Source organism: Acrocarpospora pleiomorpha, from assembly GCF_009687885.1.
GTDB classification, from domain to species: domain Bacteria; phylum Actinomycetota; class Actinomycetes; order Streptosporangiales; family Streptosporangiaceae; genus Acrocarpospora; species Acrocarpospora pleiomorpha.
The window spans coordinates 55,203-111,046 of record NZ_BLAF01000010.1 but is presented as its reverse complement, the minus strand read 5'-3'; the positions used below and the strand labels follow the sequence as shown (position 1 = coordinate 111,046).

General features: G+C 71.1%; 56 protein-coding genes (1 of these 56 only partly in view). 25 read left to right on the top strand and 31 right to left on the bottom strand.

The window, feature by feature from the left end; translation table 11 throughout:
• Nucleotide 1 precedes the first annotated feature (1 nt).
• Genes Aple_RS10120 through Aple_RS10110 form a run of 3 tightly spaced genes read right to left on the bottom strand, consistent with a single transcriptional unit; the run spans nucleotide 2 to nucleotide 5,456 of the window.
• Nucleotides 2-1,612: an ABC transporter substrate-binding protein gene (locus Aple_RS10120; RefSeq protein ID WP_155344252.1), complete on the bottom strand. Its 1,611-nt coding sequence runs from the start codon at nucleotides 1,610-1,612 to the stop codon at nucleotides 2-4.
• A complete protein-coding gene (locus Aple_RS10115) occupies nucleotides 1,609-3,390 on the bottom strand; it encodes a hydantoinase B/oxoprolinase family protein (RefSeq protein WP_155344251.1) in 1,782 nt (593 codons plus the stop codon). Before Aple_RS10115 ends, Aple_RS10120 begins: the two co-directional genes overlap by 4 nt.
• Entirely contained in the window at nucleotides 3,387-5,456 is a 2,070-nt protein-coding gene (locus tag Aple_RS10110) for a hydantoinase/oxoprolinase family protein (protein ID WP_155344250.1), read from the bottom strand. The genes Aple_RS10115 and Aple_RS10110 overlap by 4 nt, the downstream gene beginning before the upstream one ends.
• A 373-nt stretch (nucleotides 5,457-5,829) precedes the next feature.
• Between Aple_RS10110 and Aple_RS10105 the strand changes: the two genes are divergently transcribed.
• Nucleotides 5,830-6,555 carry a GntR family transcriptional regulator gene (locus tag Aple_RS10105; protein ID WP_246264325.1) on the top strand — a complete coding sequence of 242 codons (726 nt, stop codon included), beginning with the start codon at nucleotides 5,830-5,832 and terminating at the stop codon, nucleotides 6,553-6,555.
• Between the two features lie 25 nt (nucleotides 6,556-6,580).
• Here the strand turns inward: Aple_RS10105 and Aple_RS10100 are convergent, their stop codons facing one another.
• From Aple_RS10100 to Aple_RS10085, 4 genes are all read right to left on the bottom strand, one after another.
• Nucleotides 6,581-7,774, bottom strand: coding sequence for a DUF4118 domain-containing protein (locus Aple_RS10100; RefSeq protein WP_218038223.1), 1,194 nt, complete (start codon nucleotides 7,772-7,774; stop codon nucleotides 6,581-6,583).
• Nucleotides 7,775-8,022: 248 nt separating this feature from the next.
• Entirely contained in the window at nucleotides 8,023-8,991 is a 969-nt protein-coding gene (locus Aple_RS10095; protein WP_218038222.1) for a PDR/VanB family oxidoreductase, read from the bottom strand.
• Nucleotides 8,975-10,198, bottom strand: coding sequence for a cytochrome P450 (locus tag Aple_RS10090; protein ID WP_218038221.1), 1,224 nt, complete (start codon nucleotides 10,196-10,198; stop codon nucleotides 8,975-8,977). Before Aple_RS10090 ends, Aple_RS10095 begins: the two co-directional genes overlap by 17 nt.
• Nucleotides 10,199-10,304: 106 nt before the next feature.
• The gene (locus Aple_RS10085) at nucleotides 10,305-11,249 is read right to left on the bottom strand and encodes an AraC family transcriptional regulator (protein ID WP_155344246.1); all 945 of its coding nucleotides are present in this window, start codon (nucleotides 11,247-11,249) and stop codon (nucleotides 10,305-10,307) included.
• A gap of 240 nt (nucleotides 11,250-11,489) precedes the next feature.
• Here Aple_RS10085 and Aple_RS10080 point away from each other — a divergent pair, with 240 nt between their 5' ends.
• The 10 genes from Aple_RS10080 to Aple_RS10035 all read left to right on the top strand — a co-directional run bounded on the left by Aple_RS10080 (nucleotide 11,490) and on the right by Aple_RS10035 (nucleotide 21,344).
• Nucleotides 11,490-12,713 carry an acyl-CoA dehydrogenase family protein gene (locus tag Aple_RS10080; protein WP_155344245.1) on the top strand — a complete coding sequence of 408 codons (1,224 nt, stop codon included), beginning with the start codon at nucleotides 11,490-11,492 and terminating at the stop codon, nucleotides 12,711-12,713.
• 11 nt (nucleotides 12,714-12,724) lie between these two features.
• The gene (locus tag Aple_RS10075) at nucleotides 12,725-14,110 is read left to right on the top strand and encodes a PucR family transcriptional regulator (RefSeq protein WP_155344244.1); all 1,386 of its coding nucleotides are present in this window, start codon (nucleotides 12,725-12,727) and stop codon (nucleotides 14,108-14,110) included.
• Entirely contained in the window at nucleotides 14,053-14,589 is a 537-nt protein-coding gene (locus Aple_RS10070; RefSeq protein WP_246264324.1) for a flavin reductase family protein, read from the top strand. The genes Aple_RS10075 and Aple_RS10070 overlap by 58 nt, the downstream gene beginning before the upstream one ends.
• Before the next feature lie 13 nt (nucleotides 14,590-14,602).
• A complete protein-coding gene (locus Aple_RS10065; protein WP_155344243.1) occupies nucleotides 14,603-14,938 on the top strand; it encodes a Dabb family protein in 336 nt (111 codons plus the stop codon).
• Entirely contained in the window at nucleotides 14,935-15,753 is an 819-nt protein-coding gene (locus Aple_RS10060) for a thiamine pyrophosphate-binding protein (RefSeq protein WP_155344242.1), read from the top strand. Before Aple_RS10065 ends, Aple_RS10060 begins: the two co-directional genes overlap by 4 nt.
• Entirely contained in the window at nucleotides 15,750-16,754 is a 1,005-nt protein-coding gene (locus Aple_RS10055) for a transketolase family protein (RefSeq protein WP_155344241.1), read from the top strand. The genes Aple_RS10060 and Aple_RS10055 overlap by 4 nt, the downstream gene beginning before the upstream one ends.
• A 32-nt stretch (nucleotides 16,755-16,786) precedes the next feature.
• Complete coding sequence (locus tag Aple_RS10050; protein ID WP_155344240.1) at nucleotides 16,787-18,109, top strand: M24 family metallopeptidase; 1,323 nt, start codon at nucleotides 16,787-16,789, stop codon at nucleotides 18,107-18,109.
• Complete coding sequence (locus Aple_RS10045) at nucleotides 18,106-18,993, top strand: NAD(P)-dependent oxidoreductase (protein ID WP_155344239.1); 888 nt, start codon at nucleotides 18,106-18,108, stop codon at nucleotides 18,991-18,993. Before Aple_RS10050 ends, Aple_RS10045 begins: the two co-directional genes overlap by 4 nt.
• Nucleotides 18,990-19,682, top strand: coding sequence for an enoyl-CoA hydratase/isomerase family protein (locus Aple_RS10040; protein ID WP_155344238.1), 693 nt, complete (start codon nucleotides 18,990-18,992; stop codon nucleotides 19,680-19,682). The genes Aple_RS10045 and Aple_RS10040 overlap by 4 nt, the downstream gene beginning before the upstream one ends.
• A gap of 93 nt (nucleotides 19,683-19,775) precedes the next feature.
• Nucleotides 19,776-21,344: a gamma-glutamyltransferase family protein gene (locus tag Aple_RS10035; RefSeq protein ID WP_155344237.1), complete on the top strand. Its 1,569-nt coding sequence runs from the start codon at nucleotides 19,776-19,778 to the stop codon at nucleotides 21,342-21,344.
• Between the two features lie 32 nt (nucleotides 21,345-21,376).
• On the opposite strand, the gene Aple_RS10030 is transcribed toward Aple_RS10035, so the two are convergent.
• Nucleotides 21,377-22,072, bottom strand: coding sequence for a TetR/AcrR family transcriptional regulator (locus Aple_RS10030; protein WP_155344236.1), 696 nt, complete (start codon nucleotides 22,070-22,072; stop codon nucleotides 21,377-21,379).
• Between the two features lie 153 nt (nucleotides 22,073-22,225).
• Here Aple_RS10030 and Aple_RS10025 point away from each other — a divergent pair, with 153 nt between their 5' ends.
• Both Aple_RS10025 and Aple_RS10020 read left to right on the top strand, forming a co-directional pair.
• The gene (locus Aple_RS10025) at nucleotides 22,226-22,681 is read left to right on the top strand and encodes a hypothetical protein (protein ID WP_218038219.1); all 456 of its coding nucleotides are present in this window, start codon (nucleotides 22,226-22,228) and stop codon (nucleotides 22,679-22,681) included.
• Nucleotides 22,682-22,840: 159 nt separating this feature from the next.
• Complete coding sequence (locus Aple_RS10020; RefSeq protein WP_155344235.1) at nucleotides 22,841-23,803, top strand: fibronectin type III domain-containing protein; 963 nt, start codon at nucleotides 22,841-22,843, stop codon at nucleotides 23,801-23,803.
• Between the two features lie 68 nt (nucleotides 23,804-23,871).
• Here the strand turns inward: Aple_RS10020 and Aple_RS10015 are convergent, their stop codons facing one another.
• Nucleotides 23,872-25,311, bottom strand: a complete 1,440-nt coding sequence (locus tag Aple_RS10015; RefSeq protein ID WP_155344234.1) for an ankyrin repeat domain-containing protein — start codon at nucleotides 25,309-25,311, stop codon at nucleotides 23,872-23,874.
• Between the two features lie 192 nt (nucleotides 25,312-25,503).
• Here Aple_RS10015 and Aple_RS10010 point away from each other — a divergent pair, with 192 nt between their 5' ends.
• Genes Aple_RS10010 through Aple_RS09995 form a run of 4 tightly spaced genes read left to right on the top strand, consistent with a single transcriptional unit; the run spans nucleotide 25,504 to nucleotide 28,985 of the window.
• Entirely contained in the window at nucleotides 25,504-26,112 is a 609-nt protein-coding gene (locus Aple_RS10010) for a sigma-70 family RNA polymerase sigma factor (protein ID WP_218038218.1), read from the top strand.
• Nucleotides 26,096-27,169: a hypothetical protein gene (locus Aple_RS10005; RefSeq protein ID WP_155344233.1), complete on the top strand. Its 1,074-nt coding sequence runs from the start codon at nucleotides 26,096-26,098 to the stop codon at nucleotides 27,167-27,169. Before Aple_RS10010 ends, Aple_RS10005 begins: the two co-directional genes overlap by 17 nt.
• Nucleotides 27,166-28,140 carry an ABC transporter ATP-binding protein gene (locus tag Aple_RS10000; RefSeq protein ID WP_218038217.1) on the top strand — a complete coding sequence of 325 codons (975 nt, stop codon included), beginning with the start codon at nucleotides 27,166-27,168 and terminating at the stop codon, nucleotides 28,138-28,140. Before Aple_RS10005 ends, Aple_RS10000 begins: the two co-directional genes overlap by 4 nt.
• Nucleotides 28,137-28,985 (top strand): ABC transporter permease subunit, encoded by an 849-nt coding sequence (locus Aple_RS09995; protein WP_155344232.1) that lies wholly within the window; start codon nucleotides 28,137-28,139, stop codon nucleotides 28,983-28,985. The genes Aple_RS10000 and Aple_RS09995 overlap by 4 nt, the downstream gene beginning before the upstream one ends.
• A 5-nt stretch (nucleotides 28,986-28,990) precedes the next feature.
• On the opposite strand, the gene Aple_RS09990 is transcribed toward Aple_RS09995, so the two are convergent.
• The 6 genes from Aple_RS09990 to surE form a co-directional block, all read right to left on the bottom strand.
• Nucleotides 28,991-30,283 carry an RNA polymerase sigma factor gene (locus Aple_RS09990; RefSeq protein ID WP_155344231.1) on the bottom strand — a complete coding sequence of 431 codons (1,293 nt, stop codon included), beginning with the start codon at nucleotides 30,281-30,283 and terminating at the stop codon, nucleotides 28,991-28,993.
• 2 nt (nucleotides 30,284-30,285) lie between these two features.
• A complete protein-coding gene (locus Aple_RS09985) occupies nucleotides 30,286-30,636 on the bottom strand; it encodes a YciI family protein (protein WP_155344230.1) in 351 nt (116 codons plus the stop codon).
• Between the two features lie 73 nt (nucleotides 30,637-30,709).
• The gene (locus tag Aple_RS09980; RefSeq protein ID WP_155344229.1) at nucleotides 30,710-31,393 is read right to left on the bottom strand and encodes a response regulator transcription factor; all 684 of its coding nucleotides are present in this window, start codon (nucleotides 31,391-31,393) and stop codon (nucleotides 30,710-30,712) included.
• Between the two features lie 16 nt (nucleotides 31,394-31,409).
• Entirely contained in the window at nucleotides 31,410-32,585 is a 1,176-nt protein-coding gene (locus Aple_RS09975) for a sensor histidine kinase (protein WP_155344228.1), read from the bottom strand.
• 38 nt (nucleotides 32,586-32,623) lie between these two features.
• Complete coding sequence (locus Aple_RS09970; protein WP_155344227.1) at nucleotides 32,624-34,816, bottom strand: MMPL family transporter; 2,193 nt, start codon at nucleotides 34,814-34,816, stop codon at nucleotides 32,624-32,626.
• Between the two features lie 141 nt (nucleotides 34,817-34,957).
• Nucleotides 34,958-35,830, bottom strand: coding sequence for a 5'/3'-nucleotidase SurE (surE, locus tag Aple_RS09965; RefSeq protein ID WP_170321378.1), 873 nt, complete (start codon nucleotides 35,828-35,830; stop codon nucleotides 34,958-34,960).
• A gap of 388 nt (nucleotides 35,831-36,218) precedes the next feature.
• Between surE and Aple_RS09960 the strand changes: the two genes are divergently transcribed.
• The gene (locus Aple_RS09960; RefSeq protein ID WP_155344225.1) at nucleotides 36,219-36,821 is read left to right on the top strand and encodes a class I SAM-dependent methyltransferase; all 603 of its coding nucleotides are present in this window, start codon (nucleotides 36,219-36,221) and stop codon (nucleotides 36,819-36,821) included.
• Between the two features lie 132 nt (nucleotides 36,822-36,953).
• Here the strand turns inward: Aple_RS09960 and Aple_RS09955 are convergent, their stop codons facing one another.
• Entirely contained in the window at nucleotides 36,954-37,982 is a 1,029-nt protein-coding gene (locus Aple_RS09955; protein ID WP_155344224.1) for a helix-turn-helix transcriptional regulator, read from the bottom strand.
• A gap of 62 nt (nucleotides 37,983-38,044) precedes the next feature.
• Between Aple_RS09955 and Aple_RS09950 the strand changes: the two genes are divergently transcribed.
• From Aple_RS09950 to Aple_RS09935, 4 genes are all read left to right on the top strand, one after another.
• The gene (locus Aple_RS09950) at nucleotides 38,045-38,305 is read left to right on the top strand and encodes a mycothiol transferase (protein WP_246264322.1); all 261 of its coding nucleotides are present in this window, start codon (nucleotides 38,045-38,047) and stop codon (nucleotides 38,303-38,305) included.
• 4 nt (nucleotides 38,306-38,309) lie between these two features.
• Nucleotides 38,310-39,410, top strand: coding sequence for a winged helix DNA-binding domain-containing protein (locus Aple_RS09945; protein WP_155344223.1), 1,101 nt, complete (start codon nucleotides 38,310-38,312; stop codon nucleotides 39,408-39,410).
• A 212-nt stretch (nucleotides 39,411-39,622) separates the two neighbouring features.
• Nucleotides 39,623-40,576 carry an aminoglycoside phosphotransferase family protein gene (locus tag Aple_RS09940; protein WP_155344222.1) on the top strand — a complete coding sequence of 318 codons (954 nt, stop codon included), beginning with the start codon at nucleotides 39,623-39,625 and terminating at the stop codon, nucleotides 40,574-40,576.
• Between the two features lie 46 nt (nucleotides 40,577-40,622).
• Complete coding sequence (locus Aple_RS09935) at nucleotides 40,623-41,501, top strand: DNA-3-methyladenine glycosylase family protein (protein ID WP_155344221.1); 879 nt, start codon at nucleotides 40,623-40,625, stop codon at nucleotides 41,499-41,501.
• On the opposite strand, the gene Aple_RS09930 is transcribed toward Aple_RS09935, so the two are convergent.
• The 15 genes from Aple_RS09930 to Aple_RS09860 form a co-directional block, all read right to left on the bottom strand.
• Entirely contained in the window at nucleotides 41,498-42,487 is a 990-nt protein-coding gene (locus Aple_RS09930) for an ABC transporter ATP-binding protein (RefSeq protein ID WP_155344220.1), read from the bottom strand. The genes Aple_RS09935 and Aple_RS09930 overlap by 4 nt on opposite strands.
• Entirely contained in the window at nucleotides 42,484-43,476 is a 993-nt protein-coding gene (locus Aple_RS09925) for an ABC transporter ATP-binding protein (protein WP_155344219.1), read from the bottom strand. Before Aple_RS09925 ends, Aple_RS09930 begins: the two co-directional genes overlap by 4 nt.
• The gene (locus Aple_RS09920; protein WP_218038216.1) at nucleotides 43,473-44,369 is read right to left on the bottom strand and encodes an ABC transporter permease; all 897 of its coding nucleotides are present in this window, start codon (nucleotides 44,367-44,369) and stop codon (nucleotides 43,473-43,475) included. Before Aple_RS09920 ends, Aple_RS09925 begins: the two co-directional genes overlap by 4 nt.
• A complete protein-coding gene (locus Aple_RS09915) occupies nucleotides 44,366-45,313 on the bottom strand; it encodes an ABC transporter permease (protein WP_155344218.1) in 948 nt (315 codons plus the stop codon). The genes Aple_RS09920 and Aple_RS09915 overlap by 4 nt, the downstream gene beginning before the upstream one ends.
• Before the next feature lie 315 nt (nucleotides 45,314-45,628).
• On the bottom strand, nucleotides 45,629-46,411 hold the full coding sequence (locus Aple_RS09910) for an IclR family transcriptional regulator (RefSeq protein ID WP_155344217.1): 783 nt from the start codon (nucleotides 46,409-46,411) through the stop codon (nucleotides 45,629-45,631).
• Between the two features lie 68 nt (nucleotides 46,412-46,479).
• Complete coding sequence (locus tag Aple_RS09905; RefSeq protein ID WP_155344216.1) at nucleotides 46,480-47,106, bottom strand: RraA family protein; 627 nt, start codon at nucleotides 47,104-47,106, stop codon at nucleotides 46,480-46,482.
• On the bottom strand, nucleotides 47,099-48,070 hold the full coding sequence (locus Aple_RS09900; RefSeq protein ID WP_246264321.1) for a PDR/VanB family oxidoreductase: 972 nt from the start codon (nucleotides 48,068-48,070) through the stop codon (nucleotides 47,099-47,101). The genes Aple_RS09905 and Aple_RS09900 overlap by 8 nt, the downstream gene beginning before the upstream one ends.
• On the bottom strand, nucleotides 48,039-48,290 hold the full coding sequence (locus tag Aple_RS09895; protein WP_155344215.1) for a hypothetical protein: 252 nt from the start codon (nucleotides 48,288-48,290) through the stop codon (nucleotides 48,039-48,041). Before Aple_RS09895 ends, Aple_RS09900 begins: the two co-directional genes overlap by 32 nt.
• Entirely contained in the window at nucleotides 48,287-49,903 is a 1,617-nt protein-coding gene (locus Aple_RS09890; RefSeq protein WP_155344214.1) for a UGSC family (seleno)protein, read from the bottom strand. The genes Aple_RS09895 and Aple_RS09890 overlap by 4 nt, the downstream gene beginning before the upstream one ends.
• Complete coding sequence (locus tag Aple_RS09885; protein WP_155344213.1) at nucleotides 49,900-50,553, bottom strand: RraA family protein; 654 nt, start codon at nucleotides 50,551-50,553, stop codon at nucleotides 49,900-49,902. The genes Aple_RS09890 and Aple_RS09885 overlap by 4 nt, the downstream gene beginning before the upstream one ends.
• Nucleotides 50,550-51,212, bottom strand: coding sequence for an RraA family protein (locus tag Aple_RS09880; protein ID WP_218038215.1), 663 nt, complete (start codon nucleotides 51,210-51,212; stop codon nucleotides 50,550-50,552). The genes Aple_RS09885 and Aple_RS09880 overlap by 4 nt, the downstream gene beginning before the upstream one ends.
• Nucleotides 51,209-51,622, bottom strand: coding sequence for a Zn-ribbon domain-containing OB-fold protein (locus tag Aple_RS09875; protein ID WP_155344212.1), 414 nt, complete (start codon nucleotides 51,620-51,622; stop codon nucleotides 51,209-51,211). Before Aple_RS09875 ends, Aple_RS09880 begins: the two co-directional genes overlap by 4 nt.
• Nucleotides 51,619-52,776: a thiolase domain-containing protein gene (locus Aple_RS09870; RefSeq protein WP_155344211.1), complete on the bottom strand. Its 1,158-nt coding sequence runs from the start codon at nucleotides 52,774-52,776 to the stop codon at nucleotides 51,619-51,621. Before Aple_RS09870 ends, Aple_RS09875 begins: the two co-directional genes overlap by 4 nt.
• On the bottom strand, nucleotides 52,773-53,420 hold the full coding sequence (locus Aple_RS09865) for a 3-oxoacid CoA-transferase subunit B (protein WP_218038214.1): 648 nt from the start codon (nucleotides 53,418-53,420) through the stop codon (nucleotides 52,773-52,775). The genes Aple_RS09870 and Aple_RS09865 overlap by 4 nt, the downstream gene beginning before the upstream one ends.
• The gene (locus tag Aple_RS09860; protein WP_170321376.1) at nucleotides 53,417-54,148 is read right to left on the bottom strand and encodes a CoA transferase subunit A; all 732 of its coding nucleotides are present in this window, start codon (nucleotides 54,146-54,148) and stop codon (nucleotides 53,417-53,419) included. The genes Aple_RS09865 and Aple_RS09860 overlap by 4 nt, the downstream gene beginning before the upstream one ends.
• Before the next feature lie 222 nt (nucleotides 54,149-54,370).
• Between Aple_RS09860 and Aple_RS09855 the strand changes: the two genes are divergently transcribed.
• The 3 genes in view from Aple_RS09855 to Aple_RS09845 are tightly spaced (at most 22 nt apart) and all read left to right on the top strand, a layout consistent with a single transcriptional unit that may run on beyond the window.
• The gene (locus Aple_RS09855) at nucleotides 54,371-55,147 is read left to right on the top strand and encodes an IclR family transcriptional regulator (protein WP_246264342.1); all 777 of its coding nucleotides are present in this window, start codon (nucleotides 54,371-54,373) and stop codon (nucleotides 55,145-55,147) included.
• 22 nt (nucleotides 55,148-55,169) lie between these two features.
• Nucleotides 55,170-55,562, top strand: a complete 393-nt coding sequence (locus tag Aple_RS09850; protein WP_155344209.1) for a RidA family protein — start codon at nucleotides 55,170-55,172, stop codon at nucleotides 55,560-55,562.
• Nucleotides 55,563-55,568: 6 nt separating this feature from the next.
• On the top strand, nucleotides 55,569-55,844 hold the beginning of the coding sequence (locus tag Aple_RS09845; protein ID WP_155344208.1) for an amidohydrolase family protein. It continues 723 nt past the right edge of the window; the window shows 276 of its 999 coding nt (coding positions 1-276); it begins with the start codon at nucleotides 55,569-55,571; its stop codon lies beyond the right edge, outside the window.

Below are 55,844 nucleotides of genomic sequence, written 5' to 3'. Positions count from 1 at the left end.
CCTATGACTTCGCCCAGCGGCGCATGTCGAGCGACTCGGAGTAGTGGAAGCTCTTCACCGTCTTGTTCAGCGCGACCGGCGTGAGGCTCTGGTACAGGGTCACTCGCGGGAATCGCGCCACGTAGTTCTTCGTGATCTCGGCGTAGAGCTGGTTCTGCTTCGCCGTGTCGCTGGTGGCCCGGGCTTGCTTCAGCAGGTCCGTGTTGGCGGGGATGCAGATGTAGCCGGTGTTGTACGCGCTGTCGCAGTCCTCGTCGTACTGGAGGTAATAGCCGGCGTTGGCGTACGCGGGTCCGTCCAGTCGCAGCGCCGCCTGGCTCTTGCCGTTGTAGACCGCGTCAGACCAGGCGCTCGAGGTGAGCGTCCGGAGCGTGAGGTTGATGCCGATCTGCTGGAGGGCGCTCTGGACGATGGTCGAGATGGTCTTCTGGTTCTGGTCGCCGGACTGGATGTCGAGGGTGACCTCGATGGGTGTCTTGACGCCGGATTCCGCGATCAGCGCCTTGGCCTTGGCGATGTCCTGCGCGACCGGTTGGCCGTACTGGTCGCTGTAGCCGGGCATGGACGGCGGGATCGGGCCGTAGTAGGGCTTGCCGAAGCCGTACATGACGTTCTTGATGATGTCCTGCGTCGGGATGGCGAGAACGGCGGCTTCCCTGACCTTCTCGTTGGTCCACGGGGCCTTGTTGTTCGGCATTGTCATGAGCATCGACTGGGTGTCGTCGTAGGACACGACCTGGACCGATGAGGATGACCGCAGCGAATTGAAGGCTGAGCCGCCCAGTCCGAAGGCGATGTCGGTGGCGCCGTTCTGGACGTTGACGAGTTCCGTCGCGGGGGACGTGGTCCAGGTGACGTTGATCTCTTTACTCAGTGGCGGCGGGCCGCCGAACGCCGGGTTGGCCTTGAGGACCGCCGATGTGCCGGGTGAATAGGATTCCAGGGTGAATGGGCCGCCGCCGGCGGAGTGCGAATCCATCCACGTGTTCGCCGTGTCCTTGACCACTCCGCCGTTCGCGTTGACGACGCCGGGGTCGACGATGCCGCCCGAGGTGTCGGCGAGGGCCGAGAGGATCTGCGGGTCCGGCTTGTCGAGCGTGATGACGACCGTGTTCGCGTCCGGCGCGGCGATCTCGGTGATCAGGTTGGGGTCGGAGTACAGGTCGTTCAGGATGGTCGCGCCGCACTGGTTCATGGTGAGGGCGCGGTCCAGGGAGAATTTGACCGCGCTGGCGTCCATCGCGGCGCCGCTGGGGAACTTCCAGCCGGTGTTCAGCTGGAATGTGTAGGTCTTGCCGTCGTCGGACGCGGTCCAGCTCTTCGCCAGGTAGGGCAGGATCTTCGAGTAGTCGATCTTCGTGGTGCCGGCTTCGCTGGGCTTGGCGCCGAAGTCGACGAGCCGGACGTACAGGGAGTTCAGCAGCTGCCGGTCTTCGCCCGTGCAGCTCTTCGCGGGGTCGATGGAGGACGGCGCGGTGGCGAAGCTTACGCGCAACGGCGTTCCGCCGGCGGGCGACTGGGTGCCGGCGGGGTCGCTCGCGGCACAAGCCGCCACTATCGGGATGACGAGGCCGGCTCCCGCGATGATCGCGCCCAAAGTGGTTGTTCTCATGAAATATCGCCTTTCTCTGCGGAACGGGCGTCACGGGCCATCGAACGTTCGAGGTCGGTCTTTTCCTGATTGACCGACAGGCCGGCCTCGACGGTGTGCTGCAGGTGCACGCCGTAGATCGCCACGGCGTCCTCGATGGTCAGGAGTTCGTTGTCGACGTCGTTCATGACCCGCTGGGGATCCCGGTCGAGCGGATCGCCGTATCCCCCTCCCCCGCCGGTACGGACGCCGATCACCGTTCCCTTGGGCATCGCGACGTCGCCGACTCGCTCGTACTGGACGACGGTCTCGCCGTCCGGGTACGTGAGGATCGCGCGAGAACCGGCACCGGGCGCGCCGCCGTAAAGGCCGCGGGCGAGCGGATCCTTCGTGTTCTCGAGCGCCGTCTTGATCATGCAGTCGTCCTGCAGGATGCGGATATCGCGGATGACGCCCATACCGCCCCGGAACCGGCCGGCGCCGCTCGACACCGGATTGAGCGCGAATTCCTCGCAACGCAGCGGATACCGGGTTTCCATGACCTCGATGGGGGTGTTAAGCGTGTCCCCATCGCCGGTGAAGACGAATGTCCCCCCGTCGTGACCCTCGAATGCGCCGTGTCCCCCCATAACAGGTTCCGCGAAGACGAACCGATTACGTGCCGAACCATTGGTGCACATCACATATTCGGACCACATTTGATAAGACGAAGCGCGTCCCCGATGCGGGGCGACGTCGGTCAAGGCGTGCACCAGCAGCTCGGTAAGGCTGGTTCCGACATAGCCGTACGAGTCGCAGGGCGCCGGCTCGCGGGGGGTGACCATGGTCTCGCTCTCCGGCCAGGAGAAATCGACGACCCGCAGGTGCGCCTCGTTCGTCGGCCTGAGCGGATCCAGGATTCCCTTCACCGATTCGATGACCGCGCTGATGGTCGCCGCCTGCCCGATGTTGATCGGCCCGGACGCCGCGGCCGAGGTGCCGTCGAACGACACGCGCAGGCGGTCGCCGCTGACCGAGACCTGCACGGCGACGCGCGGCCGGTAGCTCCGGTCCACGCCGTCGAAGTCCAGTTCGACCTCGCGCGCCATGTCCCCGTCGGGAAGATCGGCGATCTCACGGCGCAACGCCGCCTCGGTCTGGTCGATGACATTGCTCATGATCGCCGTCACGTCCCCGGGCCCGTAACGGTCACAGAGGGCCTGGACGCGGCGGGCGCCGGTGAGGCACGTCGCGATCTGGGCCTGGAGGTCACCCATGACGATCTTGGAGACGCGTACGTTGGTCTCGATGAAGGACAGCAGGTCGACGTTGGGTTCGCCGGCGATGTGCAGCCGCTGGTTGGTGAAGCGCAGGCCCTCCTGGTAGATCTCGGTGGAGTCCACCGTCCAGCCGCCCGGGCTCATGCCGCCGATGTCGGCCCAGTGGGCCATGGTGGCGGTGAAGGCGACGAGCCGGCCGTCATGGAAGACGGGCATGTACACGGCGGTGTCCGACAGGTGGGTGCCGGTGATGTAGGGGCAGTTCGCGATGAGGACGTCACCGTCGCGGAAGCCGTCCTTTCCCCAGCGGCGGATCCCCGACCGCACGGTTTCGGGCAGGGCTCCGATGAAAACGGGCAGCCCCGGCGCGTCGGCCCACAGGTCGCCGTCCGCGGACAGGATCGTGACGCCGAAGTCCTTGACGTCGAAGATCAGCGGGTTGTACGCGCTCCGGACCAGGGTGTCGTGCATCTCCTGCGCCGCCGAGACCAGCGCGTTGCGGGTGATCTCAGCCCGGACCGGGTCGGTCATCATCGTCATCGGTCGGATCCTTTGTCCTGGAGGATGAGTTCGAGGTTGCCGAGCTGATCCACGCGTGCGCTCCACCGCGGCGGCACGATCACCGTGGTCGTCCACTCGTCGATGACCGCCGGGCCGTCGAACACGCGTTCGGCTCCGAGGTCGCCGCGCTCGTATACCGGGACGGCCGCGCGCCAGCCGCCGTCAGCGAACCAGATGTCGCGGCTGGTCACCGGTGCCGCGGCGGCCCTCGCCTGGGGCCGGGCGTTCGCCGGCCGTACGACGGGGGCGACGGCTCGGCACCGCAGGGTGACGATCTCGGTCGGAGCGTCACGGTCTCCGTGTCCGTACCGTTCACGGTGGCGCTCGACGAAACGGGCGGGGAGCTCGTCGAGCAGGCCGCCGGCGTCACCGTCGAGGATGTCGGAGTCGATCGGCGTGTTGATGGTGTGCTCCTGGCCGGCGAACCGCACTTCCGCGGTGAAGGAGCACGTGAGTGCCTGCGGGGCGAAGCCGTACCCGATCAGCGCCGCGGACGCCTGGGAACGCAGTTCCCGCAGGTCTCGCACGATCATCGGCAGGCTGTCCGCCGTGATCGGGCGCGACGAGGTGAGCGTCGCGTCCTCGCGATAGTCGCTGGTCAGCATTCCCCAGGCGGAGAATCCCGCCGCCGCGGGCGGGATGAGCACCGTCCTGATGCCGAGTTCTTCGCTGACGCCCGCCGCGAACAACCCCCCACCGCCGCCATAGGAGATCATCACGAAGTCCCGGGGATCGAGGCCGCGCTGGGTGGTGATCTGCCGGATGGCGTTGGCCATGTTGGCCTGCGCGACCGCGATGATCCCCGCCGCGTGCTCGACCACGGTCGCCCCGGTTCCGAGCGCTTCGCCGATCGCCTTCTCCGCCAGGGACCTGTTGAGGGTCATGCGCCGCCCGAGGAACCGGTCAGGATCGAGAAGGTGCAGCACGACCTGCGCGTCGGTGACGGTCGGGAGCAGGCCGCCGAGGCCGAAGCAGGCCGGCCCCGGCTGGGCGCCGGCGCTCTCGGGCCCGACCTTCAGGCTTCCCGACAGCGGGTCGAGGGAAGCCAGGGACCCGCCGCCCGCGCCGACCGAGATGATGTCGATGACCGAGCCCATGATCGGCCGATCTTCGACGATGGTGTTGGAACGCTCGACGATCTCGCCGTTCTGGATCAGCGCGACGTCGTAGGTCGTGCCGCCGACATCGGCGCAGATGGCGTTCTTGTATCCGGTGGCCTCCAGGACCGCTTTCGCCCCCACGACTCCCCCGGCCGGGCCGGAACCGAGCGTGTCCACGGGACGGCTCTCGGCGGCGCTGATCGGCATCACGCTGCCGTTGGACCGCAGGAAGGCGATCGGGTGAGCCAGCCCGGCCTCCCGGGTCGCCTTCTCGACCGAGCGGGCGTAGCCGGCGAAGTGCGGCTGGGTGAACGCGTTGATGACCGTCGTCGAGGTCCGCTCGAACTCCCGCCACTCCCGTACCAGCTCGCTGGAGACACTGACGGCCAGGTCAGGGTAGGCGGTACGGACGAAGTCGGCCACGATCCGCTCGTTCTCGGGGTTCTTGTAGCTGTGCAGGAACGTGATGGCGACGGCCGTCACGCCCTGGGCGACCAGGAAATCGACCTCGCGCCTGACCTCTTCGATCTCCACCGGGCGGAGCACCGTCCCGTCGGCGGCCATCCGCTCACCGATCTCGCGGCGCAGCTTGCGCTCGACCAGTGGCGTCGCTGCCGTAATCTGCAGGTCGAAGATCTGAGGGCGGCCGCCGCGGCCCAGTTCGAGCACGTCGCGGCAGCCTTTGGTGGTCAGCAGCCCGGTCTTGGCGCCGCGCAGCTGCACGAGGGTGTTCAGCGCGACCGTCGTGCCGTGGATCAGCATCTCGATGCGGGACAGCGGCACCGGCAGGCGCTCGATGCCGGCCATGAACTCGTTGACCAGGTTGCTCGCCATAGCCGACTGCTTCTCCACCACGACCTCGCCGGTCGCCTCGTCGAGAAGGACGTAGTCGATGAAGGTGCCGCCCACATCTACCGCGAGCCGCCGCTTCGTCCCCTCAGCCATGGACTCTCTCCTTCCGCACCGGCCGGCAGCAGCCGCGGTGTGATCGGTGATATGCGATATAGCACTGGAGACACTAAGGCGATAGCCTTTTCCTTGTGAAGGGGTCAGTGGGTCCAGGACGTAACGATCCAGTTTCTGAACGATCCAGTTTCTGAACGATCCAGTTTCCGAGCCGACGGGCGGTGTTCGCCGACGCGTCACGCGTCCGGTGGAGCGAGCATGAGGATGGAGGACGCACCAGTAGGATGATCCCAATTGACGAGGCCGGCGCTGCTCAGCGCATGATGAACGATCGGCTGGAGCCAGGCGTCACCGTGATCTCGATGGACCGCATGCCATGATGAATCTCAACGCAGCCCCTTTTCTCCCGCCCATGAAGGAGCGCCCGGTCGACATGTCTGGCGGAGCCGGTGACAGAGAATCACTGGGGGCGCTGGCACCGCGGGAGTCGCTGCGCGAGGCCTCGCGCCGGACGCTGCACGCGGCGGTCATCTCCGGCTACCTCAAGCCGGGCACCGTGTACTCGGCCCGTGCGCTGGGCACTCAGCTCGGGATCTCGGCGACTCCCGTGCGGGAGGCGATGCTCGACCTGGTCAAGGAAGGCCTCGTCGAAGCCGTCCCGAACAAGGGCTTCCGAGTGGTCCAGCTGACCGAGCGCGAACTCGACGAGCTCACCGAATTACGGCAGCTGATAGAAGTGCCGACGGTCCGGCTCATCGCCGAGAGGGGCATCTCCGATCCCGTCGGAATGATGGAGCTGAGCGAACTGGCCGACGAGCTGATCCGGACGGCCCGCGACAAGGACTTCATCGGGCATCACGTCGCCGACCTGCAGTTCCACCTCAAGCTGCTCGCGTTCGCGGGCAACGAGAACCTGGTGGCGACCGTGCACAACCTGCGGATCCGCTCGCGGCTGTACGGCATCCCGAAGCTGGCCGATCGCGGCCGGCTCGTCGCCACCGCCCGCGAGCACTTCGAGCTGCTCGATCTGATCCGCGCCCGCGACGCCGACGCCGCGGAGAAGCTGATGCGCCGGCACATCGGGCACGTGCGGGGAGCATGGGCCACCGGCGAAGACGCCACCTCGCCCTCGGATTGACGACAGGCTCGGCGTCGATGCCTTCTTAATCGATACCGTGGCGCACCATCGGCCCCCGCGAGGCGGCCAGTTCGTCGCGGGCCTGGGCGTTGGACACGGCCGTCACGAGGAGCTCGGTGAAGTCGACCATACGTTCCTCGACGGACTCTTCCACCGACTTCTCGGCACCGAAGTACGCGATCATGACTCCCCACAGCCGCGCCTCGACGATGATGGGGACGCCGACCGTGAACGGCTCGCCCGGCTTCCGCTCCTCCCCCGCGGGCATCCGCATCGGCTGACCACTCGCCATCACCATCCCCCAGATGCCCGAGTCGTCGAGGGGCCGGCGCGAAGCCATGGCCGGCAGGCGCCGGGAGGCGTCCTTGGCCCAGGAGCAGACCAGGACGACCGCCTCAGGGGTGTAGCGTTCGAGCACGGTGCGGTCGGCGCCCAGGAGCTTTCCCACCTCCGCGGCGACGGCGTTGAAGATCTCCACCGGCGGAACTCCGGACGCGACCAGCGTCGCGACGCGGCGCAGGGCGGCCTGTTCCGCGGCGAAGCGGCGCAGCTCCTCCCGGCTCACCTCCAGGGCCTGGTTGATCGCCACACGTTCGTGCGCCGCGTGCAGCAGCGCCTCCAGCGAGGGCACCACTCGCTCGTGCACGCGGCGGGTCATGATCTCCGGCAGGCCGGTCGGGACGGTCAGCGTGCCGAGCCGGTTGGCGCCCTCCATCAGGGGCAGCGCGTCGCGGCGCTCGTCGCCCTCGACGGCATCGGTCTCGATCGTGGCGAACGGCAGCCCGAGCGTGCGCGCCAGCTGCCGGGAGGCGAGCGGCAGGGCCTCGCGCAGATGCTCCGTACGCAGCAGGAGCCGGGCCATCCGCGCGTCCACGACGGCGTCCCTGCGGCGTTCGTCGGCCTCGATGACCAACGACCGCAGCAACGCCGCCACGCCGCCGGCGAGGACCGCGGTGATGACGAAGATCAGGAGCGTCGCCCAGGCCCACCGGTCCGCCAGCGTGAAGACCCCGAACGGGGGGAGCAGGAAGTAGTCGTAGATGAGGCCGCTGGCCACCGCGGTCACCGTGCCCAGCACCAGGCCGCACGCGTAGGAGACCACCAGCACGCCGAGCACGTAGATCACGTTCATGGAACTCGCGGGGACGAGGCCCTGCAGCAGGAATGCCAGCAGAGTCTCGGCCGCCACGATCAAGGCGCTGATCCCGATGCCCGCCATGAGAGGCAAACGCGTCGGCCGTAGAAGCAACGACAATAGACGCGCACGCATATCTATATAATACTCCGTAATCACCACGTTGTCGCGGGCCGGCCCGCCTAAACTAAAATGCCAGAGAAGACTCCGATTAACGCTACGAGACAATCGTGAGAAGTTATTCCACGGCGAGTCGTCAATGCGGGACATTACGTTTACCAAAGGCTTGAAGAAGCACCGCAATATGGTAACGCTTGTGGTAAAGATGCTGATCAGAGTCTCAGGACGAGCCTCGGTCCCAGGGAGCGCGATACGCAGATCATCATGCACGTGCCGGCCTGCTGCTCATCGGGTGTGAGGACATGGTCACGGTGATCGGGTTCCCCGGCGACCACTTCCGTCTCACAGCTACCGCAAATGCCGTCCTGGCAATCGCTGATCACGTTGACACCGGCGGCGAGGACGACATCGAGTACGGACCGGTCGGGCGGGATCCGGAGCACCAGGCCTGAGTTGAGGAGTTCGACATCGAACCCCTGCTCGGCCGTCTCATCGCCGGTGCCGGCGACCGGTGCCGAAAACAGCTCGTACCGGACCCGCCGGGTGAGGCCGGCCCGCTCCGCCGCGTTTCGCACCGCGTCGATCAAGCCGGTCGGCCCGCACACGTAGACCAGCTCGTCCGGGGCCACGGTGGCGAGGAGCGCGTCCACGTCCGGCCGCCCTCGCTCGTCTTCGGGCTGGATGGACACCCGGCCGTCGTACGGCGTGAGCTCGTCCACGAACGCCATGGAACCCAGGGAGCGTCCGGCGTACCGCAGGCGCCAGTCCGCGCCCGCCTGTTCCGCTTCGCGGATCATGGCGAGGATCGGGGTGATGCCGATGCCGCCGGCGACGAACAGGTAGCCGGGCGCGGATTCGAGGCGGAAGTGGTTGCGGGGCCCGCGAATCCGCAGCACATCGCCGACCGTGACCTCGTCGTGCAGCCATCGGGAGCCACCGCGGCCGTCCCGTTCCCGCAGCACACCGATGCGGTAGTGATCGGTCGTGCCCGGCTCACCGCACAGCGAGTACTGCCGGGTGGTGCCGTCGGGGAGCAGCACGTCGATGTGGGCGCCCGCGGCCCAGTCCGGCACGGGGGCCCCGCTGGTGCGGCGCAGGATGAGGGAGCGGACGCCGGCCGCCTCCATCCGTGCCTGGGTGACCCGGACGGACAGCGGTGTGCGATCACCAGGCGACGTCAAGGCGCTCGAGCCCCCGGAAGAAGTAGCTGGCGATGTAGGCGGGTTCGTACCCTTCGGCGAGCCGGAGTGCCGGCAGCCGGTCGAGCAGGGTTTCGATGGCGACGCGTACTTCGGTGCGGGCGAGCTGGGAGCCGGGGCACTGGTGGATGCCGCTGCCGAAGGCCAGATGCTCGCGGACGTTGGGACGGTGGATGTCCACGCCGTCAGGGTCGTCGAACCTGGACTCGTCCCGGTTGGCCGATCCGAACAGGAGCAGCAGCGCGGTGCCCTCGGGGAGCGTGGTGCCGTTGAGCTCGACCTCGCGGGTGGTGATCCGCATCAGGCCGCGGTGCGGCGCGTCCCGGCGCAAGGTCTCCTCGATGACCTGGGGCAGGACCGCCCGGTCGGCGAGTGCCGTTTCCCAGAGCCGCCGGTCGTCGCCGAGCATCAGCAGCAGCGCGCTGGTCATCAGGTCGCGGGTGGTGTCGTGGCCGGCGAAGCGGAGGCCGCGGAACATGTAGTGCAGGTCGCCCTGGCTCACCGGCGGGAAGTTCTCCCGTCCGTGGACGAGGTCGGACATGAAGTCCTCGCGCGGGTTCTCGCGGCGGTCCGCGGCCATCGCCTCCACGTACGCCTGGTAGTCGTGCAGCCTGCGGGCCGCCTCCACCTTCCCGTCCACCGGAGCGAGCGGATTCATCAGCAGCATGTAGTCGTCGGTCCAGGCCTGAACCCGGTCCACGTGCTCGCGCGGGATCCCGAACACCAGGCTGACGACTAGCTGGACGTAGGGATCGGAGTACTGGCCGACGAGATCCGCGCGGCGCCCGGGGGAGAACGCGTCGATCAGCTCGTTCGCGCGCTGTCTCATCGCCGGAAGCTGCAGGCGTACCCGGCGGCCGGAGAAAGCGTGGTTGAGCACCTGGCGCAGCGGAGCGTGTTCGGGCTCGTCGGTGTTGACGACGGTGGAGGCTTCCGGCAGCAGTCCGTCCAGCGCTTCGAGCACCTCGGGGGGGTTGGTCCACATGGTCGGAATGGCGTTGGCGGACGAGAAGGTCTCCGGGTCGTCCACAATGGTCTTTATGTCGTCGTAACATGTCACCATGTAGGCGTTCAACGCGGGGCTGTAGCAGATCGGCTCCTCGGCCCGAGACCACGTGTAGAACTGGTGGGGGTTCTCGCGGTGCGGGGACACCATCGGGTTGAACTCGGTCAGCTGGATCTTCCTCACAACGGACTCCCTCGTGTTGTTGTCCGGCATGAAGGGGAAGGTAGACACGAGGAACGGCGAGGGCTATCCGGTCAGCGCAGCGGATGGCCACTACGCGCAGACCCGATCAAGATGCGCGCAACGTGTCGACCGGCGTGACGCCGAACCGGTCACGGTATTCCCGGGCGAACCGCCCCAGGTGGTAGAAACCCCAGCGGCAGGCGATCTCGGCGACTGTGGTGTGCGCGGGATCCGCCCGTACCAGGTCGCGGTGGGCATGCTGGAGGGCGAGCTGGCGCCGGTAGGCCGTGGGCGTGACGCCGAGTTGCCGGGCGAACTGGTCCTGCAGCGTGCGGACGCTCACCCCGCATGAGACGGCGAGCGCGGCCAGGTCGAGCGGCTCGTCCAGATGCTCCTCGATCTCCCGGGTGGCGCGCCGGAGGAGACCGCTCGCGAGCACCGGCCGCTCCGCGTCGAGCTCCTCCCGGTACTCATGGCGGGCGGCGTGCAGGAACGACGTCACGATGGTGCGGATCACGGGTTCCATGAGCCGCGCCCGTCCCGGTGCGGGCAGGGCGGCGCCGAGATCCAGGACGGACCGCGCGAGCGCCGCCCAGGATCTGCGACATCCGTCGGCCAGGTCGAAGGCGTGGTCGAAGGCGATGGCCCGGCGTACGGGGTGGTTGAGCAGCTCGGCGAGGGTGCGCTCCAGCATCGCGCGGCTGAACCGGACTCCGATCTGTACGCAGTCCGCGCTCCACAGCTCGATCGCGGACGGCGGGTCCGGCGTGTACACGGCGGCGACCTTCGGCGACGCCGCGAGCCGCTGATCGCCGCAGCGGGAACGGATCCGGCCGGACAGCGGGATGTTGATCTGGTATCCGGTCTCCAGCCGGCCGCAGTCCAGCCGGACCGGCGCCCCGTAGCCGATCCGTCCCACGGTGATGTCCGATCCGAACGCGCACGCGCGCAGCCGCATGCGGATCGCACGCGTCTCGGTCATCGACAGCCGGTGGCGGAAGAACGCCTGAGCGCCGACCGAGCGCGCGTGGTCGAGGTCGCTGGTCGACACGACGAGCAACCCACGACCTTCCGGCTGTAGCGACACGGTGGCCCCCGGATGCAGTGGGTTGGCGGCTGGCTGATGGTGTGCCCGGCGTCACGCCGCTGTCAAGCGGTCGCGGGGCCGGAACAGGCTGGCACAACAGCGGCGGCGTTCTCTGTCATCACAGCCCGTTTACCTGCGGAACTCCCAACGGTCACAATCCATTTCACCCGCCGGTGAAGCGGCTTCCCATCTTCGGAGGACTCGATGACGAATATCCCAGTTACGGTGCGGTCGCCCGGCCCGGACGTTGAGACGGTTCAGCGCGCGAGCGCCCTCTTCGACCTGATCCGGTCCGAGGCCGCGCAGGGACAGGAGGACCGGCAGGTCACCAAGGCGGTGACCGACGCCGTCGACGACGCCGGCCTGTTCAACCTGATGGTCCCCCAGCGGCTCGGCGGTCCCGGCGCCAGCGCCCGGACCATGATCGAGGTGCTCGTCGAGCTCGGCCGCGCGGACGGTTCGACCGGGTGGAGCGCGGCGCTGGTCAACGCGTGTACGTGGTTCGCCGTCACCTACAGCGAGCAGGCCCAGCGCGAGATCTGGGGCGTCGGCCCGAAGGCCAAGGCATGCGGGATCTTCTTCCCGGGCATGACCCGGCGCCACCAGCTGGGAACCGGGGAGAAGGTCGAGGGCGGATACCTGCTCACCGGCGAGTATCCCTACGCCTCCGGCAACGCCGTCGCCGACTGGGCGACGCTCGGCATGCTGATCGACGGCCCGGACGGCACGCCGGCGATGGCGCTGGGCCTGGTCGAGGCCGGGGACTGGACCGTCAAGGACACCTGGTTCACGCTCGGTATGCGCGGCACGGGCAGCAACACGCTCGTCGTGAAGGACGCCTACGTTCCGGACCATCGCATCCAGACCTTCGACGCCCTGGCCAGGGGTGACTACGCCACGCCGTACGCGCGCACCGAGCCCAGCTCGCGCGCCTCGTTCCTGCCGGTGGGCACGGTGATTCTCGCGGCTCCCGGCATCGGGCTGGCCAAGGCGGCGCTGGACTACTCGCTGGAGAAGCTGCCGGCACGATCGGTGGGATACACCGTCTACACCGAGGCCCGCAATTCGCCGACCCACCACCTCGCGGTCGCCCAGGCGGCGAGCAACATCGACGCCGCGCATCTGCTGCTGGCCCGGGCCGCCGACGACATCGACGCCTTCGCCGCGGCGGGCGCTTATCCGGACGAACGCGCGCGCGGCCGGATCCGCATGGACACCGGCCACGCCGTCACCTTGTGCAAGGAGGCCATCGATGTCCTCATGACGGCCAACGGCGCGGGCGCGTTCACTCAGGACGGGCTGCTGGGGCGGATCTGGCGCGACGCGAACGCCGCGGGCCGGCACGCCTTCGCCACGCCCGAGATCGGCAGGGAGGTCTACGGGCGGCTGCTGCTCGGGGCCGACGACCCGCTGACGATCGCCGTCTGAAGGCGGCGTCGATGGGTGGGACATTTCCCGGGACGCCGGTGACGCGTTGGCTGCTCGAGCTGACTCCGCCGGAGGGTGAACCGGTCGAGCCGCTGAGCGACGCCCCGACCAGGACCCTCGCGGCCGCCGAGCTGGGTCCAGGACCGGTCGCCTGGGGCGTGGCGACCGCTCGCCGCGCCGCCGACCACATCATCGTGATCCTGCCCGCGTTCGGCGGTGATCTCGCGGCCGAGCAGCTCCTGCGCCGCGCCGTCGAGTCGACGACGCTGGCGATGCTGCGGGCGTTCCTGCACGGCGACATCGAAGCACTGTGGCCAGGCGCGGAGCCTGCGGACGCCACCGTCTCGTACGTACGGCGAGGCATCCCGCTCGACTTGGTACTCCGGGGGATCCACCTCTGCCAGGAGATCATCACCCGGGACGTGCTCGCCGAGATCGAGCATCGCAGCCTCCCGGTCACCGACGCCCAGGCGGCCAACGAGCTGCTGTTCCGCTGCTTCGACCTGTTCGGTTCGAACATCGCGGCCCGGTACTCCCTGGAGGCCCAGCGCTGGTCCCGCTCCACCGCCGCGCTCCGGGCCGAGCTGATCGGCAACGTGCTCTCGGGTTCCGCCCTCGACGCCAAGCAGGTCTCGGCGGCGCTCGGCTACCCGCTCGACGGCGAGCACGTCGCGTCGGTGGTCTGGCTCGACGCGCCGTACGCCCACTCCGGCGCCGAGGACGAACTCGAGGCCGCGCTCGACCGGCTGGATCGCCGGTTGGGCGGGCCGGCCTCGCTGCGGCGGTGGACGGGCCCCTCCACCGTGCACATCTGGCACGCGGGCGGTGTCTACAAGGGGCTGCGTTCCCTGGCGGAGTCGCCGCTGCCCGCGCGGCGGGCGCGGATGGCGCTGGGCGGGCGCGCGCGTGGCGTGGCCGGGTTCCGGAGCAGCCACGCGCGTGCCCTGCACGCGGCCCGCGTCGCCGCGCTCGCCGGGCCGCGCCTGGACTGGCTGTGCGACTACGAGGACGTGGAGCTCGTCGCGCTCGTCACCGGTGACCTCGAGTTCGCCCGCTCCTTCGTACGGCGGATGCTCGGCCCGCTGGCCGAGGACAGCCCCCGGGCGAGCGAGCTGCGCGACACGCTCGCGGAATACCTCGAAGTCCAGCGCAGCGTCGCGCAGACGGCCCGCCACCTGCACACCCACCGCAACACCGTCGTCTACCGGGTCAAAAAGATCGAGACCTTGCTCGGCAAGGAGCTCTCCGCCCTGCCGAGGGTCGAACTGCAGGTGGCGCTGCGGACCGCCGCGGTGCTCGGCGAGGTCGTCCTGGACAACGAGATCGATAAGGAAGAAAGATGGAGATGGTCACAGCCGATCCCGGGCCGGCCTCCGGCGTTCCCCGAGACGGGATAGCTCCCACCGTCGATGTGGGCACGATGAGATCGGTGCTCGGGCACTTCTGCACCGGCGTCGCCGTGATCACCGGGATCGACGGCGGCGAACCGGTCGGCATGACCGTCCAGTCCCTGGTGAGCGCCTCGCTGGAGCCGCCGCTGATCCTGGTCTGCCCGCAGCGCACGTCGACCTCCTGGCCCCGCATCGCCCGCGGCGGCGTCTTCTGCGCCAACATCCTCAACTCCGCCCAGCACGCCCTCAGCCTGAAGTTCGCGAAATCGGGCGGTCCCAAGTTCGACGGCGTGCCCTGGCGGCCCGGCCGCACCGGAGCTCCCATCCTCGAGTCCGCGCTGGCGCACATCGAATGCGACGTGCATTCGGTGCACGAGGCGGGCGACCACTTCATCGTCCTCGGTCGCGTCGTCGACCTCGCTGCGGGCGGAACGGACGGGCCACTGCTGTTCTATCGCGGTGCTTTCGGCGCTCTCGCCTCGTGACGAAAGGAACATCATGCTGGAGCACTACGTGATCTTCAAACCCTTCCCCGAGCGCGTCGCCGCCCTCGCCGAAGAGCTGCGCGCCTTCGGCGAGGGAGTCAGGGGAACCCTGCCGGAGCTGCTCGAGTTCACCTGGGGCGAGAACACCAACGCGTCCGGGCTCGCCGAGGGCTACACCCATGGCTGCCTCGCCAGGCTGACCGGCGCCGAAGGGCTGGCGGCCTACTGGACGCACCCGGCGCACCAGCGCCTGCTCAGCCGGCTGGACGAGCTCTGCCAGGCGCGCTTCGCGCTCGACTACAGCGTCGGCGAGCGCATCACCGGCCGTCCGATCGGAAGAAACCCATGACCATCGCCACCCGCCCCACCGACATGGATCCACGAAGGCTCGCGACCGCCATCCGGCTGCGGGCGGTCCGGATGGTCGCGCCCCAGGGCTTCGGCTATCTGGGCCAGGCGCTCTCGGCCGCCGAGCAGGTGGCGGCCGTGTTCGCCGTCCTGCGGTTCGGCGTCGACCGTCTGGTCTGCAGCCCCGGGCACTACGTGATCGCTCCCTTCGCCGCCGCCGGTGAACTCGGCCTCATCGACGACGACGTCCTGGCGACCTACGGCGGGAACGGCGCGGTAGTGGAGGCCATCGGCACCGAGCGGTCGCCGGTCCTCGACTACACCTGCGGGTCGCTCGGGCAGGGCCTGTCAGCGGCGGCCGGGTTCGCCCTGTCGGACAGGATGCGCGGACGTGACGGCCGTGTCTTCGCGCTCGTGAGCGACGGGGAACTGCAGGAGGGGCAGGTGTGGGAGGCGGCCATGTTCGCCGGTCACCACCGCCTCGACCGGCTCACGGTGCTGCTCGACGCCAACAACTCGCAGGTCGACGGGCCCGTCGACTCGATCACCACCATCGAGCCCATCGCCGAGAAGTGGCGGGCGTTCGGGTGGCACGCGGTCGATCTTGACGGGCACGATGTGGCGGCCGTCGCCGAGGCGCTGGAGGAGGCCGGTCGCGACACCGCGCGTCCCGCGGTTCTGGTCTGCCGGACGTCGACCGTACACGGGCTGCGGTGCCTGCCGCCCGACGCGGACGGGCATTTCATCAAGCTCCCGCCGGAGCTGGCCGAAGCCGCCGTGGCGGAGCTGACCGAGGAACTGGAGTCCTTCCGATGACGTCGCTGGTCTATCCGACGGTGCTCAAGCCTTACGGCAGGGCCCTGCTGCGCCTGGCCGAAAGCCGTGCGGACATCCTGTGCCTCAGCGGCGATCTCACCCGCCAGTGCGAGATCGATCTGTTCCGGGATCGGCTGCCGGAGCGGTTCGTGCACGCCGGGATGGCCGAGGCGCACATGATGGGCTTGGCGGGAGCGCTCGCCCGGTGCGGGCACCAGCCCTTCGTGCACACCTTCGGCGTGTTCGCGACGCGGCGTCCGTACGACCAGATCGCCAACGCGATCGCCTACCCGCGGCTCCCGGTGCGGATCATCGGATTCATGCCGGGACTCTCCACCCCTGGCGGGCCCAGCCACCAGGCCATCGACGACGTCGCCCTGATGCGCGCGCTCCCGGGCATGACCGTGGTGGACGTCGCCGACGCCGTCGAGGCGGACCAGGTCGCCGAAGCGGTCGCCGAGGTCCCCGGGCCGGTGTACGTCCGGCTCAAGCGCGGCGAGATCCCCGTCATCTTCCCCGGCGACCATCGCCTCCGGCTGGACCGGGCGTACATTCTGGCCGAAGGCACGGACGTCGCCCTGATCACCTCCGGCATGATGCTCGCCCCGGTCCTCGCCGCGGCGGAGGTGCTCGGGGAGCATGGCGTGGCCGCTTCGGTGGTCCATGTCCCGGTCGTCAAGCCGCTCGACGAGCGCACCGTCCGCGCCGTCACCGCTGAGTGCCGGGCCGTGGTGACCGTGGAGAACCACTCGGTGGTCGGCGGCCTGGGCTCGGCGGTCGCCGAGACTCTGGCCGAGGCGGGGATCGGCCGGCCGCTGCGCCGGGTGGGGATCCGCGACGTCTTCGCCGAGGGTTCGCTCGACGCCGCCTACCTGTTCGACAAGTACGGCCTGTCGACCCGATCGGTGGTCGACGCCGCCTGGTCCGTGCTCGGCCGCCCCGGCCCGCCCCCGGCCGTCACCGCCTCGCCGGCGGCAGCCGGTGAGTACTCCCCGGTATGACCCCCAACCAGAACCTTCGGAGGACCGCCCTCATGTCCACCACCCTGCCCGCCTTCTACCGGGCCACCGGCGGATCCGCGCCCGTCGCCTCGCCGGGCGCGACCAGCGGAGTCGACTGGGAACGCCGCGTCGACTTCGATCGGCTGCGCGCCGAGCGCCTGGCGAAGGCCCGCGCCGAACTCGAAAGATCCCACCTCGGCGCGCTGATCCTTTTCGACATGAACAACATCCGGTACGTGACCGCGACCCACATCGGCAACTGGGCCCGGGACAAGTTCTTCCGGTGCGCGCTGCTCATGCGGGGACAGGACCCCATCTTGTGGGACATCGGGTCGGCGGCGCGGACCCACCAGATGTTCGCGCCCTGGTTCGGGAAGGACAACTGGCGGGCCGGCCTGTCGACGTGGCGCGGCGCGGTCCCGGAGAACGTGGGGATCGAGGCCGGTAACGCGCGCAGGCTGGCGAACCTGCTGCGCGAGCACGGGCTGGCGGACGAGCCGGTCGGCGTGGACGTCGTGGAGCTGCCGGTGCTGCGGGCGCTCGAGCGCGAGGGCCTGCGGGTCGAGGACGGCAACAGCCTGATGCTGGACGCCCGGTCGGTGAAGACCGCCGACGAGATCGCCCTGCTCGACCACTCGGCGGCCCTCGTCGACGGCGCGTACGACGAGCTCTACCGCGCCCTGCGGCCGGGCATCCGCGAGAACGACTGCGTCGCGCTGGTCAGCCGCTTCCTCTACGAGAACGGCTCCGAGGAGGTGGAGGCCGTGAACTCCATTTCCGGCGAGCGGTGCAGCCCGCATCCGCATGTCTTCTCGGACCGCATCATCCGGCCCGGCGACACGGCGTACTTCGACATCATCCACTCCTACAACGGCTACCGGACCTGCTACTACCGCACCCTGAACGTCGGCAGCGCCAACTCCGCGCAGCGCGACGCCTACAAGCGGGCACGCGAATACATGGACAACGCCATCGCCGAAGTCAGGCCGGGCGCGAGCTCCGCCGACCTCGTCCGGCACTTCCCGGCCGCCGGGGAGTTCGGTTTCGCCACCGAAGAAGAAGCCTTCGGGCTGCAGTACTGCCACGGGATCGGGCTCGGGCTGTGGGAACGGCCGCTGATGAGCCGCTACCACTCGCTGGAGCATCCCATCGAGCTCGTCGAAGGAATGGTGTTCGCGATCGAGACGTACTGGCCCACTCCCGACGGCTCCGCCGCGGCCCGGATCGAGGAGGAGCTGGTGGTCACCGCGGACGGATGCCGGCTGCTCACCCGTTTCCCTGCCGACCAGCTGTACGTGGCGGGGACCCGCTACTGGACCGGCGTGGAACTGCCCGCGAACGGGGCCGGCCGATGACGACCGTGGGGTGGCTCGGAACCGGGCGGATGGGGACCGCTCTGGCGGCCCGGCTGCTCGACGCCGGCCACGAACTGATCGTGTGGAACCGCACCGCCGCCCGTACCAGGCCGCTGGCCGAACGCGGGGCGGCCGTGGCCGCCACCGCGGCCGAGCTGGGGGCCTGCGACATCGTATTCGTCACGGTGGGCGGCCCGGCCGACCTGGTAGCCGTGACGTACGGCCAGGGAGGGGTGCTCACTGGGCCCCGGAGTCCCGGGGTCCTCGTCGACTGCTCGACCGTGTCGGTGGAAACGTCCGATGCCGTGCGTGCGGCCTGCCGCACGGTGGGGAGCGACTTCCTCGCCGCGCCGGTCAGCGGCAATCCGGCTGTCGTCGCGGCCGGCGCGGCCTGCATCGTGACCTCCGGCCCCGCCGCGGTGCACGAGTTCGTCCGGCCGTGGCTGTCGGTTCTCGCCGGGACCGTCGTACACGCCGGCGAGGCGGAGCAGAGCCGGCTGGTGAAGCTGTGCCACAACCTCTACCTGGGGGTCATGGTCCAGGCGCTGCTGGAGGTCACCAGCCTGGCGGAGAAGGCGGGCACCGACCGTGCCGCCTTCGTGGAGTTCCTCGGCGGCACGGTCCTGGGATCTCCGTGGGTCAGGGCCCGCGCCGAAGCGGTGGCGACACGAGACTGGGAGCCGACGTTCACCATGGAGATGCTCCGCAAGGACTTCGAGCTGGGACTGGGAGCCGCCCGTGAGCTGGCGGTGCCCATGCCGCTCGCGGCCGCGGTCCAGCAGTTGATCACTTCGACGATCGGGCACGGACTCGCCGAAGCGGACCTGCTGGCCCTGGACGCGCTGCAGTCCGCCGGAGCCGGCCTGACGGAGGTCGTGCGATGACGATCGACCTGCGGCGAGAGGGCCGCGTGACCTGGGTGACCTTGCGCAGGCCGCCCAGGAACCTCCTGGACGCCGACCTCACGGCACGGCTGTATCGCACCCTCGTCGAGCTGGACGACGACGCCGACACGGGCGCCATCGTCATCACCGGGGAGGGCGAGTACTTCTGCGGCGGAGCCGACGGGCCGAGGCTGCGCGAGACCGGCACCGCCAAGGCGTTCGCGGCGGCCGCGGTCGACCTGTTCGGCCGGTTTCCCCGCTCGCGCACCCCGATCCTCGCCGCCGTCAACGGCGACGCGCTCGCCGGCGGCTTCGGACTCGTGTGCGCCGCCGACATCGTGATCGCGGTCGAGGGCAGCAGACTCGGCACCATCGAGGCCACCCTCGGGACCTGGCCCATGATCGCGCAGGTCGCCGCCGCCCGCCGCGTCCCGGAAAAGGCAGCGATCACGAACGCGCTCACGGGCCAGCCCTTCACGGCGGCGCGGGCCCTCGACCTCGGCATCGTCGACGAAGTCGTCCCCACCGACCGGTTGCACGAACGCGTCACGCACTACGCCCACCTGTCGATGGCCGGTGGCGCGGCTGCCCTGGTGGGCCGCCCATTGTTCTACCGCGGCAAGGGCCAGACCATCGACGACGCGCTGCGGGAGAGCGCCGAAGCGTTCATCGGGATGTTCGAGCGATAAGCATCCGATGGAACTTCCACGGGCGACCTGGGTCAGGCACCGGCAAGCTAGAGGATCTTCCTCAGGGCGATCGGGAAAGCCTAATGTCCTGATATGACTGATACCCGATACGCCCTCAACGGCATGGTTTGCACGATTGATCATCTCGCCTCGTCCGCGGGGATCACCGCACTTGACCGAGGGGGCAGTGCCGCTGACGCGGCCGTGGCGGCCAACGCGGTGCTGGCGGTTACGGCGCCACACATGTGCGGGCTGGGCGGAGATCTGTTCGCCCTGGTGCATGACGGCACCGGGGTGAGCGCGCTGAACGCCTCCGGGCGCGCCGGTAGCGGCGCGGACCCGCGGCGGCTGCGCGCCGAGGGCCACGACCGGATGCCCCATCTGTACGACATCCGGTCGGTGCCCGTGCCCGGCTGCGTGGACGGCTGGCTGACGCTGCACGAGCGCTTCGGGCGGCTCCCGCTCGACGTGGTCCTGGCACCCGCGATACAGCTGGCTGCCGACGGCTTTCCGGCATCGCCGCTGCTCGTGCCGGGGGCGCCGTTCATCGGGTCGTTGCCGGGAGCCGGTGATTTCGCCGAGATCCGGGCTGTCGGCGACCGCGTGCGGCGGCCTGGCGTGGCGCGGGCGCTCGACGCGATCGCGACGAGTGGGCGCGCGGGCTTCTACCAGGGGGAGTTCGGCCGCGGGCTGCTCGCCCTCGGCGGCGGCGAATACACCGAGGCCGACCTGGCCAGGGTCAACGCCGACTGGGTGACCCCGCTGCAGGTCACCGCGTTCGGGCACGGCGTATGGACGATCCCTCCCAATTCGCAGGGCTACCTGCTGCTGCTCGCGCTCGGCGTGCTGGAAGGGTTCGAGCTGCCCGGCGATCCGTCCGACCCGCGCTGGGCCCACCTGCTCGTCGAAGCCGCCCGCGCCGCCGGGCACGACCGGCTCGAGGTGCTGCACGAGGGCGGGCTCGCCCCGCTGGGCTCGGCCGCAGAACGCCGCGCGCTGGTCGACCCCGACCGCCGTACGGCAGGGCTGGGCGGCGCGACGGCCCGCGGTGACACCACCTACCTGTGCGCGGTGGACGGCGACGGCATGGGCGTGTCGCTGATCCAGTCGAACGCCGCCGGATTCGGCAGCCTGCTGTTCGAGCCGGGCACGGGGATCAACTTACACAACCGCGGCATCGGCTTCTCGCTCACGCCCGGCCACCCCGCCGAGTACGGCCCCGGCCGCCGCCCCCCGCACACCCTGTCCCCCGCCCTGATCACCCGCCCGGACGGGTCGCTGCGCACGGTGATCGGGACGATGGGCGGAGACGCGCAACCGCAGATCCTGCTCCAGCTCGTCACCCGCCTGCTGGCCCACGGCCAGACCCCCGGCGAGGTGATCGACGCGCCGCGCTGGGCGCTCGGCGTCGACCGCAGCACCGGCTTCGACACCTGGCACGGCGGCGAGGTCGTCGTCGAGGTCGAGGAGGGCGCCGCCTGGGCGCCCGGCCTGGCCGAACGCGGCCACGTGGTCCGCCACGAGCCGTACGGCGACAACTTCGGGCACGCGCACCTCATCGACGTGCTGCCCTCCGGAATGCTCGCCGGGGCCGCGGACCCGCGCGCCCGCATCGGCGCCGCCCTCGGTCGCGCCGGAGCAGCGGCTCACGAGCGCGGCTGATCGTCGCCCGAGATCCGCCTACCTGAAACACGCTAGCCGCCGGCCGCGTTGATCACGGTCTCGATCTCCGCGGCCATCAGGAGCCCGGCGTCCATGCCCATGCTGTCGAAGGCACCGGCGATCTCGAGCGAGATGAGCCCGTGGATGCGCGACCAGCCGAGCACACCGAGCCGCAGCGCCGCCAGCGGGATGTCCGCGGGTGCGCCGATCTCCTGCGCCCATCGCAGCAACGCCTCCTCGAGCGGGGTGGCGGCGTCGGCGGCGGACGGCGGTGCGATCTCCCCCAGGGCGGGGAGCAGCGCGAGCATGGCCTGGTTGAACGCGGTGATGCCGTCCGGAGGGTCCTGCGCGCCAGGCGAGCGGTCGGAGAAGAGCATCGCGTACCGGCGTGGGTGGGCCAATGCCCAGTGCCGGTAGGCCTGGGCGATGAGGACGACCCTGGCCGGAGCGTCCTGCTCCGCCCCGCTCCGCGCGGCCGACGCGACGGTGGACCCGAGGTCGGCATAGGCGTCGACGACGAGCGCTTCCAGCAGCGCGTCGCGTGAGGGGAAGTAGCGGTAGAGCGCCGGCGGGCTCATGCCCATGGCCTTTCCGACCGACGCGATCGTCACCTCGGTCACTCCCCCGGCGTCGACAAGCTCGAAGGCGCGCTGCTTGATCTCCTCAACCGTCTGCCGCCGGAGCCGTTCCCGGCGGGTCAGGCCTTCGGTGTCGCCGTTCATGGACATGACCAGAGTGTAGCCCCATTGCGTTCAATACGAACCGACGCTAAAGTTAAGGCTCGTAACCAAAGCTAACCTCCATCGCAACCGGAGCTCGCTGGTGAGCCCCGATCCGCGATGGCGACCCGCTCAGCGGTCCCCCCAACACAAGGAGTTCTCATGACCATTGGAGCTAGCGTCTCCGCCACCGTTCGCCGCCCGGCCCGCTGGGCAGATCGGATCGGGCGCGGGCTGATGGCCCTCGACGCGGTCGCGACCCTCGGCGCGTTCGCGAACGGGCTCGTGATCATGGCCAGCGTGTCCGACGATCGCGTCATCACCGAGGCTTGGCGGACGTTCGCCTACATCGTCTTCGCAGGCCTGTGGGCCGTGCTCGCTGTCGCACCCCGCAGGCAATGGGGCCTGTGGGAGCTCCTGCTCTTACAGAAGGGCGCGATCACCGTCTACTCCTTCGCGATGTGGGACATGCCCGACGCGCCGATGACCGCCTTCGTCGACCTCACCCTCACGGTGACGACCCTCGTGGCCTACGTGCTGTGCCGCGGCTGGTACGCCTGGCGAACCAGCGCCCCCGAACTGGCGAGCGGCGTGCGACCCATCGGCTCGGCCGGATGACGCGCTCTTCGAAGCACCGAGCCGCCCTGTCGCCCGCCTCGGTGGCGCGGGTTGGACGTGCTGGCTGAGGAACGCCTCGAAAACATCGGCACGGTGGAATCCATGGCGCGTCGCAGGGACGTATTACCGCGGAATCGTCGCCCAGGAAAGGAAGCGTAGATGAGCAAGCGGCTCTATAGGATCGCCGCGGTTCTCGCGGTGGTGGCAGTTACCGCGGTGTTGTTACCCGCTCCGGCCACGGCTGCCGCCCTGTCCGCGCCGGAGCGGGTGCGCGTCACCAACGTCACCGCGACCCAGATCTCCTTCGCCTGGTCGCAGAACACCCTCGGAAGCGTCGGAACCATCCGCGCCCGGGTCTACCAGAATGGGGCACTGGTCGCGACCACGCCATTGGTGCGCTACACCGCTTCCGGACTCGTCCCGGGAGCGAACTATTCCTTCCATGTCGTCGCCGTCGACGGCGTCGGCAACACCTCACCGCCAAGCCGCACCCTCACGGTCACCACCCGCGGTCCGGGCGTGGTTCCGCCGGGACCGGCGAACCTGCGCGCCATCGAGGTGGCTCCCTCCCGGGTCGGCCTCGCCTTCGGCCAACCCGACGACAGCTGGGACGTCGATCGCTACGAGGTCTTCGACGGGGCGACGATGGTCGCCTCAGTCCCCGCCTTTTCCTGGTACGGCGTGCCGACTGTGACGCTGGATTTCCGGGGACTCACGCCGCAGTCGTCGCATTCGTATTCGGTGCGGGCTATTCGCCAGGCGTTCGGCGCTTCGCCCTCATCCAACACCCTGACGCTCAGCACACCCCCGCGAACAGACCTGCGAGCGCCGTCGGTTCCCACCGGACTTACGGCGAAGATGGCGAGGTATGCCTGCTTCACCGTCACGCTGACCTGGGCCCAGTCGAGTGACGACAACGATCCCCAGCCCGCGATCGACTACGAGATCCTCGTCAACGGCCAGCACGAAAACTGGGTGCGCGGCGCCGGGACCTCCACCATCGGCATCGTCCCCGTAGGCGCCAACACCATCGCGGTCCGCGCGGTGGACAGCTCCGGCAACGCCTCCGGAGCCGCCACGACCACGTTCCTTCGCGAGCCTTCGTGCACTGACGAGGCCTGACGCCGAAGGAGTCACCGGCGCTCGCGTGATACCTCTCCCTGATCGTGGGTCAGGGAGAGGTTCCGAACTCACTCCAGACTTCGCAGGTACGCCGCCACGCGGTGTTTGCCGCCGTACTCGGCCCAGCCGAGTGGGGTCGCGTCGTGTTCGGTGTCCTTGATCGTTGGGTCGGCGCCGAGCTCGATCAGGGTCCTGGCCGTCTCCACGTCGTCGTTCCAGGCGGCCGCGTGCAGCGGGGTGGATCGACGCAGGTGGTTCACGTCGAAGCCGAGGCCGGCGAGCAGGCGCGCCGCCGCGGGCTTGCGCTGCTCGGCCGCGGTGCCGATCAGTTCCGGGGATCGGGCGAGCGCTCGCGTCAGCGCTTCAGGGCCGAGTCCGGCCACCGCGTCGGCGTCGGCGCGCATGCAGGCGGCGGTGAACGCGTCCATCTCCTCCAGCACCGCCGAGGCGCCTGCGGCGGCGAGGAGGTCCGCGACCTCGGTGTGCCCGTTCAGCAGGGCGAGCTCGTAGGGGGTGCGCCCGCCGTACGCCGGATGCCCGCCCAGGCCGTTCACCTCCGCGCCGTGCGCGAGGAGCAACCGGGCCCGCCGCGGGCCGCCGCGCAGCGCGGCGGTGGCCAGTTCGTCGCGCAGCAGCTGCTGCGGGGACTGCAGCGTCGGACCCAGCCTGGCTTGCCACGGCCCGCCCTGGCCGCGGCCCAGGCCGAACTCCAGCAGCAGCTGAAGGTGGGCGGTGTCGTCGGAGAAGGAGCCGCCGAGGCCGAGGTTGTACAGGGTCTGGCTGTCGTTGGGATCCGCTCCTGCCTCCAGCAGCAGCCTGGCCAGCGCCGGGCCCTTCGGATGGGGTGGCTGGTCGCCCTCGCCTCCGCCGAACGCGCCGGTGAGCGCGGTGAACGGCGAGGTCAGCCCGTCCCACAGGAATCCGGCGTTGGGATCGGCGCCATGGCCGAGGAGGAGGCGGGCCGCTGCCACGTACCGGCCGGGAGCGGCAAGACGCGCGTAGGCCAGGTACAGCAGCGGCTCCCACCCGAAGGGACCGCCCTGGATCCGGGACAGCCCTGGATTCCCGGCGAGCGCGTCGGCCAGCGCGTCGTCGGAGCCGGTGGCCGCCATCGTGAAGACGTTCGCGGTGGCCAGCCGCGGATGCCGGGCCAGCAGCAGGTCGGCTTCCCCGGTCCGGCCCGGGTAGTCGGAGCCGTAGGTGAGGCAGGCGAGCCGCAGGAACTCCTGCGGCGGCTCTTCGCTCGGCACGACCAGGTGCGGCGAGCGGGAGTATCGCTCGACGGTGCCGATGTGGTCCTTCAGCCTGGGCCAGCTCGCGAAGCCGTACATGCGGGCTGTGACGAGCTGCGCGTCGGACAGTTTAAGCGTCTGCGGCGGTCGCGGGTGGAACTCGGTGACGAGTCCGAGCGCTTCGGGGACTCCCGCTTTCACATACTGCAGGAGTGTTTTGGCCTGCTTGCGGAGCCGTTCGATGCTGGGGTTGTCGGGCAGGCGATGGATGGGCACCAGAACCTCATTTCCGTCTGGCCTGGTGTCCGCATGAGCAGGCCGGAAAAGAGGTCGGGCCAGGTCGTTCGATGAGCATCAGGTGGGCTTGGCCCTTCCCGCGGACCGGTGGCGTCCTGCGCGCGCTCCCCCAGCCTACGGGACTCGATAGAGCCGGTGTCACATGTGGGGCGCCGGCGGTGCTCTACATGTGTGGACGTTGTAGGGCATGGTGGGAGCGCACCGGCCGTCCTGTCCGGTACGGGACATGGCGCGGCGGCCGGGCGGGAGGACGGCGTGGAGGTGTCGAGTCCGCCGGGACGAGAGGCTGTCCGGGCCGACCTCGAACAGGTCTTCCGCACGGCCTATCCGCGGGTCGTCGCGGTCGCCGCCCGGGTGCTCGGATCCAGGGACGCGGCCGAGGACGTGGCGCAGGAGGTGTTCCTGACGTTCGGGCGCTCCTCGGTGCCGGCCGGGGAGGCGGTGCGATGGTTGTCCGTCGCCGCGGCGCACACCGCGCTGAACCACCTCCGCTCCGGCCGTCGCCGCGCCTCCCGGGAAGAGGCCGCCGACGATGGTGACGCCGTCTGCCCGGATGTCGCCGACGCGGTCGTGACCCGCGACGAGCGCCGCCGCGTGCGGGCGGCGCTGGCGCGGCTGCCCCGCAGGCAGGCCGTCGCCCTCGTCCTGCGGCACAGCGGCCTCAGCTACGCCGAGGTCGCCGCCGCTCTCGATCTGTCCCCCGGCAGCGTGGGCACCACCGTGCGACGCGCCGAATCCGCCTTGCGTAAGGAGTTGAACCGTCATGCGTCATCCGACTGACGGCACGCTGCGCCGGCTCCTGGACGAGCCGGCCGGTGTCGCCACCGCCGACCGCGAGCACATCGCCGGCTGTCCGGTGTGCCTGTCCGGGCTGGCAGCCGTACAGGAGGACGCGGCGGTCGCCGGCGCGGCGCTGAGCGTCGAGTTCGCCGTGGACGTGGACACGGGGTGGCGCCGCCTGTCCCGCGCGGTCGCCGCCGAGGAACGGGCGGCCAGGGCCGCGCCCGCCGCCCGATGGCGCGCGGCGCTGCGCAGCCCGGTGGTCGCCGCGGTCAGCGCCGTCGCCCTCCTGATCGGGGGTGGCGCCGCGGCCGCCGCGGACTGGCTGCAGATCTTCCGGACCGAGCAGATCGCCCCGGTCACCATCCCCCGGGCCGACCTGGTCAAGCTGCCCGACCTGTCCGCCTTCGGCGAGCTCAAGGTGACCGAGAAGATCGCCATCCGCAGGGTCGCCGACGCCGACGCGGCGGCGAAAGCCAGCGGTCTTTCCGTCCCGCGGGTGAGCGTGCTGCCCCGCGGCGTCACGGGAGAACCCACGTACTACGTCGGCGGCCAGGTGAGCGCGGAGTTCACCTTCTCGGCCGAGAGGACGGCGCGGACCGTCGCGGCGGCCGGCCAGACGCTGCCACCGGCGCCGCCGGGCCTCGACCGCAGCCGGTTCCGGTTGATCGCCGGTCCGGGGCTCGGCGCGGTCTGGTCGGAGGGCCGCCCCGTGCCCGCCCTGGCCGTGGTGCGCGCCGTCGCGCCCACCGCGTACTCCTCGGGGGTCCCGTTCGAGACGGGCCGCGACTACCTGCTGTCCCTGCACGTTCTGCCGGATACCGTCGAGGCGCAGCTGCGCGGCTTCTCCGGCGACGGGACGACGCTGCCCCTGTTCGCGTCGGACGAGTGGCTGACGAGCTCCGCCGCCGACGTCGGCGGGGCGCCGGCTACGGTGCTCACCACACGGGACGGCACGCTCGCGGCCGTGATCTGGACGGACGACGGTGTCGTCACCGCGGTGGCCGGCTCGATGAGCGGCGACGAGGTGCTGTCGGTGGCCCGGGGGTTGCGGTGAGCGCGGACTCCACGACCCGGCAGGGCAATTCCCTGCTCGCCGAGCTGCCCCCCGCGGCGGCGGTGTGGTGCTCCGGCCTGCGCAAGCGGTACCGGCGGCGGACCGCGGTCGACGGCGTGTCCCTCACCGTCGGCCGCGGCGAAGTGGTGGGCCTGCTCGGACCGAACGGAGCGGGCAAGACCACCGTCATCAAGATCCTGCTCGGGCTCGTCCGGCCCGACGCCGGCGAGGTGCTGCTGCTCGGGCGGCCGGCGCGGGACCCGCACGCCCGTGCCCGGGTCGGCTACCTGCCGGAGCTGTTCCGGTACCAGCCGTGGCTCACCGCCGCCGAGGTGCTGGCCCTGCACGTCCGGCTCGCCGGCGCCGTGGTGCCGGACCAGGAACGGCGCGAGTGCCTGGCCGCCGTCGGCCTCGCCGACCGCGCCGGGGACCGGGTGGGCGGCTTCTCCAAGGGCATGCAGCAGCGCCTCGGGCTGGCCGTCGCCCTGGTGGCCCGCCCGGAGCTGGTCGTCCTCGACGAGCCGACCAGCGCCCTGGACCCGATCGGCCGGGCCGACGTCCGCGACCTGCTGCTGTCCCTCAAGGCCCGCGACGTCGCCGTCCTGCTCAACTCGCACCTCATCGGCGAGGTCGAGCGGGTCTGCGACCGGGTCGTCATCCTCGACAAGGGCCAGGTCGCCGCCGCCGGCACGCTGGCGGAGCTGCTCGGCCAGCGCGAGCTGCGGCTGCGGCTGGACGAGGTGAGCGCGGCGGCGGAGGCACGGCTGGCCGCCACCGGCCGGCTCACCCGGAACGGGGACTCTTTCACCGTCACGCTGGCCGCCGACCAGGACACCACCACCGTGCCGGACCTCGTGGCCGACCTGGTCGGTCTCGGGGTACGCGTCCACGCGGTCGAGCCCGGACGGATCAGCCTCGAGGAGCGACTGCTGGACATTCTCCGCACCGACCCCACGGGGGACCACCGATGACCACCGTGCTCACCGTCGCCTCCCTCACCCTCCAGGAGGCCGCGCGCCGGCGCGTGCTGCTCGCGCTCGCCGCGATGACGCTCGCGCTGCTCACGCTCAGCGCCTGGGGGTTCTCCCGGCTCGACGCGGAGTTCGCCACGCTCACCAGCGGAGAGGCCCGGCTGGCGGCCGCCCAGGTGCTCAACCTGGTGATGTTCGGCCTGAGCCTGATCGCCGCGCTCGGCACGGCGTTCCTCGCCGGCCCCACCCTGGCCGGCGAGATCGAGTCAGGGGCGGCGCTGGCCGTCCTGGCCCGGCCGATCCGCCGCTCGGCGGTGCTGGCGGGCAAGTGGCTGGGGCTCGTGGCCTTCGGCGGCGGCTTCGTGGCCATGGCCGGGCTGACCCAGTTCGTCATCGTCTGGGTCACCGTGGATTACTGGCCACCGCAGCCGCTGGCCGGTCTGGCGCTGCTCGCGGCGCAGACGACGGTCCTGCTCACCCTGGGCCTGCTGCTGTCCACCGTCATCTCGCCGATGGCGTCGGGCATCGTGGCGGTCGGCCTCTTCGGCACCACCTGGATCGCGGGCGTGGTCGGCTGGGTCGGCCAGACCCTCGGCAACGCGGGCGTCGCCCGGGTCGGCACGGTCTCCCAGATGCTGCTCCCGACCGACGGCCTGTGGCGCGGGGCCATGCACGCGTTCCAGGACCCGGCCGTGCTGACCCAGTTCGGCGGCCCGGCGCTCCAGGGCGGCTCCCCGTTCCTGAGCGCGGCCCCGCTCACCACCGCCTACCTGGCCTGGACCGGCCTGTGGGTCGTCCTCGTCCTCGGACTCGCGGCCGTGGCCTTCCAACGCCGCGACCTCTGAGCCTCCTACGGGGCTGTCGTCCTGCGGGAACACGGCTCGGTCTCGTTGAGCCTGCGGCGCAGGTGGGCCCGTTCGGGTTCGGTGCCGGCCAGTTCGAGCGCCTCCCGGTAGGCCGCCGCGGCCTCGGGCAGGCGGCCGAGGCGCTGCAGCAGGTCGCCCCGGGCGGCCGGGTAGGGGTGGTGGCCGCGCAGTTGCGGCTCGTCGGCCAGTTCGTCGAGTAGTGCCAGGCCGGCCTCGGGGCCGTCGCGCATCGCCAGCGCCACTGCGCGGTTCAGCGCGACGACAGGGGACGGTGTGAGCGCGAGTAGTACGTCGTAGAGTGCCACGACCTGCGGCCAGTCGGTGGTTGCCAGGTCGGCGGCCTCGTCGTGGAGGGCGGCGATGGCGGCCTGCACGCCGTACGGGCCGGCCGGGCCGCCGGTCAGCGCGGTGAGCACCAGGGCGCGGCCCTCGTCGATCATCGCAGGGTCCCAGCGGGCGCGGTCCTGCTTGTCCAGGAGCACGATCTCGCCGTCCGGGCCGGTCCGGGCGTCGCGTCGGGCGTGGATCAGCAGCATCAGCCCGAGCAGACCGGCGATCTCCCGCTCGGCGGGCAGCAACCGGCGCAGTATCCGCGCCAGCCGGATGGCCTCCTCCGCGAGGTCGAGCCGCTGTAGCCGCGGGCCTGAGCTGGCTGCGTATCCCTCCGTGAAGATCGAATAGATGACCTGGAGCACTCCGGGCAGGCGTTCCGGCAGCTCGTCGGCGCCGGGCACCCGGAAGGGGATGCGAGCCTCGCGGATCTTCTTCTTCGCCCGGACGATCCGCTGGGCCATCGTCGCGGTCGGCACCAGAAAGGCCCGCGCCACCTCGGGCGTCGCCAGGCCGGCCAGGCAGCGCAGGGTCAGCGCGCCGCGGTCCTCGGCCGCGAGGGCGGGGTGGGCGCAGGTGAAGAACATCTGCAACCGCTCGTCGGGGAGGTCGCCGCCGGCGTCCGCGGGCGGAGCGGGGTCGGCCCGGTCGGCCTCCACCTGGAGGATGGCGAGGCGGGCGGCGTAGGCCTGGTCCCGCCGCAGGCGGTCGACGGCCCGGCGCCTGGCCGTGGTCAGCAGCCAGGCGCCCGGCCTGGCCGGAACCCCCTCGACCGGCCATTGCACCAGCGCCGCCTCGATGGCCTCGGAAGCGACCTCCTCGGCCAGGTCGAGATCGCCGAAACGGCGGACGAGGGAGGCGAGCAGCCGGCCGCGCTCCTCGCGGAACACCGACTCCACCGAGGACTGGACAGGCGTGCCGGGTGCGGCGGCTCCCTCGTCCCGCACCGTCAGGCCCCGAAGTCGGCGATCGGACGCACCACGACCGACCCGCTGCCGCGCGCGCCGGGGTTGCGGGCGGCCCAGTCGAGCGCGACATCCAGGTCCGGCACGTCGATGACGTAGAAGCCGCCGAGAACCTCGCGGGTCTCGGCGAACGGTCCGTCGGTGACGGTCCGCCTGCCATCCGGGCCGACCCGCACCGTCGTGGCGGTGACCAGGTCCGCCAGCGACTCCCCGGAGACGAAGATCCCGGCGTCCTTCAACTCCTTGTCGTAGCTCACCCAGTCCTCGAAGCTGCACTCGGCGGCCGCGCCGTTCCCGTCGACCGCACCGGCGTTGATCAGCAACATGTACTTCATGGTCCGACTCCAGTTGGGTTGTTCTGTTGGTTCACCATGACGTCGTACAGGACACCGCCAAATCGACAGGCCCTCAAGGATTCTTGTTCGTCAGCGGGAGGGATCGGGGTCGTACCAGGCCGGTTTGGTACGCGATGACGACCAGTTGGGTGCGGTCACGGGCGTGCAGTTTGGTCATGGCGCGCTGGATGTGAGTGCGGACGGTCAGCGGGCTGACGACCAGATGGTGGGCGATCTCCGTGTTGGACCTGCCCTCGGCGGCCAGGGCCATGACCTCGCGTTCCCGGCTGGTGAGGGTGGTCAGTCGCTCGGCAGGTGGCGCATCCGGGGTGGCGAGGAATCGGGTGATCAAGGCTCTGGTGGCGGTGGGTGACAGGAGTGCGTCGCCGGACGCGACAGTGCGGATGCCGTCGAGGAGCGCGTCGGCGGAGACGTCCTTGCCGAGGAATCCGCTGGCGCCGGCGCGCAGGGCCTGGGCGACGTACTCGTCGGTTTCGAAGGTCGTGAGGATGAGGACGCGGGTGGTGGACAGGCTCGGGTCGGCGCAGATGGCTGTGGTGGCGGCGAGGCCGTTGGTGCCGGGCATGCGGATGTCCATGAGGACGAGGTCGGGGTGGTGGGTGCGGGTCAGCGCGACCGCCTGCTCGCCGTCGGCGGCTTCGCCGACCACGTCCATGTCGGGGTTGGCCTCGATGAGCATCCGGAAGGTCGTGCGCAGCAGCGTCTGGTCGTCGGCGAGCAGGATGCGGATGGTCATAGGTCCGTCTTCGTCGTCAGAGCAGGATCGGCAGGTCGGTGGTGACGGTGAAACCGCCGTCGGGGCGGGGTCCGGCGCGGAAGTCGCCGCCCGCGGAGTGGGCGCGCTCGCGCATGCCGATGAGGCCGAAGCCCTTGCCGGGGTTCGCGGGCGTGGTGGGTCCGGCGTCGTTGGTGACGGTGAGGGTGAGCCGGTCTGTGCCGTACGACAGCCGTACGCGGGCGGTGGGGGTGGTGACGTGTTTGGTGACGTTGGTGAGGGCCTCCTGGACGATGCGGAACGCGGTCAGGTCCACGTCGGGTGACAGCGGCCGTTCCTCGCCTTCGACGGCGACCTCGACGTGGAGCCCGGCGGAGGCGAACGCGGCGGTGAGTTCCGGCAGTTGCCCGAGTCCGGGGGCGGGGTCCAACGGGGAGCTGGTCTCACCGGGTTGCCGCAGCAGGCCGACCGTGGCTTTCAGCTCGCGCAGCGCGGCGGACGTGGTGCCGGTCAACTCGGTGAGGATCCCCTGGACCTGATCGGGGCGGGTGCGGGTCAGGTAGGCGGCCGTACCGGCTTGGGCGTTGGCCAGGGCCAGATGGTGGGCGACGACGTCGTGCAGTTCGCGGGCGATGCGTACGCGTTCTTCGGCGACGCGGTGGCGGGCCTCCTCCTCGCGGTTGCGCTCGGCGTACTCGGCGCGCGCCTGGACGGCGGCCAGGTAATCCTGCCGGAGGCGGGTGGTTTCGGCCAGGGCGACCGGCAGCAGGAGGAAGAGGACGGGGTTGAGGATCGTGAGGAGCCAGGGATAGCCGTACCGGTCACCGGCCAGGGCCGACACGATGATCGACGCCGTGGCGGCGAGCCAGTACAGCCGGGTGGTCCGGCCCGGAACTCGTATGGCCAGCTCGTAGAGCGCGACCATCGCCGGGGCGAGCAGCACCGGCGTGATCAGGTAGCCGAAACCGCCGGCCGCGCCGGCGCATACCGCGGTGACCACGACCACGGCGCGCGGATGGCCGCGCCGCCACAGCAGCGCCAGCGAGCCGAGCACGGCCAGCGGAACGGCGGACCGCCAGCTCAGGCTGTCGGTGTAGGACAGGTCGCTGTTGAGCACCGCGGGGCCGGACGTGGCGAAGAGCAGCAGGGCGACGAGTCCCACGTCGACGACGCGGGGGTTGCTCTTGGCGTACTCGCGCCAGCTGATCGTCATCGCATGCTCCGGCCGGGGTTGTCTGGGAGTCTCCCACGCTAGGAGCTGACCCGAGGTGGGTCAGCCGCGTATCGGCTCGCGGGCGGCCACGTACGGCTGAGGGCTTCGCCTTCCACGTCGACGCGGGGCAGCAGCCGGTCCAGCCATCGCGGCAGCGACCAGGCCCGCCGGCCGAGCAGCGCGAGGAGGGCGGGCACGAGGGCCATGCGAACCACGAAGGCGTCGAAGAGGACGGCGGCGGCCAGGCTGAACCCGATCATCTTGATCATGGGCAGGTCGGCGCCGACGAACCCGGAGAACACCGCGATCATGATCAGGGCGGCGGCCACCACGACCCGGGCGCTGTGCCGGAAGCCGGTGACCACCGCCTGTCCGGCCGACTCTCCGTGGATGTACGCCTCCCGCATCCGGGTGACGAGGAACACCTCGTAGTCCATGGCCAGGCCGAAGATCATGCCCACCAGCACGATCGGCATCATGCTGATGATCGGGCCGGTCTGCTGCAGGCCGATCAGGCCGGCGCCCCAACCCCATTGAAAGACCGCGACGACCGCGCCGAGCGAGGCGAGCACGGACAGCAGGAAGCCGAAGACGGCCTTGAGCGGCACGATCACGGAACGGAAGATCACCAGCAGCAGGAGGAAGGCCAGGCCGAGCACGATCGCGAGATACGGGATGAGCGCGTCCTGCACCTTCCGCGCGACGTCGATGTTCACCGCCGTGGTACCCGTGACCAGGAAGGTCGCGCCGGTGCCGGACGTGGCGGGCCGTTCGCCGCGGATGATCCGGACGACGTCCTTGGTCTGCTCGCTGGTGGGGGCCGTGGACGGGGTGGCGGTGAACAGCGCGGTGTCGCCCGCGGGGTTGAACCGGGCCGGAGAGACGGACACCACGCCCGGCGTGCCGGCGATCTTCGCGGCGATGGTCCGCACCGCGACCCGCGGGTCGCCCGCGCCTTGGGCGTCCACCACGATGGTCAGCGGGCCGTTGAAGCCCGGCCCGAAGCCGTCGGCGAGCTCGTCGTAGGCCCGGCGTTCGGTGGTCGCGGTGGACTTGGCCTCGTCACCGGGCATGCCCAACTGCAGGTCCGCCACCGGTACGGCCAGCACCGCCAGGCTGACGACCGAGCCGAGCAGCACGAGCACAGGACGGCGCAGGACGAACCGCGCCCAACGAGTCCCGGCGTTGTCCGCTTCCTTCCTCGTCCCGCCCGTACGGACCCGCCGGGCGAGTACGGCGTCCGGCCAGAAGCCCAGCAGCGCGGGAACCAGGGTCAGCGCGATGAGCACCGCGACCACGACCGCCCCGGCGGCGGCCACGCCCATCTTGCCCGCCGCCGGGATGCCGGCCACCGCGAGCCCGGCCAGCGCGACGATGACGGTGAGCCCTGCGAAGACCACCGCGGAACCGGCGGTGCCCACGGCCAGGCCGGCGGCCTCCTGGGGCGGGTGTCCCTTGGCTCGTTCCTCGCGGTAGCGGGAGACCACGAACAGGGCGTAGTCGATGCCGACCGCGAGTCCCAGCATGGAGGCCAGGGTGCTGCTGGTCGCGGACAGCCCGAAGACACCGCCCACGGTGAAGATCGTGAGCATGCTGACGCCGACGCCGAGCACGGCGGTCACCAGCGGCAGTCCCGCGGCCGCCAGCGAACCGAACGTGATCAGCAGCACCAGTGCGGCGAGCGCGACGCCGACCAGTTCGCTCAGCCCGCCGACCTCAGGCTCACTGGCCAGCACCGGTCCACCGACGTCCACCGTCAACCCCGCCGCCCGCGCCCGGTCGACGGCCGCCCGAAGGTGATCCTTGGTGGCGTCGGTGAGATCGCCGGACGCCGCCGCATACGTGACGGTCGCGTACGCCGTGGACCCGTCCTCGTTCACCGCCCGCGCCTGGAACGGGCTGACAACACCGGCGACCTGGCCTCCCCGCGACACCTCGCCGACGAGCCCGTCGATGATCGCGCGGTTCCCGGCGTCGGTGACCTTCTCCCCTGCCGGGACGACGAACACGACCCGGGCGGTCGCCCTCTCGACGTTGCCGGGGAACCGCTGCCGCATGAGGGCTAACGCGTTCTGCGCCTCGATGCCGGGCATCGACCCGGTGTCGTCAGGGAGCTCGGACGCGGCGGCCGACGCGAAGCCGACGCCCCCCAGAACGGCCACCCACACCAGAACGACATACCAGCGCCGTCGAAAGGCCAGGCGGCCCAGTCGGTAGAGAAACGCAGCCACGAACGAGGCCTCCGTATCGGAATCGAGGACCTCGTCAGACTCGCCCCTCATGAACGTTGCCGTCGTCGTGCGCCTGCTGGTATTTCCGCTACTGAAATCGCAGTAGTTCGGCGCTGGTACTCGTCCGAGTCGGCTCGCGAATTACGGGGTGAGGCCGTGCACGCGGGCGCGGACCAGGGTGGTGGCCACAGGGCCGGCCTCCCAGCTCCCGTCTATCGCGGTGATCGTGACATTTCCGGCGGTCAGCAGGGTCCGGTCGGAGTTGTTGTCCGGGTCAGGGGTCGTGGCGAAGACCGGGAGGATGCGGTAGCACGTCGGGCAGACGTCCGTGGCCGGGGTGTAGGCCGTGGTGATCGGCAGCGACAGGCCCAGGGAGGCGGTCTTCACCTGGCCGGTCGTGACGGTCGGGTAGTTCACGTTCAGCCCGGTGTGCGGCGGCAGCAGGCGGCCGTTCTGCGCGGTCACGGCGAGACGGTTGACCAGTTTGACGGCGAACGCGGTGGCCTGCGTCATGGTCGGGAAGGCCGAGCCGTCCCTGGCGACGCTCAGCGCGATCGACGGCAGGCCGGCCGCGAGGGCGGTGACGGCGGCGCCGACCGTGCCCGAGTGGTTGGCGAGCGAGGCGACGTTCTCGCCCGGGTTCGGGCCGGAGACGACCAGATCCGGCGGGTTGCCGGCGAAGACCGTGTTGACGCCGAACGCGACCGCGTCGGCCGGGCTGCCCGCGACCGACCAGACACCGGGCGACACCTGGGACGCCGTCAGGGTGGTGCCGAACTTGATGTTGATCGACGTGCCGACGGCGCTCGCGTCGGCCGCCGGGGCGACGATCGTGACCTGGTGACCCGCGGCGATCAGCGCGGTGCGCAGCGCCTGCGTGTAGCTCGAGGCGTACCCGTCGTCGTTGGTGAGCAGGATGCGCAGCGACGGCGGAGTCGCCTGAGCCTGTACGGGATTCGCCAGCGTCAGCATGCTGACTAACAGGACTGGAATGAGAAGGATTCGTCGGAACACGATCGGTCTCCTTGTCGTCAGGCGCTCGGCGCCTGGTATTTCCTCTTGCATGGGCTCGGCATCGATAGGGGTGCCGACAAGTTCAGGTCCGTCGTTCACCTCGCATTCACGAGGCTGGTTCCTGCGCACCTCCGAACCCATTCCGGCCAGCATGGATACCGTTCGGTAGAGGGAGAGCACGAGTGACGCGAAAGTGAACCTGTCCGGGCACCAGCGTGCGACACCCGTACCGTGGAGCACACCCCTAATTTCTCCACCCCTAGCCGAAACCAATTGCCACCAGATCTGGTTAGGGGAGAAAACGAAGAGTCCGACACGCCTAGTCTCGCGGGCGGGATATCCAGGGCACTTGTGCCGGCCGAACGCCCGTGTCCGGCAGGATGATCACATGACGGAGAAGAACGGCAGGCGATGGAACCACAACATCCATTACCACCCCCGCATCCTGCACGCGATCCCTGATGGCGCCCAGCGCGCCCTCGACGTCGGCTGCGGTGAGGGCATGCTCGCCCGCGAACTCCGGCGGGCCGTGCCGCGCGTCACCGGCATCGACCTCGACGGGCTCAGCATCGACCAAGCCCGTGAGCACCCGGACGACGTCGACTACGTCCTCGGCGACTTCCTCACCTACCCGTTCGAACCTGCCTCGTTCGACGTCGTCGCGTCAGTGGCCACCCTGCACCACATGGACGCCGCCACCGGGTTGGCCCGCATGCGCGACCTGCTGCGCCCCGGCGGCGTCCTGGCCATCGTCGGCTTGGCCCGTAGCACCATGCCCAACGACCTGCCGCGCGACCTGGCCGGCGTCGCCGTCGGTACCTTCCACCGCGCCATGAAGGGCCGCTGGGAGCATCCGTCCCCCATTGTGTGGCCGCCGCCGGTGACGTACCCGCAGATGCGTGCGTTGGCCGCCGAGATCCTGCCCGGCTCGCAGTATCGCCGCCACCTCCTGTTGCGCTACAGCATCACCTGGCGCAAGCCGCAGGACTGAGTAGGGCCAGCAGGCCAGGACGTACGACCTGCGCGAAAGGCATTGCCAGGTGTGCGCGGCAGGCGTCGGACAGGGGTCGGACCAACAGCTACTGGGTCGTCATCGCCCCCTTGCTGGCGCGCCCCGGTCGCATCAGCTCAGATCTTCGCGCTGCCCATCCGCCCCGAACCGTAGTCGGCTCTTTGGATCGGTTGCGGCGTTGGTGTAGCGGCGGGCCAGGTGGGCGAAGGCGGCCTTGAGTTCGGCTGGGCCGACGACCTCGATGTCGGCGTCGAATCTGCCGATGGTGGCGGCCAGGCCGGGCCAGGACCACGAGCTCAGGATGAGGCGGCAGCGGTTCGGGCCGAGTTCCTCGACTACTCCGTCGCGGGTGTAGCGGGACACGGCGGCGGCGGGCAGGTCGAGGATCACCTCGCCGCGGCAGGGCCAGTCGCCGGTGCCGTCGGAGCCCAGGAACCTGCTGGCCACGAAGGTGGCCACGTCGCCTCCGGGCAGTTCGCGCGGGGTGAAGCGGGGGCCGGTGGGGGTGCGCGGGGTGATGCGATCGGCGCGGAAGGTGCGCCAGTCCTCACGGTCGAGGTCCCAGGCGACGAGGTACCAGCGCCCGCCCCAGGTGACGAGGTGATGGGGTTGCACCCGGCGCGGCGGGGCGAGTTCGCCGTTGTCATCCATCCCTGATGCGTAGTCGAAGCGCAGCACCTCGCGGGCGTGGACGGCGGCGCTGAGCGCGATGAGCACGCCGCTGTCGACCGGTGGGTCCGGCCGGATCGCGGGCCGCTCGACGGCGGTGATCTGGAGGGTGTCGATCCGGTGGCGCAGCCGTGCGGGCATGACCTGCCGGACGGTGTTCAGCGCGCGCGCCGCGGCTTCCTCGATGCCGGCGCCGGCGGTGGTGGCGATCTGGAGCGCGATGGCCAGCGCGACGGCCTGCTCGTCGTCGAACAGCAACGGGGGCAGCTCCGTGCCGGCGTCGAGCCGGTACCCACCGTCGGGCCCCTTGAAGGCCATGATGGGATAGCCGAGCTCGCGCAGGCGGTCGACATCACGGCGCACGGTGCGCGGGCTGACGTCCAGCCGCTCGGCCAGCAGCGCCCCCGGCCAGTCCCGGCGCGCCTGAAGCAGCGAGAGCAACGACAGCAACCGCGCTGAAGTCTTCGGCATGATCCCCATATTGCCCGGAGAAGCGGTCACTTCCTGGCCGCTTCTCCTGTGACTGTTGTCGCGTGCCAGTCAACGACGACAACCCGAAGGGCCCGGAAACCGTGACCGCCATCACCACTCTGGACGCCGAGCGGGACGACCTGCTCGCCGCGCTCGCGACCGCGCGATCCGCCCTGACCAACACCGTCCGCGGGCTCGGCGAGCGCCCGACGGCCAGCGCGCTGTGCCTGGGCGGGCTGATCAAACACGTCGCGTCCATCGAGGAAGGGTGGCTGCGCGCCGACATCCTGCGCGAGATGCGCGACGGTCAGAAATCAACCTGAGCCGATGACCGTTCTCTCCTCGCGGGCGCTCAACCGCGCGACGCTCGCCCGGCAGTTGCTGCTCGATCACGCCGACGTGCCGGTGCTCGACGCCGTCGCGCACCTGTGCGGCTTGCAAGCGCAGGAGCCGCAGGAGCCGTTCGTCGGGCTCTGGTCGCGGGTGCGCGCGTTCGACCCGGCGGTGCTCTCGGACCTGCTGATCCGGCGGGGCGTGGTGCGGACCCACCTCATGCGCCGTACCGTGCACCTGCTCACCGCCGACGACGTCCTGGCCTGGCGGGCCCGCCACGACCTCATGCTGCGCCAGCGGGTCCTCGGGACCTACCGCCGCGAGCTCGCCGGGGTGGACCTCGACGAGCTCGCGACGGCGGGCCGGGCGGTGATGGCCGACGCCGAGCCCCGCTCGATGACCGAGCTCGCGCGGGCGCTGGCCGAGCGCTGGCCGGCGCCGGGCCCGCGGGCGCTGGGCGAAATGCTGATCGCCGCCCTCATCCCGATGGCGCAGCTGCCGCCGCGCGGGCTGTGGCGCACGAGGGCGGGAGTGCGCAACGTCCCGCTCTCCTCCTGGCTGGGCCGCGAGATCGACCCACCGGCCCCGACGGGATCCGATCCGGTCGGCGAAACACTGGCACGGCGCTATCTGGCCGCGTTCGGCCCCGCCGCCACGGCCGACCTGCGCGCCTGGTGCGGCCTCGCCGGACTACCGGCCGCGGTGGCCGCGATACGCGAGGAGCTGATCACCTTCCGCGACGAACAAGGCCGGGAACTCCTGGACCTCCCCGACGCGCCCCGACCCGACCCCGACACACCCGCCCCGGTGCGGTTCCTCCCGGCCTTCGACAACGCGCTCCTCGGCTACCACGACCGCACCCGGATCATCGACACCACCCACCGCGGCCTGTCGGTCGCCGGCGCTCGCGTCGTCCTGATCGACGGCCGCGTCGCCGCGACCTGGACCGTCAATGCCGGCACCGTGATCGTCACCCCACTGCGCCGCCTCTCTCAAGCCGACCGCGCCACCGTAGCCGAGCAGGGACAGGCACTGTCGTCGTTCCTCACCGACGACGACAGCCACCACGTACAGATCACCGCGTCTCCCCATTGAGCGACACACCCGCGAGGAAGTGTGTTGGTCCGCCGAAGCTGATAGCCGATAAACAAGTTCCAAAGATCTCGAGGCGGTGCTATTCATGGAAATCGATCAGCGTTCACCGCCTGCTAAAGCCTGGGAGGCGAAATCCGAACCGAGTCTCATGAAATGAGAGGGAATGTCCTCCGGCCTGGGATGATTGGAGTTCTTCACGCTTCAATCGCGGGGTGCCGTACAACGCCTGGCGTGGTGCCGTGACCGGGGAGATCGTGGCGCCTGCGTTGCTGGAGTGGGCGGCACGGATGACCGGATGCGGGCGTGTCGAGCGCTGCACGGTGCGTCCTCTGAGCGGTGGCTCGGTTTCGGGCTCGGTGGAGCTGATCACGCTGCATATGGTCGGCGCCGGATCGGCAACGCGGGAAGTCCAGATGGTGCGCAAGCGTGCTTTTCCCCACGAGGTCGCCGGGCTGGCAGCGGCGCAGGAAATTCGGCGGAACGCGACCGCGATCCCTGAGCTGATCGCTTCGGGTGACGACCATGACGGGCCGTGGCTCATCATCCCCTTTACCTCCGGGACGCTGCTTTCCGACCAGGACGCGCCGCCGCCGGGGAGCCTGTTCGACTCGCTGGCTCGTCTGCACGGCCACTTCCGCGGCGCGGCGAACGTGCCCGCCGGTCTGCCCCGGGTAGATGCCCGATGGTGGCGGCAGTTGTGTCACGAGTGGGTTCTCCCCCAGCTCGACCGGCATGGTGGCCGCCACCCCTCGGCCACCATCACGCGAGCCTCCGCGCTTGTCTCACTTATCGCCGCCCATCCCGTGGTTCCGCGAACGCTCGCTCAGCTGAGCCCCACTCTGCTGCACGGCGACGTACACCCCGGCAATGTCCTCGTCAACGGGCAGGAGGCGTGGCTGATCGACTGGGGCAGCAGCCGGATCGGCCCGGCCATGCTCGACCTCGCTAACCTGGTCACCTTCGATTCCGAGGAGTTCGCCGGCTACCGCGAGGCCTGGGAACAGTCGACCGGACTCCCCCTCGACGCCCGCTCCGCCGATCTCGGCTACCGATGGGCCGCCCTGCAGATCCCCATCCAGTACCTGCCCTGGATGATCGAGAATCTGACGGCAGCCGAGGTCGAGACCGCCCTCGACCGCGCCGAACAGGCACTCGCCGTGCTGTGAACCCACTCACCGACAGCCTGTCAGTGCGGGCCCCTACCATACGCGCATGACTTCGCACGGATTCACGATCACCGCCAAGGGCCCGTTCGAATTCGGGGCCTCGTTGCGGTTTGTGGAGGATTGGCCGGCTACCAGTGGGCTGCCCTCTGGTGGGAAGGCGCTGCGGTTTGCTTACTGTGCTGAGTCCGACTGGCTGCCGATCGGGGTGAGCGTGACGGCCGCGCCAGACGGAGTGGCGGTTGCCACGACGCGGGCCGCGGGGCCGGGAGTGCGGGGGGAGGTGGCGCGGATTCTTTCTCTTGATGTGGACGGCTCGGGGTTCGGTGAGCTTGGTGAGGGCGATCCTGTGCTCGGTGAGCTGCAGCGGGCGAGGCCGGGGCTGCGGCCGGTGTGTTTCTGGAGTGCGTGGGAGGCGGCGTGCTGGGCGGTGATCGTGCAGCGCTCGTCGATGGTCATCGCCTCGCGGCTCAAGCAGCGCATCGCGGAGCGGTACGGCGCGAGGGTCACCGTGGACGGGCAGGAGTACGCGGCCTTCCCGCCGCCGGTGACGCTGCTGGAGGCCGGTGGTCTCGGCCTGACCGCGCAGAAGGAGGAATGGCTGCGCGGGCTGGCGCGGGCGGCGCTGGACGGGGTGCTCACCACTGAGCACCTGCGCTCGGTCGGTCCCGAGGAGGCCCTGGCGGAACTGCGGACGCTGGCCGGTGTGGGGCCGTTCTCCGCGGGGCTGATCCTGATCCGCGGCGCGGGCGCGCCGGACGCGTTTCCCGGCGACGAGCCGCGCCTGTTCGCGATCCTGCGCGAGGCGTACGGCCTGCCGGAGGACGCGCCGCCGGCCGCCTACCGGAAGCTGGCCGAGGCGTGGCGGCCCTACCGGTCCTGGGCCTCCTTCCTGTTCCGGGCGTCCGCCTATGGCGTAATGGATTAGGCGCGGTGGACGCAGGCCACGACGTGCTCCGCGCCGACCGGGACCAGCGGCGGGTCGGTGATCGCGCACTCCGGTGTCGCGATCGGGCAGCGGGTGCGGAAGCGGCAGCCGGACGGCAGGTCGATCGGGCTCGGCGGATCGCCCGTCAGCACGATGCGGGTGCCGCGGCGCGGGGTCATCGGGTCCGGTTCCGGCACCGCGGACAGCAGGGCCTGGGTATAGGGGTGCCGGGGCTCGCCGATCAGGTCGCCGACCGCTCCCTCCTCGACCACGCGGCCGAGATACATCACGGCCACGCGGTGCGACAGGTGCTTGATCGTCGTGACGTCGTGCGAGATGAGGATCATCGCCTGGCCGGCGTCCTCCTGGAGCCGCAGCAGCAGGTTGAGGATCTCCGAGCGGGTCGACAGGTCGAGCGCCGAGGTCGGCTCGTCCGCGATCAGGAGCTTGGGCTCCAGCGCCAGCGCCCTGGCGATGCAGACCCGCTGCCGCTGGCCGCCGGAGAGCTGGCTCGGGTAGCGGGTGACGAGGGCCGGGTCCAGGGCCACCCGTTCGAGCAGTTCCGCCGCCCGGCCGTACATCTCGCGGCGTAGGCACCGGCCGTGCGCGAGGAGCGGCTCGGCGACCGCGTGTCCGATCGTCTTGGTGGGGTCGAGCGCCGAGTACGGATTCTGGAAGATCATCTGCATGTCGGCGCGGGCCTGCCGCAGCCGCCTGCCGCGGATGTCGGTCAGCTCGCGCCCGCCGATCTCGACCGTGCCGGAGTCGGGGGTGAGCAGCCGGGCGACGAGCCTGCCGACCGTGCTCTTGCCCGAACCGGACTCGCCGACGATGCCCAGCGTCTGGCCGGGGTAGGCGGTGAGGTCCACGCCGTCGACGGCGTGCAGCCGCTCGACCGTGCGCCCCACCAGGTTCCGCCGGACCGGGAACGTCTTGACCAGCGCTCTGGCCCGGACGACCGGCGCGGCCGTCACAGAGACGCTCATGAGCGACTCCCTAACACCAGTTCGCCGGCGGCGACCCGGTCGCAGAACGTGAAATGGGCGTCATCGTTGACGGCGCCGAGCTGCGGTTCGGCGCAGCACGGCTCGGCGTAGGAGCATCGCGGCCGGAACCGGCAGCCGGTCGGCAGCGCGCCGCCGGCCGGGACGCGCCCGGGGATGACGTTCAGCGTCGTCCGCGCGTGACCGGCCTGCGGCACCGCCCGCAGGAGCGCCTCGGTGTACGGATGCCGCGGGGCGTGGAACAGCTTCTTGGCCGAGGCGCGTTCGACGACGTGCCCGGCGTACATCACCACGACGTCCGCGCAGAAGTCGGCGACGACGCCGAGGTCGTGGGTGACCAGCAGGACGCCCAGGCCGAGGTCGCGCCGCAGGTCCTCCAGCAGCGTGAGGATGTCGGCCTGCACGGTGGCGTCGAGCGCGGTGGTCGGCTCGTCGGCCAGCACGACGGCCGGTTCGCACGCGATCGCGGCGGCGATCATCACGCGTTGCTGCATTCCGCCGCTCATCTCGTGCGGGTACGCCCGGGCGCGCGTCGCGGCGTTCGGGATGCCCACCCGGTCCAGCAGTTCCACCGCCCTGGCGCGCGCCGTACGACGCGACTCGCCGAGGTGCATCCTGCGTGACTCGCCGATCTGGTCGCCCACGGTCATCGTCGGGTTCAGGCTGCTCATCGGCTCCTGGAAGATGGCGCCGATCGTACGGCCCCTGAGGCCGCGCAGGGTGCGCTCGCCGGCGCTCAGGACGTCCACCCCGCCGAGCGTGATCGACCCGGCGGAGACCCGCATGCGCGGCGGCAGCAGGCCGAGGACGGCCAGCGAGGTGAGCGTCTTGCCGCAGCCGGACTCCCCGATCAGCGCCACCGACTGGCCGCGGCTGACGTCGAAGTCCACGTCCTGCACGAGGGCGCGCCGGCCGGGGCGGCCGGTGAAGTCGATGACGAGCCCGCGCACCGACAGGACCGGATCCGTCACGAGTGCCTCCCGGTGGTGATCACATCGCGCAGGGTGTCGCCCAGCACGTTGAAGGCGAGCACGGTCAGGGCCAGCGCCACGCCGGGCGCGACCCCGCCGAACGGATCCCTGAACTGGTTCTGGTACGCGGCGGAGAGCATCGACCCCCAGCTCGTGTCGGGCGGCTGGACCCCCAGGCCGATGAAGCTCAGGCTCGCCTCGGCGAGCAGGGCGACGCCCATCAGGATCGTGGCCTGGACCAGCAGCGGCGCCGCGACGTTGGGCAGCAGGTGCACCCACAGCATGCGGCCGGTGGAGCAGCCGATCGACTCCGCCGACTCCATGAAGGTCTCGCGGGAGACGGCGAGCGCGGCGCCGCGAACGACGCGGAACAGGCTCGGCGCGAACGCGATGCCGACCGCGATCATCGAGTTGACCAGCCCGGGGCCGAGCATGGCGATGATGGCCATGGACAGCGCCAGCGCGGGCAGGCTCATCAGCGCGTCGGCGAGGCGGCCCGCCGCCGCGTCGACCAGACCGCGGCGCAGGCCGGCCAGCAGCGCGATCGGCACGCTCAGGACGGCGGCGGTCGTGATCGCGATGAGCGGGGCGAGCAGGGCGATCCGCGAGGCGGTCATCATGCGGCTGAGCACGTCGCGGCCGAACTCGTCGGTGCCGAGCAGGTGGGTCAGGCTCGGCCCGGCGAACCGGTTGCCGAGGTCCTGTACGACAGGGTCGTACGGAACCACGAACTCCCCCGCGACCGCGACGAACAGCAACAGGAGCAGAAACAGCCCGGCGGCCACGCTGGCGGGGCTGCTCAGGAACGCGTGCGCGATCTCCCGCAGCGGGGAACGGGCGGGCGTGGCGATCGGCTCCCGCCGGACCGCGGTGTCCGTCACAGTGTCCGTCACGACGCACGCACCTTCGGGTTGACCCACTGGTAGGCCAGGTCGACGACCAGGTTGACGGTGACCATCACGACCGCGGCCAGCAGGACGTACCCCTGGATCATGGTGTAGTCGCGGTCCTGTACGGCGCGGAGCGCCAGGGTGCCGATCCCGCTGACGCCGGCGACGGCCTCGACGATGATCACGCCGCCCAGCAGGTGGCCGGCCTGCAGGCCGATCACGGTGATGACGGGGATCGAGGCGTTGCGCAGCACGTGCCGGCGCACCAGGAGCGCTCCCCACGCGCCGCGGGCGCGCGCGGTCCGCACGTACGGCTCGGCCATGACGTCGGCGATGGAGCCGCGCGCCTGCCTGGCGATCTGCGCCGCGGTGGCCAGCGCCAGGGCGGAGCCGGGCAGCAGGATGTGCTGGAGCCACGGGCCGAAGCCCTCGCTGAGCGCGGTGTAGCCGGTCGCGGGGAGCAGGCGGAGCTTCATCGCGAAGATCGAGATGAGCAGCATGGCCACCCAGAAGCCGGGGACGGCGATCCCGATGGTCGTCATGGCGGTCACCGCGCGGTCCAGCCAGCTCCCCCGGTTCAGGCCCGCGACCACGCCCGCGCCGACGCCGATCACGATCGCCAGCAGCAGGGCGGTGAGCGCGATGGACAGCGTGGGGGGCACGGCGTTGGCGATCGACTCGGCCACGGGGCGGGGCGAGGTCAGGGAGGTGCCGAGGTCTCCGCGCACCACCTGGGAGAGCCAGCGCGCGTACTGGGTGAACAGGGGCTGGTCGAGCCCGAGTTGCCGGCGGATGACCTCGACCTGCTCGGCGGTGGCGTTCTCCCCCGCCGCGGTCCTGGCGGGGTCGCCGGGGATCAGGCGCACCATCAGGAATGTCAGCACCGAGACGAGCCAGAGCACGAGGACCCCCGCGGCGATGCGGCGGGCGATGGCGGTGAGGCTCATGGGCGCACCGGATCGGCCTGCCGCCGGGCGACCGGTAAGGACGGATGACGAACCATGGCGTTCCCTCCAATATCGTCCAGATTGTGAACACCATGTTCAAATTTGATTGCACGAAGCCTACGTCGGCAATGTGCACGGCACAAGGTCTTGCTCGCGGCAATCCGCTTCACCGGCCCTGGCGTGCGTCACAGCGGCGCCGGCGCCGCCGTGAACACAGGCCGGGGCCGCGGTTCACTTGGTGAACCGGCGGACAGGGGAAACATGCCGATCAGCGCGGGCCACCGAGCGCGGTGCCGGTGGCCGGCAGCAGCCGGGTCAGGAGATGCCGAGGAGGAATTCGGGGACCTGGCCGCCGAGGCCGGCGGTGAGCCGGTCGGCCGTCTCGCGCAGGCGGCCGGCGCGCTCGGGCACCGCGGCGTCGGTGGTGGTGCCGGCCAGCCCGACGACCGCCAGCGAGGCGCACAGGCCGGCGGCGTCGAAGACGGGGGCCGCGACGGCGACGATGCCGACGTCGCGGTGGCGCATCACCGCCAGCCCCGTCTCCCGCGCCTGCGCCAAGTGCTCGTCGAACGCCGCCCGCGCGGCCGGCTTGAGCCGGGCGCGCTTGGCGTCGGCGTGCGTGGCCTCCGGTGGGAGGAAGGCGGCGAAGAGGACGCCTTGGGCGGTGTCGAAGGGCAGCACCGTGCCGACCCGCACCGTCAGGACCGCCTCGGCGAGCTGCGGCTCCGCCACGTGCACCACCATCGGTCCGGTCGAGGCCCACAGGCTGAGCGCCACCGTGGCGCCCAGCTCGTCGCTGAGCGCGGCCATGGACCGCGGCGCGATCGCGAGCACGCCCGCCGACCCCGTGGCCATCGCGCCCAGCTTCATCGCCAGCGGGCCGACCATATAGCTGGAGTGCCTGCTGCCGGGCTCCAGCAGCCCGACCGCGGCCATCGAGGTCAGGTAGCGGTGGGTCGTGGTGCGGTTCAGGCCGAGCGCGGCGGCGACGTCGGCCGTGACCAGCTCGGTCCGGTCGACGTTGAACAGCCCGAGGATCCGGCTGGTCCTGGTGACCGCCTGGATGTCGGCCTGGCCCGGCTCGTCAAACTCCCGCATCGAAACCGCCGCTCTCGATACCACTACCAACGACGGACAGCCTACCGGTCACCAAGTGAACATCATGTTCATTCGCCCAGTCGCGGTAGGCCGTAGATGTCCAGCGTGGTCTCGCCGTCGCCCAGCCGGGTGAGGATCTCCCGCTCCGCGGTCTCCCTGGCGTGGGACGCGGCCAGCACCTCGGCGGCGCGGGGCCGCGGCACCACCACGACCCCGTCCGCGTCGCCGAGCACGAGGTCGCCGGGGTCGACGTCCACGGACCCGCCGGCGGCGCGGAACCGCAGCCGGCACCCCTGCGCCTGCGCCAGCGACGGGTCCTTGGTCGTGCCGCGCACGCTCAGGCCGCGCGCGAACACCGGCCATCCGGACGCGGCGATCGCCTCGGCGTCGCGCACGCAGCCGTCGATGACCAGCCCCGCCAGTCCGCGGGCCAGCGCGGCCCGCACCATGACCTCGCCGACGTAGCCGGCCTCGAACCAGCCGCCGGTCTGGCAGACCACGACGGCGCCGGGCGGGGCCAGGGCGAGGGCGTGGTGCAGCGCGAGGTTGTCCCGCTGCCCGCACAGCACGGTGTACGCCGGGCCGCACACGGTGGCCCCCGCCGCCCCCACCGGCCGGATGGCCGCAGGCAGCGCACCGATCCTGCCGCCCGCTTCGTGCGCGGTCGCCGTGGGGACGAACCGCCATTCAGACATCAAGCACCAGCTTCTCGCTCAGCGCCCGGGAACAGCAGATCATCATCGTCTCTCCCGCCTCCCGCTCGCCCTCGGTGAGCAGCGAGTCCCGGTGGTCCGGTATCCCGTCCAGCACGGCCGTCTCGCAGGTGCCGCAGATACCCTCCCGGCACGAGCTGGGCACGGGAACGCCCGCCGCCTCCAGCGCCGCCAGGATCGTGCTGTCCCCGCCGACCCGGACCGTCACACCCGACCGCCCGCACACCACCTCGATGGCCCGCTCGCCGCCCTCGGGCGCCGCGACCTGGACCGGGCGGAACCGCTCGATGCGCGGGGGGCCGAACCCGCGCGCGCGGGCGCGCTCCCCGATCGCCGCCAGCAGCGGCTCGGGACCGCAGCAGTACACGGCGGTCGGCGCGGGGTCGTGGCGGTCCAGCGCCTCGTCGAGGTCGAGCAGGCCGGCCTCGTCCTGCGGGTGGATCCGCACCCGCTCGCCGTACGGGCGGAGCCGGTCGAGGAAGGCCATGGACGGGCGGCGGCGGCCGCCGTACAGCAGCTCCCATTCGGCGCCGGCAGCGGTGGCCGCGGCGAGCATCGGCAGCACGGGCGTGATGCCGATGCCGCCCGCGACGAACAGGTAGCGCGGCGAGGGCACGAGCGGGAAGTTGTTGCGCGGCCGCGACACCTCGACCAGCTCGCCGGGCCGCAGGCTGTGGTGGACGTAGCGGGTGCAGCCCCGGCTCGGGTCCTCCAGGAGGACGCCCAGCCTGTACTCCCCGAGGTCGCCGGGGTCGCCGCACAGCGAGAACTGCCGTGGCGGCGACCCCGGCACCGTCAGGTCGACGTGGGCGCCGGGCGACCACGGCGGCAGCCGCCCGCCGTCCGGGTCGCGCAACCCCAGCGAGAGCACGCCCTCGGCCTCACAGGCCATGGAGCGCACGCGCAGCCGCATCTCAGCGCCGGCACGGCTCGGCCGCGCGCTCACCCGGATAGACCAGGTCGCGCACGCGGTAGCCGGTGCCGGACAGGCAGTCGTCGGCGACGTCGCGCATGAACTCCTTGGGCACGATGCACTCCTGGCACGCCTCCTCGCGCGCGACCACCTCGACGTCCACGGACGCGGCGTCGACGATCGTGGCCCGCATCAGGTAGTCCTGGCCGATCATGCCCTGCAACCGGCTCATCGCCTCGGGCAAAGAGTTCATGGTCGCCTCTCCGGAGTCGGTGTGATCGCGCGGGTGACGGGGACGCTGCTGGGATGGCTGGGGATGAGGGTGGCGTGGGTGGGCTCCGGCCCGCCGACGACGACCACGAACAGGTGCGAGGGGTCCTTGACCGTGTAGACCAGGCCGTCGTGCTGCACGAACTCGTACGGCGGGTCCGGATGGGCCGAACGCGGGAAACGCTCGATCGGCAGCGTCGACCGCTTCCAGATCTCGGCCGCGACATCGGCCTTGGACAGACCAGCGGCGGCCAGCGCCCGCGCGTGCCCCGGGGTGATCAGGACCGCGACGGTGCCCCGGCCCATCACGACGTTGGGGTTGCCCATGAAGGCGAGCCCGTCGGCGAACAGGCTGAGCATGGCGTCGGCGTCCTGGCGCGGCGTGAGCAGGTTCATGCTGCCGGTCGCGCCGAGCAGCGTGACGGCGCTCCCGGCCGGGTCCACGCCGCGGTCGGCGTGCAGCGGCGCCCACGGCGAGCCCTGCTCGTTCTCGGCGAAGCAGAAGGAGAACCGGCCGGGCTGGCCCATGATGGACTTGGAGATGCTCCCGGGCGTGGCTCCGCCGATGTTGTTGATCAGCAGCCGCAGCGTGCGGCCGATCGCGACGTTGGCCCGCCACCCGTGACCCAGGGCGCCGCGGCCCGCGTTCACCCCGGCCGCGCCGCCGACCGGCCCGTTGACGATCACCAGCGGGGTGGACGGACCGGTGGTCGTGGCGATGCCGTTGAGGTTGAACCGCGGTTCGCAGGCGGCGCGCACCATCGCCACCAGGATCGGCATCACCTCCGGCACGGCGCCCGCCATGACGGCGTTGACGGCCAGCGACTCGTAGGTGACGCCGAAGCCGGTGGGCGGCATCATGGCGATGACCTCGCCCGGGTCCACGGGGCCGAGCGCGGCGAGCAGCCGCTCCACCCTGGGCACGGTGGGCAGCCGGACGGGCAGGCCGTCGGTCCAGCCGCGCCGGTAGAAGAACTCGTGCGCGGTGTCGTCTTCCGCGTCGTCGGCCGCCTCCACCGCGGCGAACCGCGAGGCGGCCGCCGGGGCCGGGCCGTCGGCCGCCACGGGGACGGTCAGCCCCTCGACGATCTCGTCCACCGCGTCGTCGACCAGGTCGAGCGCCACCCGCAGGTCCACGGTCTCCGGGTTGAGCGGCAGCAGCACCCGCGGGATGGACGACCGTTTCGCCCGGGCCACGGCGGCGGCGAGCTCGGCGAACTCGCTCGTGACGACCAGCACCGCCGGCAGGGACAGGCGGGAGAGTTCCAGGGCGTCGTGGAAGCTCCACGCCGTACAGGATCCGCAGTTGGCCAGGCCGACCACGGCGGCGTCGTTCTCGGCGGCGATCCGGCGCAGCAGCTCCGGGTCGGCGGCCGAGCCGTTGGGGACGATGTACTGCTCGAAGGTGATGCCCTCGTGCCGGTCGGCGAGCAGGGCGGCGAGGTGGTCCACCATCGCGTGCCAGCTCGGCCAGGCGTTCTTGACCAGCGCGACGCGCTTGCCCGCCAGGTCGGGCAGCGGCCCCGGCCCCATCGGCTCGATCGCGTCCGCCGTCGCGGGGGCGTGCGTCGGATCGAACAGCGTGTGTGTCCTCAAGACTCCCTCTCTTGTGCCTGAAGATGGTGGTAACCCGTGCGGGCCCGGGCCTCTCGCAGGGTCAGGCCGGTGGCGACGTGCGCCCTGATCTCGTTCTCCGCGGCGGCGATCGCGGCCGCGACCTCGTGGATCTGGTCGAGCCGGTCGGCCGGGAGGGCGAGCACGCCGTCCCGGTCGCCGATCAGGATGTCGCCGGGGTGCACGCGCACGCCGCCGATGCCTACGGGGCCGCCGATCTCCTCGGCCCTGACCCTGTCCTTGCCGGTACGCATCCAATTGCCCCTGGCGAAGATCGGATAGCCGGTTTCGAGGCTGCGGTCCAGGTCGCGGCAGACGCCGTCGATGACGGTGCCGCCGACGCCGCGGCCTGAGGCGACCGTGGTGAGGATGTCCCCCCAGACGGTGGCGTCGGTCCTGCCGCGGTTGTCGAGCACGACGACGTGGCCGGGCGGCACGTCGTCGATGTAGTCGCCGACGGTGCCGCCGGACAGGCCGTTGGGGCCGTACCGGACGGTGAAGGCGGGACCGGCGACGGTGCCGCCAGGGACCAGCCCGGCGAGGCCGGCGCACTGGCCGGGGATGCCGAGCCGGTCGAGGGCGTCGCTCACGGTGCCGGTGCCGAGCGCGAGCAGCGCCGCGGCTTGTGTCATGACAGCATCTCCTCGTAGTCGCGGCCCATCGCCTCGGCCACGGGCACGCCCGCGCGCACCGCGGCCGCGATGGCGGCCTCCCGCGAGACGATGGCGCGGGCGCGGGCCAGCAGTTCGGGCAGCCGGTCGGCGGGCGCCACGACGACGCCGTTCTCGTCGGCCACCACCAGGTCGCCGGGGCGGACGGTCACCTCGCCGATGACGATCGGCTCGTCCCAGCCGGTCTCGACGACGCGGCCGCGGGCGGTGACCGGCGTCGGGGCGAGACCGAAGACGCCGAAGCCGAGCTCGCGCGCCTCGTCGACGTCGCGTACCGGCCCGCCGACGACGACGCCCTCGATGCCGCGGCGGTGGGCGGCGAGAGACAGGATGCCGCCCCACCCGGCCGGGGCCGTGCCTTCGTACGGTCCCGGGTGGGCCACCACGACGACCTGGCCGGGACCGGCGGAGTCGACCGCCGAGGTGCACAGGTGCCGGGCGGGGACGCCGTCGCCGGCCGGGCCGAGCCGGACCGTGACCGCGCGCCCCGCCACGGCCCGCACGCCGCTCAGCGCGCGCACGCCGGGCAGGACGCCGGGCAGGCCCATGGCGTCCAGCGCGTCCGAAAGCGCGCAGGTGCCGAGCCCGGCCGCCTCCCGCACCGCGTCGTCGGCCGTCACGACTCGCTCCCGTCATCGGGGCGGAAGCGCAGGATGACGGCGCCGTCCGCGCCGGTCTCGATCGCCGCGCGGACCCGCATGCCGATGCGGACCTCCGCGGGCGGGACGCCGACGACGTGCGTCAGCAGCCGCGGCCCCTCCGCCAGGGTCACGTAGGCGAGCGCGTACGGCCCGCTGTCGCGGTACGGCCCGGCGGGCCGCCGCACGACGGTGGCGCTGTAGACCACGCCGCGCCCTGTGGCGGCCCGCCATTCGACCTCGAGGTCCCCGCCGACACGCGGGTACCACAGCACCTCCCCGGTCTTTCGGCTGTACGGCAACCGCAACTCCCCATCGGCCAGCGCCCGCCAGTACGGCTCGAGCCCCGGCGTGATCGTCGCCGCCGGCACCGGCAGCGCGGCTCGGCTCACGTGTCCTCCTGACCGAGTAGCAACGTGCTGCTGAAATGGCGGCTCCCGATCGCCTTGCCGATCCCCTGCACGAGCGCCACCTGGACGTCGGGGAGCTGCACCGGCGCGTTGGCCTCCCCGCGCAGCTGGCGCACGGCTTCGATGATCTTCACCATGCCGCCGCGCGAGCCGGGATGGTTGTTGCACAGGCCGCCGCCGTCGGTGTTCACCGCCAGCTTCCCGACATGCGCCCGCAGGCCGCCGTCGGCCACGAACCGGCCGCCCTCCCCCTTCCCGCAGAAACCGAGATCCTCCAGGAGCATCAGGACAGTGATCGTGAAGGAGTCGTAGATGGAGGCGTAGTCGACGTCGACCGGCTTCAGGCCCGCCTCGGCGAAGGCCCTCGGCCCGGACCACACCGCTCCGGTGATGGTGACGTCCACGGCGGGTCCCGCGTGCTTGAACGCCTCCGCCTGGCCGAGCACCTTCACCCGGTGCCGGTCCAGCCGGGCCGCCACCTCGGGGCTGACCACGACCACCGCGCCGCCCCCGTCGGTCGTGACGCAGCAGTCCAGCCGGTGCAGCGGGTCCGCGATGAGCGGGGAGTCCAGGACCTCCGCGACGGTCACCGGGTCGCGCAGCAGCGCGTTCGGGTTGTGCTTGGCGTGCTCGGACGCGGCGACCTTCACCTCGGCGAGTTGCGCCGACGTCGTCCCGTACTCGTGCATATGGCGGGCGGCGGCCAGGGCGTACAGGGCTACCGGCGAGATCCCGTACGGAATCTCGAAGGGGTCCTCCGGGCCGCTCACCGCGCGGTGCGGAGGCAGCGAGCGCGGCAGGCCGCCCATCGCGATGACCGCGACCTCGCAGCGGCCCGTCATGATCGCGGCGGTGGCGTGCCCGACGAGGGTCGGGTACGACGCGCCGCCGCTCTCGGTGTCCTCGACGTGCCGCACCCCGCGCAGGCCGAGGTACTCCAGCATGGACAGGCCGCCGAGGCCGGGCTGCTCGGAGGAGCCGAACCAGCCGTCCACGTCGGAAGGCCCAAGGCCCGCGTCGGCCAGCGCGCCGTGCGTCACCTCGGCGAGCACCTGCGGCACCGACGACCCGGTGATCCGGCGCTCGGGATGCTCGTAGGCGCCGACGATGTAGGCGCCGCCCTTGATCCCGCTCATGCTCGGGCCAGCGCGAACGGTGCGCCGGTGCGCTCGCGGACGTAGTCGACGCCGACGCCGGGCGCGAGCTCGCTCAGCACCAGGCCGCCGGGACCGATGTCGAAGACGGCCAGATCGGTGTAGACGCGGTGCACGACGCCGCGGCCGGTCAGCGGGTACTCGCACTTCTCGACGATCTTCGGGGCGCCGGATCGGCGGTCGGTGTGCTCCATCGCGATCCACACCCGGCGCGCCCCGTGCACCAGGTCCATCGCGCCGCCGACCCCGGGACGGCCGCCGGGCACGTGCCAGTTGGCCAGGTCGCCAGCGGCCGAGACCTGCAGCGCGCCCAGGACCGTGACGCTCAGCCGGCCGCTCCTGATGAGCGCGAACGACATCGCGGAGTCGCAGACGGCCGCGCCGGGCAGCAGGGTCGTGTAGCCCTTGCCCGCCTCGGTCAGGTCGGGGTCGCGATCCGCCGGGGCCGGGGCCGCGCCCATGCCGAGCAGCCCGTTCTCGGAGTGGAACACCACCTGCTTGCCGCTTCCGACGTGCTCGGGCACCAGCAACGGGATGCCGAGGCCGACGTTGACGTAGTCACCGTCGGCCAGGTCCGCCGCGACCCGCGCCGCGATCTCCGCCCGGCTCCGCCCCGCCGTGCTCACTCCGGCAGCCCGATCTCCGAAAGGGCCTCGACCATGTGGTCGACGAAGATGCCCGGCAGGTGGACCTCGTCCGGGGGCAGCGCTCCGATGGGCACCACGTTCTCGACCTCCGCGATGGTGATCCGCGCCGCCATGGCGCACAGCGGGTTGAAGTTGCGCGCGGTCAGCCGGAAGACGAGGTTGCCCATCCTGTCCGCCCGGTGGGCGCGGACCAGGGCGACATCGGGGTGCAGGGCGTGCTCCAGCACGTACGTCCGGCCGTCGAACTCGCGGGTCTCCTTGCGCGCGCAGTATTCGGCGACCTCGCCGTCGGGGCCGTACGCGGCGGGGAAGGCGCCCTCGCCGAGGTCGGTGCCGGCACTGGCCGGGGTGTAGAAGGCGGGCAGCCCGGCGCCGGCCGCGCGCAGCCGTTCGGCGAGCGTGCCCTGCGGCACCAGGTCGAGGTGGATGCGCCCGGAGCGGTACTGCTCACCGAAGCGCGCGTGGGCGGGGAACGATCCGGTGAACCTGGCGATGCGTTCCTCGATCAGCAGCCGGGCGAGCCCGCGCTCGCCGATGCCGCAGTTGTTGGAGACCACGTGCACGTCGCGCACGTCGAGATCGCACAGCGCCTCCACGAGCCCGAGCGGCGCGCCGCAGTCGCCGAAGCCGCCGACGGCGATCACCGCGCCCCGCCGTGGCACGTCCGCGAGGGCGTCGGCCACCGACGCGCGCAACTTGTCGATCATTTCCCGCCTCCGATCGCGAGGGACACGCGATCAGCCCTCAGCCGCGGCACCATGGGCCTTGCGTTCATAGTACGAACATTATGTTCACTTCTCGACGAGAGGTGTCAAGGGCGTACCTGAAAGGACCTAAGCTGTTGGGTTGCCTCACACCACGGAGGTAGATACAGTCGTGGGCGAACGTGATGTTCACATTACGCACAGAAGAGGAGGAGCGCGGTGACCATGCCGGAGACGACGGCGAGCACTCCTGGGCGCGCCGACATCCAGGCCGTCGACAGGGTCGGCCAGATCCTCGGCCTGTTCGCCGACGGCACCACCCATCTCACCACCAACGGCGTCGCGCTGGCGCTCGGCCTCAACCGCACGACCGCGCACCGCTACCTGACGTCCATGGCCGCGGAGGACCTGCTGCGGGTCTCCACGGACCCGCCCGGATACGGCCTGGGCAGCCTGATCCTGCGCCTCGGCGGGCAGGCCATCGGCAAGCGCCGCGTGGTGGCGATCTCGGCCGAGCGCATGACCCGCCTCGCCGACAAGGTCGGCACCACGATCTCGCTGAGCCTGTGGACCCCCGCGGGCCCGGTCGTCGCCCGGGTGCAGGAGCCGCAGGGCCGCGGCATCGTGCTGACCTACCGGGTCGGCACCGTCATGCCCGTCGACACCGCCCAGGCGGTGGTGTTCCTCGCCTTCAGGCGGGACGCCGAGGACGTGGAGGAGTCGCTCCGCTCCCTGCCCGAACCGGCCCAGAGCATCACCAGGGCCAAGGTCGGGGAGGTCCGGCGGACCGGCCTGGCCACCGCGGTCAGCGAGGTCAACGGCACCTGCGGCCTCGCCGCCCCGATCTTCGACAGCACCGGCGTCTGCGCCGCCCTGGCCATCGTCGACACCATCGGCTCCGCCACCAACTCCGCCTTCTCCCACCGCCTGGGGCACCTGCAGGAGGCCGCGCAGGACCTGACCGCCCGGCTCGGCGGGTCGGCGCCCGACTGGATCGGCTGAAACCCCCGTCGAGAGGATCAGCGTGACCCGCCGCTCGATCGTCGTGCCCGGACTCGGGCACAACTCCTCCCCCATCCCGGCCGCGGGCCTCGTCGGGCCGCTGCTGGTGACCGGCAGCGTGTCGGGCGTCGACCGGAGCACCGGGACGGTCCCGCCCGGCCTCCCCACGCAGGTACGCAACCTGTTCGGCAACCTCCGCGCCATCGTCGAGGCGGCCGGCGGCACCATGGACGACCTCGTCAAGCTGACCTTCCTCGTGCCCGACCGATCGGCCCGCGCGGAGATCGACCCCGTCTGGTGCGAGACCTTCCCCGACCCCGCCTCCCGGCCCGCCCGGCATGTCTCCGTTTACCGCGACCTGCCGCCCGGCCTGCTGCTGCAGTGCGAGGCCATCGCCCACATCGCGGAGGACTGAAACGCCATGGTCATCGACGCGCACGCCCACCTGAACGCCCCCGAGGTCTTCTACGCCTACAAGGCGCGCCTGCAGTCCTCCGGCGGCCACCACCGCGGCGACCCGAAGATCAGCGACGAGGCCCTCGCGGCGGCCGCGGCCCGCAACGTGGCCGCGCTCGACGAGGTCGGCACCACGATGCAGCTCATCTCCCCGCGCCCCTACCAGCTGATGAGCTCGGCCCGGCCGGAACGCGTCGTGCACTGGTGGGTCGAGGCCAACAACGACCTCATCCGGCGGTCG

What these genes read in the sequence shown, in the direction of transcription:
- Aple_RS10120 (WP_155344252.1), bottom strand. Translation starts at nt 1,612, where the DNA reads ATGAGAACAACCACTTTGGGCGCGATCATCGCGGGAGCCGGCCTCGTC.
- Aple_RS10115 (WP_155344251.1), bottom strand. Translation starts at nt 3,390, where the DNA reads ATGACGATGATGACCGACCCGGTCCGGGCTGAGATCACCCGCAACGCG.
- Aple_RS10110 (WP_155344250.1), bottom strand. Translation starts at nt 5,456, where the DNA reads ATGGCTGAGGGGACGAAGCGGCGGCTCGCGGTAGATGTGGGCGGCACC.
- Aple_RS10105 (WP_246264325.1), top strand. Translation starts at nt 5,830, where the DNA reads ATGAAGGAGCGCCCGGTCGACATGTCTGGCGGAGCCGGTGACAGAGAA.
- Aple_RS10100 (WP_218038223.1), bottom strand. Translation starts at nt 7,774, where the DNA reads ATGGCGGGCATCGGGATCAGCGCCTTGATCGTGGCGGCCGAGACTCTG.
- Aple_RS10080 (WP_155344245.1), top strand. Translation starts at nt 11,490, where the DNA reads ATGACGAATATCCCAGTTACGGTGCGGTCGCCCGGCCCGGACGTTGAG.
- Aple_RS10075 (WP_155344244.1), top strand. Translation starts at nt 12,725, where the DNA reads ATGGGTGGGACATTTCCCGGGACGCCGGTGACGCGTTGGCTGCTCGAG.
- Aple_RS10070 (WP_246264324.1), top strand. Translation starts at nt 14,053, where the DNA reads ATGGAGATGGTCACAGCCGATCCCGGGCCGGCCTCCGGCGTTCCCCGA.
- Aple_RS10065 (WP_155344243.1), top strand. Translation starts at nt 14,603, where the DNA reads ATGCTGGAGCACTACGTGATCTTCAAACCCTTCCCCGAGCGCGTCGCC.
- Aple_RS10060 (WP_155344242.1), top strand. Translation starts at nt 14,935, where the DNA reads ATGACCATCGCCACCCGCCCCACCGACATGGATCCACGAAGGCTCGCG.
- Aple_RS10055 (WP_155344241.1), top strand. Translation starts at nt 15,750, where the DNA reads ATGACGTCGCTGGTCTATCCGACGGTGCTCAAGCCTTACGGCAGGGCC.
- Aple_RS10050 (WP_155344240.1), top strand. Translation starts at nt 16,787, where the DNA reads ATGTCCACCACCCTGCCCGCCTTCTACCGGGCCACCGGCGGATCCGCG.
- Aple_RS10045 (WP_155344239.1), top strand. Translation starts at nt 18,106, where the DNA reads ATGACGACCGTGGGGTGGCTCGGAACCGGGCGGATGGGGACCGCTCTG.
- Aple_RS10040 (WP_155344238.1), top strand. Translation starts at nt 18,990, where the DNA reads ATGACGATCGACCTGCGGCGAGAGGGCCGCGTGACCTGGGTGACCTTG.
- Aple_RS10035 (WP_155344237.1), top strand. Translation starts at nt 19,776, where the DNA reads ATGACTGATACCCGATACGCCCTCAACGGCATGGTTTGCACGATTGAT.
- Aple_RS10030 (WP_155344236.1), bottom strand. Translation starts at nt 22,072, where the DNA reads ATGTCCATGAACGGCGACACCGAAGGCCTGACCCGCCGGGAACGGCTC.
- Aple_RS10025 (WP_218038219.1), top strand. Translation starts at nt 22,226, where the DNA reads ATGACCATTGGAGCTAGCGTCTCCGCCACCGTTCGCCGCCCGGCCCGC.
- Aple_RS10020 (WP_155344235.1), top strand. Translation starts at nt 22,841, where the DNA reads ATGAGCAAGCGGCTCTATAGGATCGCCGCGGTTCTCGCGGTGGTGGCA.
- Aple_RS10005 (WP_155344233.1), top strand. Translation starts at nt 26,096, where the DNA reads ATGCGTCATCCGACTGACGGCACGCTGCGCCGGCTCCTGGACGAGCCG.
- Aple_RS09995 (WP_155344232.1), top strand. Translation starts at nt 28,137, where the DNA reads ATGACCACCGTGCTCACCGTCGCCTCCCTCACCCTCCAGGAGGCCGCG.
- Aple_RS09985 (WP_155344230.1), bottom strand. Translation starts at nt 30,636, where the DNA reads ATGAAGTACATGTTGCTGATCAACGCCGGTGCGGTCGACGGGAACGGC.
- Aple_RS09980 (WP_155344229.1), bottom strand. Translation starts at nt 31,393, where the DNA reads ATGACCATCCGCATCCTGCTCGCCGACGACCAGACGCTGCTGCGCACG.
- Aple_RS09975 (WP_155344228.1), bottom strand. Translation starts at nt 32,585, where the DNA reads ATGACGATCAGCTGGCGCGAGTACGCCAAGAGCAACCCCCGCGTCGTC.
- Aple_RS09960 (WP_155344225.1), top strand. Translation starts at nt 36,219, where the DNA reads ATGACGGAGAAGAACGGCAGGCGATGGAACCACAACATCCATTACCAC.
- Aple_RS09955 (WP_155344224.1), bottom strand. Translation starts at nt 37,982, where the DNA reads ATGCCGAAGACTTCAGCGCGGTTGCTGTCGTTGCTCTCGCTGCTTCAG.
- Aple_RS09945 (WP_155344223.1), top strand. Translation starts at nt 38,310, where the DNA reads ATGACCGTTCTCTCCTCGCGGGCGCTCAACCGCGCGACGCTCGCCCGG.
- Aple_RS09935 (WP_155344221.1), top strand. Translation starts at nt 40,623, where the DNA reads ATGACTTCGCACGGATTCACGATCACCGCCAAGGGCCCGTTCGAATTC.
- Aple_RS09930 (WP_155344220.1), bottom strand. Translation starts at nt 42,487, where the DNA reads ATGAGCGTCTCTGTGACGGCCGCGCCGGTCGTCCGGGCCAGAGCGCTG.
- Aple_RS09915 (WP_155344218.1), bottom strand. Translation starts at nt 45,313, where the DNA reads ATGAGCCTCACCGCCATCGCCCGCCGCATCGCCGCGGGGGTCCTCGTG.
- Aple_RS09910 (WP_155344217.1), bottom strand. Translation starts at nt 46,411, where the DNA reads ATGCGGGAGTTTGACGAGCCGGGCCAGGCCGACATCCAGGCGGTCACC.
- Aple_RS09905 (WP_155344216.1), bottom strand. Translation starts at nt 47,106, where the DNA reads ATGTCTGAATGGCGGTTCGTCCCCACGGCGACCGCGCACGAAGCGGGC.
- Aple_RS09895 (WP_155344215.1), bottom strand. Translation starts at nt 48,290, where the DNA reads ATGAACTCTTTGCCCGAGGCGATGAGCCGGTTGCAGGGCATGATCGGC.
- Aple_RS09885 (WP_155344213.1), bottom strand. Translation starts at nt 50,553, where the DNA reads ATGACACAAGCCGCGGCGCTGCTCGCGCTCGGCACCGGCACCGTGAGC.
- Aple_RS09870 (WP_155344211.1), bottom strand. Translation starts at nt 52,776, where the DNA reads ATGAGCGGGATCAAGGGCGGCGCCTACATCGTCGGCGCCTACGAGCAT.
- Aple_RS09860 (WP_170321376.1), bottom strand. Translation starts at nt 54,148, where the DNA reads ATGATCGACAAGTTGCGCGCGTCGGTGGCCGACGCCCTCGCGGACGTG.
- Aple_RS09855 (WP_246264342.1), top strand. Translation starts at nt 54,371, where the DNA reads ATGCCGGAGACGACGGCGAGCACTCCTGGGCGCGCCGACATCCAGGCC.